The following is a 57,671-nucleotide window of genomic DNA, read 5'->3' on the forward strand; positions in this document are numbered from 1 at the left end:
TGGTAGACACGCTGGACTTAAAATCCAGTGAACAGCAATGTTCGTGCGGGTTCAAGTCCCGCTCTGAGTACAAAAAAAGCTTCATTTGGCTATGCTAAATGAAGCTTTTTTGTTTAGACCGGATCGGTGCAAAACCTGAGATCAAGAACAAAAGGGGGATCAAGAACAAAAGTTGGGGATTAGGCAAAAAGATTTGATAATCTGAAGAGAAAAAAATCTATTTTCCTCACTCCCCTGAACTGGCTTCTAAAAGCCTTTATTTTTGCATTGAAAGATTCCGCAGAAGCATTGGTGGATCAAGTGCAAGACCTGAGGATTAAGCAAAAAGATTGCATAATATCTGAAGAGTATGAAATCTACTTTCCTCACTCCGCTGAATTGGTTTCTATAAGCTTTTGTTTTTAAGTTGAAATCCTTTATAAGAAAGCTTAGCTTTTATAGTTTGGATGTTTCTAGTTTTTGGTGGAGGTAATCGGAATAATAGCCAGATAATATTAAGGCAATCACAGTTGCGAAACCAAAAAACGGATTTATATTAATTAATGAATCGTCAGAATTAACAACAACAAATGATCCATAACCGAGATATCCATATATCGATGATAAAAGTGCAAACATGGAAGCTAAAATTGATACACCTCGGATCCTAAAACGAAATGTAGCCCACAATAGTATTAAGATGAACAGGTATTGATCGTCTGGATGGTCAAAAGCAATTAAAATACAAACCAAAATGGTTGCCAATCCAAGCAAAATGGCTTCAATAAGAGAAGTTGCAATAATTTTTATATGATGACGGTAGAACCAAGATATTAAAAAGGGAGCAATTAGTATAGTACCTATTAATTCTCCTTTCCAAAGAGTTATCCAATTTGATATGAAATGATTGGGTGTACTTAATCCCCAAAATGAAATGGCAGCAACACATAATAGGGAACAAATGGCACAATATAATGTGCTGATTGCTAAAAATGATATTACCGAAGAACCTTTTTTTAAAGGGTATTCGCCTTTGTTTATTAAATTAATTAAATAAGCGCTGATTGTGACTCCGATTGCCACTCCTGTAGCTACAGATGCTGATGATAATATGGTTTCCAGCAAGGATTTGTCCAGCATTTTGCATACGTCCCAAAAGGAAAACATATTTGCTACAAATGATCCTGCCCAAACGCCTGCTATAGCTTTTCGGCCTATTATTAATACTGCAGCTAATGCAAATCCAACGTCAGGAAAAATAGGAGAAAGGTTATCAGGTGAAACCGTTATTCTGAAACTTAAAAAAGCCAGTACATTGAAAGCAAATGCAACCAGAATAATTTTAAACAGTGAAGATTTTAAAAAAAATGGTGTATAATAATCATTTATGTCTAACTTGTACATAGTGAGTTTTTTTAATGTTATTCTTTTGAAAGGTGAGAATCATTTTAACAAATTTAATATTTAAATTTTAAATGTTATTTTATTTTGAATTTAATTCTTATTGAGAAAAAGCAGCTTTTATTTAATTTGGGAAATAATTCATATTTGTTTTTGTATTGGCCATAAAAAAAGAGACTGTTTTTTAGCAGTCTCTTCACTCTTTTATAAATATTTTTTACATGTTAAAAGGAAATACTATTCCGTTTTGCGTATATGTGGCGTTATTATCACAGTCACCATTACCATAATCAATCGTACCGGTCAAAAGGGTACTTTCTACTTTTAGTTTGCCTTTTGAAACATAATTACATGAATATTTTTTAACTAGTGTTTCTAAAACAGTTAATGTAATTTGGGCTCCATTCTTTTTTGTGACAGTATGGGTTCCTTCTATCATTTCATATGTATTGTCTCCTAAGGTTAAACTAGAAACTCCTTCTGTTTGTTTTATAGTATGAGTGCCAGAGTTTAAATATATTTCACCTTTAGTATCTGTAAATATTCCATTTGTTACTGTTCTTGTCCATTGAGGTGTATTTGCGCTTACAGTAGTGTTTTTATATTCGATTTTTCCTTCTACTTTGTTGCCATTAACATAATAGTTGTCTCTTTCTATTACCATAGTGCTTCCAGTTTCAGTGATAAAGTTAGAAAAAGTAATTTTTAATTTCCCTTTTTGAGTAATACCATTTTCAGAACAGCCAGCTCCAAAGTCTACATAAAATATTTTAGGGAAACTAGTTGTATTTGGATCCATTGTTATAGAGGCACATGATGTTGCAGCTGTTTTGCCCGTTTTTTTTGCAGTTAATTTTTCGAATGATATTTGAGTTCCAGTCTTAATATCTAATTCGTTAACTAAGTCAATAGATGCTGAGGCAATAATGGGGCTATTATCTGTTGCTGCCAAAGAATCTTCTTTAGTGCAGGAAAAAGTTGAAAAAAGTGTAATTGCGACTGCAGATAAAAATAACGAGCGGTTTTTCATAAATTTAAATTTTTGATTAAGTTTTTAATATTAGGGTAGCCAAATTTATTATTTTATATAAATTATTTATACTTAAGACTGTTAAAATTTTAAAGAATAGCTTTTTAAAAGCATATATTAAATTTAATCTGACAAATTAAAGTAATACTATTTGTGATATAAATATAAAGTATACAACTTGAATATTTGATTAATGCGTTTTAAAGTAGGTTGAAACATCGGGCAATTCGGCTAAATCAAGTTCTAGTTCGGTTGCGCCATTTTCTGCAAATGCTCCCACGGTAAAAGAGCCGTAGCTATAAAAGTTAAGTTCTGCGGATTGCTTATTTACCTGCACGAGTTTAAAAGGCGGATTACCAAATGTATTATGTAAAGCAAATAACACGTATTCTCCATCCTGTAAAGGATTGTTTTTTGAATTTGTTGAAACCACTTTTAAGTTAATTTTATACAATCCTTTGATTTCCTCAGTTACAGTTGCTTTTAATTCGCGTTCATTGTTTATTGCATTTGATTTCCATTGGCCTTTTTGAGGGTCTTCGGGATTTAGAATCAGGCCTTTGTGCAGTTTTAATTTGGCTTCGTCTATCATTTTGTTGATATCCGATTTTATATTTTCTTTCCCTTTAGCTTCGTCAGAGGTAATTATTTTTTGGACAGCAGTTTCAAAATCAGTGCTGGACATTGATGGTTCATTTACCTTTGTCATCAAAGATTTTGTCAGTTGTTCTTTTTCTTGAACCAGGCTTTGGGTCTGGATAATCTTTTTATCTTTCTGCTGGATTTCTTCTTTTATTTCATGAATTTTTTCATTTGCCATTTCCAGCTCTTTGCGAATCAAATTATCATCGGCATATTTATATTTATTTGATAAAACGAGCCGCATATAATTGTATCCAATATATAATCCTAAAAAGCCAAAATAGATTACTATTCCGATGCTGTATATGTTTAATAATTGTCCGTCGTATCTGGAAGATGCTCTTACATATTCGCCCAATGAAATTAAAAACCCAGGAATTTCTTTCAGGTTGACCAGTCCGAGGCCTACGATTATTTTCGTTAGCCAATCTGAGATTTCGACCAGACTATTGTTTAATGAATAATCACTCTCTTTTTCATTATTTCGCTTAGGCATGCCAAAGAGTGTTCCCAGGAAAAAAAAACTTATAAAAGCGGCGATTGCAAGAATAATTCCAATAAATAGAATTTTTCCACCCATTTCTGGAATTGTGATTGGAAAACCAACTACAGGAACCATTCCTGAAAAAAGTCCCATGTATAATGTAATCAGGATTGAAGTTTCGGCTTCTTTTACGGTTTTTTTTTCTTTTTTTAATTCTGTTTCATTTTGATTTTTGTTAGTTGACATATCTGTTAGGTTTAAATTAGAACTGTCTCAAATCGGCAATAAAAATAAATTCACATATCTTTTTTATAGACAGAATAGCGAAAATCAGAACTTCAGGGTAATAATAAGAGGCAAAATGTTAAAGATGGATTTTACTAAAAACTCAAATCGCTCACTTTAATATTTCTTAAATTTAATCAAAAAAGCAATATGAAATTAATGTACTTATTTATTTTTCAACCATATGGCTTTAATTTCAAATAAAAAACCCTGCAAAATATTATTTCTGCAGGGTCATTTTGTTAATTCTAAGTTTATATGTGCATCATTATTTTATCAGTTCAAAACTTCTTTTTACAAAAGCTGTCAATGCTTCTCCTTTTAATAAGTTCTGAGATAATTTTGCTAAATCCAACGCTTGTTTTACCAAGTTTTCCTGAGCTGATTTATCTGAATTGTTTAAGATGCTGGCAGCTAAATCTGAGTTGGTATTTACAACTAAGTTGTACATTTCGGGCATGTTGGCCATTCCAAACATACCGCCTCCGCCGGTTTGGCTCATTTCTTTCATTCTGCGCATAAATTCTGGCTGCGTAATGATAAATGGAGCTGCTTCGCTGTCTAAAGCTTCAAGCTGTACGGTATAAGTCTGTTTTGGGACGATAGTTTCAAGAACCGTTTTTAAGTTAGCTTTTTCTTCATCAGATAATTTAGAAATTGCCGCTTCTTCTTTTTTGATTAAATTATCAATATGGTCAGAGTCGACACGGACAAACTGCATACCGCTGTTATCACCTTCAATTTTTTGGATTAAATGCGAAATGATAGGAGAGTCCAATAATAAAACTTCATATCCTTTGTCTTTTGCAATTTCGATATACGAATGCTGTGCATCCTTATTTCCAGCGTATAAAACAACTAGTTTTCCGTCTTTATCTGTTTGTTTTTCTTTAATTTTTTCTTTTAATTCTTCAAGAGTAAAATAAGTATCATCAACAGTTGGGTACAATACAAAAGCTCCTGCTTTTTCGTAGAATTTATCTTCTGAAAGCATTCCGTATTCCAGAACAATTTTAATATCATTCCATTTTGATTCGAAATCAGCTCTGTTTTCGTTGAATAAAGATTTTAATTTATCAGCCACTTTACGGGTGATGTAGTTAGAAATTTTCTTAACTGCACCATCAGCCTGAAGTCCTGAACGCGAAACATTCAAAGGAATATCCGGCGAATCAACAACACCGCGAAGCATCATCAGGAATTCTGGAACAATTCCTTCAACATTATCTGTTACAAATACCTGATTTTGGTATAGCTGAATTTTATCTTTCTGAATCTGAAGATCACCGCTTAATTTAGGGAAGTATAAAATTCCAGTTAAATTGAATGGGTAATCTACATTCAAATGGATATGGAACAATGGTTCTTCGAACTGCATTGGATACATTTCGCGGTAGAAATTTTTATAGTCTTCATCCGATAAATCTGTTGGCTGTTTTGTCCAGGCTGGATTTGGGTTGTTTACTATATTATCTACTTCGATAGTTTCAGGAGTGTAATCTTCTGGAGCATCCTCAGGTTTTGGAAGCGTTTCTTTTTTAGTTCCAAATTTAATTGGAATAGGCATGAACTTATTGTATTTGTTCAATAAGCCAGAGATTTTAAATTCTTCCAGGAATTCTAATGAATCTTCGGCAATATGCAAAATGATTTCAGTTCCTCTGGTCGTTTTGTCAGCTGGTTCTAGTGTGAACTCTGGGCTTCCATCGCAAGTCCAGTGAGCAGCAGGTTCGTCTTTGTATGATTTGGTAATGATTTCTACTTTTTCTGCAACCATAAAAGCAGAATAGAAACCAAGTCCGAAGTGACCAATAATACCTGAATCTTTGGCAGAATCCTTGTACTTGTCCAAGAATTCCTCGGCACCAGAGAAAGCAACCTGATTGATGTATTTTTCTACTTCATCGGCAGTCATCCCTAATCCTTGATCGATGATGTGGATTTTTTTGCCTTCTTTGTCAATTTTAACTTCAATAATTGGATTACCATATTCAACATTCGCTTCTCCAATACTGGTTAGATGTTTTAATTTTAAAGTTGCATCCGTTCCGTTAGAAATTAATTCGCGCAGGAAAATTTCGTGATCACTGTATAAGAATTTCTTGATTAAGGGAAAGATGTTTTCAACCGAAACATTAATTTTACCTGTTGTCATATTTTTAAGTTATTTAATGGTTTTACAATCGGTAAAACTAACTTTCAAATAAGATACCAATTAACAGGAGTGTGACAAATTGTCGTAAGTGAGTTGTATAGTCTGTAGTTAAAATTGTTTTGGTTCTGGTGGGGATGCTGTTTTCGGATTTGCTAAAACATCTCTAATACAAGACCATTTTTAAATTAAGCCAAATGCCCAAATCCGTTAAGCTGTTAATGGCAGGACATTTGACATAAAGTTCTTATATACATTTCTAAAATATGCCAAATCAAAAAAAAACATTATTCCAGAATAAAATAGATAGCCTTGCCAATTAAAATATCTTTTCATCCGTTTACTATTTATGTGCATTGCTTCTTTAAAACCTTCAACTCCAGCTTTAATTAATTCAGGATGATTTCCAAGATCTGGATCTTTCCTTTGATAATGTCAAAATAACTGCTGTTTGCATATAACATACTAAGTACATATTTTAAAAATTTGAGGCCCAGAAAAATACTTATACTCCAGCAAATCACGGCAAAAGCTAATGGAATTAGTGTGACGTTTAATTCGTGTTTTTCAGTTTTATATATTGAAAATCCTATAGCTGATACAGAAATTGCAATAAGATAATAAACGTATTTCTCTTGCTTTTCTCTAAACTCTTGCTGAATATTAAATTGTATTTCACTCATTTGCCATTTTTTAGTTTTGTCTTACCATTAACGTGTTGCTGCTAGGCGATGTAGCAGGTTAAAAAGTCACTGTTTTTTGGAGTTTGAGCCAATCTCTCCAAGTACAAAATCATAGTTCAATTTAGCCATTTCCCGCTATATTGCTTAGTAGCTGTTGTGTGAGATTATTTATTGACTCAAAGCGGTAATTTCAATTCTGGATACAAGTCTATCTACAGAAGATTTTTTCATTGAGTTTCTATTGCTATTGGTGATGATGTGTTCTCCTTTAACATTGACTACTAGATGACAGCGAGCTTGTGAAAATTTTCCATCACCTTTTTTAACTAACATATCATCAGTAATTTCAAAACTAAATTTATCTATTCTTGGAGAATGTGTTAGCATAACACAGATATACATTCCATCCTCTTGAAAAACATCCTCATTTGAAATAATTGCAAAAGGATGTGGTTTAGAAGATTCTTGATAAGGTAAATCAAGATACATCTCAATAATGTCTCCTCTATTAAATGCCATTAAGATGTAAATTTAGAGAGGTTTTGTATATTAATTTTTGAAATACCATTTAGTATTTCATTGGGTGTTTTTAAGACGGGAGTGTCTTTATATGTTATTTTGTGAAGAGTACTTTCAAATTTATATAAAGTTCGCAATAGATATTGAAATTTAGCACTTAATTTTTCATCTCCTAAATAATTATCCTCTTTAAGATTCTCATCAATTAAATAAAAATCATTAATAATTTTTTTAGTATTATTTAATAAAATACTTGCCTTTTCAATATCTAGTTCTTCGATGTGTTGAAATGAACCTTCAAGAGTCAAAATAAAAGTATCTAATTTGCGATTTAGTTTTCTTAAAACATTTTTTTTGACAAAAAAAAGCATCCCAAGAAAGAAACTATTGTGTTTAGTCTCTTTTACTATAGGCTCAGCCATTTGATTTATGTCTAATGTAAGTAACATAATTAAAATTAAATAGTTTTACAAAGTTACAACAAATTTTATTCCAAATAGATTTTTCTTTTGTATTCATTTCTATCGTGTTTTTAGCACATTGGTATCTGATAATCTCCCATGACGTTTGGTCGCTTGGTGTAGAAGCGGGGAATGTAATTTACAAGACCCTAATGAGCTACACCACAACGGGACTTAGCATCTGGGAAACCAGCGATGTGGCCAAGTATAATGATTATGTTATTTATAATACCGTGACTGGGGAAACTCCCGAGGCCGTTGCACAGCCTATAGTTTAAAATATCATTTTTAGTACCAACAGCACTGCATAGCCGGTGCTTTTTTTATTTCTAATGGCATTTTGTAAAAACAGTAAACACTTGTTGCTGGCTTTGAATTATGACCTTTGTAAATAGCTGTTTTTAGAGAACCTTGTATTGCATAAAGTTCGGCATTCCTTTGAAATTAACATGCTGATTGTTTTATAGAAATACCACATTATTTTCATCTGCCGTAAGCAAATTATATAAATAAAAAAATAATGGTAAATGAAATTGATACGTATCTTTGTATTAAAATTAATTTTAAAATAGAAAAAAATGAGAAAAATTCTTTTAGTATGCATTATGGCCACTATGGTCTTTGCCTGTAAGTCGGGATCTAAAGCACCTGCTACACCAGAACCAGTATCTAATGCTCCTGCAACAAAATTAGATAAAACTTCGCAAGTTGGTATCAAAGGAGATTGGCAGATTGTAAGCGTGAATTATCCAGGATCAGACTATATCAAAGTAAACTCTTTTAACCTTGCTGATTCGAAATGTTTTATTGGAAGCACTTGGCATTTTATTTCAAATAATAACAAAGGAAACTTGACGTTGAATAGTCCTAACTGTACTGCCTTTACATCTGCAATTACTTGGTATATTAATAAAGAAGGACAGTTTGTCTTGAAAATATTAGATGAGGGATTAAAATCTAAAAACGTTAAAACAGGTTTTGTTTTGGCAGTAAGAAATCAATCAGAAACTTCATTTGAATTGGTCGATAAAATAAATGTTGGCAGCAATCCAACAGATGTAGTTTACCAATTTCAAAAAATTAACCAATAGATAAATTAATAAAGATGAAAAAAATAACAACGATAGGATTAAGCGGTTTATTGATGCTGAGTATGCTTTTTACAGGATGTGAGGCTACAAAAAATGCTAATAACACTCAAAAAGGCGCTGGAATTGGCGTTATTGCCGGTGGGGTTCTTGGAGCCGTTATTGGAAACAATACTAAACTGGGAACTGCTGCAGGTGCTGCCATTGGAGCTGCTGTGGGTGGCGGGACTGGAGCCTTGATAGGAAACAGCATGGATAAACAAGCCCGTGAAATTGATCAGGCTCTGCCAGGGGCTGATGTAGAAAGAGTAGGTGAAGGAATTCATTTAACATTAAACGAAAATGCAGTTCGTTTTGATGTAAATAAATCTACTTTGACCGCTCAGGCAAAAGCTAATCTGGATAAATTAGTGCCAGTATTTAATTCGTATGCCGATACCAATATTGATATATTTGGTTATACAGATAATACAGGCAAGCCGGAATATAATCTTACACTTTCGCAAAAAAGAGCCGAATCGGTAAAAACTTATCTGGTATCAAAAGGTTTAGCAGCCAGCCGTTTTAAAACATCAGGTTACGGAATTGCAGACCCAATTGCATCAAATGACACTAAAGAGGGACAAAGCCAAAACCGCCGTGTAGAGTTTGCAATTACTGCAAATGCAAAAATGATCGAAGATGCTAAAAAGAAACAATAGGGATTAATTTTCCCATTACTATAAAAACTGCTTTATCATAAAGCAGTTTTTTTTTGGATATAAATTAATTATGTGTCTATTTTTTTTGCTAAAGAAACTATCTTTGTTATCCTAAATTTTTAATAATATAGAATGCTTCAAGTTCAAAATATTTCATTCGGCTATACCGAAAAAATCATTATTCAGAATGTAGATTTCACCGTTGCCAAAGGACAGAATATTTCAATTCTTGGTGAAAGCGGCTGTGGAAAGAGTACGCTTTTAAAACTGATTTATGGAATGTACGACTTAAATGAGGGGCGTATTTTATATAATGATACCGAGATCCGGGGGCCAAAATATAATTTGATCCCAGGGATGCCTTTTATGAAGTACTTGGCACAGGATTTTGATTTGATGCCTTATGAAACCGTTGCAGAAAACGTAGGCAAGTTTTTGTCTAATGGTTTTTTGCCATTAAAAAAACTGCGTATTCAGGAACTGCTGGAAATGGTCGAAATGACAGAGTTTGCCAATGTAAAGGCTAAATTATTGAGTGGCGGACAGCAGCAGCGTGTGGCGCTGGCAAGAGTTTTGGCATTGGAACCAGAGGTATTGCTACTGGATGAACCTTTCAGCCATATTGATAATTTTAGAAAAAATGCACTTCGAAGAAATCTTTTTGCTTATTTAAAGAAAAAAGAAATCACCTGCTTTATTGCAACCCACGATAGTGTTGATGCGCTGTCTTTCTCTGACGAAACCATTGTTTTGTATCAGGGGAGAATTATGGAAAAAGGTCCATCTGCCGATGTTTATAAATATCCTTTGAATAAATATGTAGCTTCACTTTTTGGTGAAGTGAATGAGCTGAAGTTATCCCAGCTAATGCCGATTGATGGAGAAGATGAAATAATTTTGTTATACCCGCATCAGTTAAAAGTGGATCCGAACGGTTCTATAAAAGTGGTGGTAAAAGAATCTTTTTTTAAAGGAAGCCGTTTTTTAATAAAAGCTGTTTTCGACAGAAGGGTTATTTTCTTTGAGCATGAAACTGCTTTGGTATTCAATCAGGAGGTGATCTTAAAAATCATTTAAAAAAAGACAATAAGACAGCGTAAACAAAAAATAAACGCTGAATAAAACTGATAATATCTAAAAAAATACGATATTGTATTCTGATTTTTTAGAAGATGTTCGAATCAGATGTCTTGATTTTAATAAAAACGATAAACTATGTACCATTCAAAAATAACGGGATTGGGGTATTATGTCCCGGATAATGTAGTTACCAATGACGATTTGTCTAAAATCATTGATACCAATGATGAATGGATTCAGGAAAGAACAGGAATCCAGGAAAGAAGACATATCATTAGAGGCGAAGATACCACTACTTCAATGGGAGTTAAGGCTGCCAAAATTGCAATCGAGCGATCAGGTGTTGCCAATGAGGATATAGATTTTGTCATATTTGCTACACTTAGTCCCGATTACTATTTTCCTGGTCCGGGTGTTTTGGTACAGCGTGATTTAGGTTTGAGAACCGTTGGTGCGTTAGATGTAAGAAATCAATGTTCCGGTTTTGTATACGCCATTTCAATCGCTGATCAGTATATTAAAACTGGAATGTACAAAAATATCCTGGTTATTGGCTCAGAGGTACATTCTACAGGATTGGATATGACGACAAGAGGAAGAGGGGTTTCGGTTATATTTGGAGATGGGGCAGGAGCTGCGGTTTTGAGCAGAGAAGAGGATCTATCTAAAGGAATTCTATCTACTCACTTGCATGCCGAAGGACAGCATGCCGAAGAATTAGCTCTTCAGGCTCCAGGAATGGGAGCGCGCTGGGTTACTGATATTATTGCAGATAACGACCCAAATGACGAAAGTTATTTCCCTTATATGAATGGTCAATTCGTGTTTAAAAACGCTGTAGTTCGTTTTGCCGAAGTGATCAATGAAGGTTTAGAAGCAAATAATCTGCAGGTTGCGGATATTGATATGCTTATTCCGCATCAGGCCAATTTGAGGATTTCTCAATTTATTCAGAATAAATTCAAGCTTTCAGACGATCAGGTATATAATAATATTCAGAAATACGGAAACACAACCGCTGCATCTATTCCAATTGCTTTGACTGAAGCTTGGGAGAAAGGAAAAATAAAATCAGGAGATACTGTGGTTCTGGCCGCTTTCGGAAGCGGGTTTACCTGGGCTAGTGCGATTATAAAATGGTAGTTTTTTTGTTATAGGTTATTTAATTCTAAAACAACAGCATCTAAAAACATTATTAAACATATAAGCCATATAAGTTTAATTTGAGAGTAAGATCAAGTAAAATCATTAGTTCACATAATGTAATTTTATCTTACAGCGAGGGTTTTTCCGCTTATATTCTCTTTATGTTAAGTAGATGAACTAGCTTTTTTTTTAGCTTTGATGACTTATATGTTTAAAAAATTTGACTATTTGAACGACTAATGACTAAACATAAGAAACCCCAGAGTTGGCATTCTCTGGGGTTTCTTCTTTTGTAACCAATTCTAATATTAAAACTAATTTTTTAGAAACCGCCACTTCCCTGGGTTTCGTTTTTATCTCTTTCTTTTCTTTGAATCGCTTTGTTTTTTCCTGCTCCAAAACGGTAATTGAACCCTAAATAAGCCGTTTGGCTTTCCCAGTGAAATTCGCCTGTTTGTACTTTTGGTTTTGTGGCATCAAATGCAAAATGCATGCTGTCGAATAAATCGCTTACTCTCGCAGTTATCGTTCCGCTGCCTTTCAGTACGGTAAGGCTAGAACCTGCATCAACTCTCCACATTGGTTTTCTCAGGAATTGCAAGCTTAAATCTTCTCCTCGGTACATACCCGTTAATTGAAAACGTAAATTTTTATTAGCTTTAAAAGTGTTGCTGATACGGGAATTGAAGGTCGTAACATCTACTTCTATATAATCAGTTTCTACGTATCCTTTGGTTTTTTTGTTATACATGTCAAAGCTGATATTGGCAGTGTACCATTTTGTGAAATCCAGATTTCCAGAAAGTTCCACTCCGTAAGCGTTGTTGTCGCCTATATTGGCATACGACAAAATCTGTCTTTCGGCATTGTTTGGATTTTCAAAAACCGTTCTTGAAATTTCGTCATTAATCTGACGGTAAAAAACGCCTGAAGTAATAGAACCTATTTTGGTTTTTCGGGTATAATTCAGCTCTACTGAATTCGTAAATTGTGGGGACAGATTAGGGTTTCCTTCGGAATCTATCAAAGGCGTGCTCCATTGGCGGATTGGATTTACCTGATCTATACTAGGTCTGTCTACACGCTTGGAAACACTGAAATTGAAAGAGTCATTGTCGTTTGGTGTATAGGTTACAAAACCAGATGGATATACAGTGAATAAATCATCATCAAAAGTTCCATCAGCTTCGTTTACTTTTTTGAATAATGCATCGGCGGTGTATTTTTCAAAACGGGCACCCACCTGAGCATTCCATTTTTTCCATTGTTTGGCAATGGTGGTATAGGCTGAATAAATTTTTCTGTCGTAATTAAAATTGGAATTATAGGCGCCGTCTTTCAGAAAATTATTTTTAGTGTTTTCAATACGGGTTTCCAGCCCGGCTTCCAGTTTGACAGTTTCGGTCAAAGGATTTACATAATCCAGATTCAGTAAGATATTTTCGCCTTTATTAGTTATATCGTTTAATGCTGAAGGATTTGTAAATGAACTGTTTTCTTCATTATCATTATTGCTGTAATTCCCTTCAAATTCAAGCGTATGCCCTTCTTTTTTGAAATTTTTCTTGTAATCAAGATTATAGGTTTGCGTATAGTTGCTGTTTTTGCTGTCAAATAATTGATTGATGCGTTTTGAAAGGTCAATCTCGTTAGGAGCCGAAAGATTTGGAAAATCTACAATGACTTCTGAATGCCCTTTTTCATTATTGATATTTTGTGTAGTATAGACAGAAATAGTATTGGAATCATTTAAATAAAAATCAAGTCCCACTTTGGCTAAATGCGAAGTGTTGTCATCAGTGAAATCAAACTTTTGAATATTCTCTTGAATTCCTTTGTCATCAAATGTTTCTATTTGTCCGTGATTGTGATGCTTTCCGTTAGTTAAGCCATAATTACCATACATATTCACTTTTCCATTGCGGTAATTCATGTCAACAGAAGAATTTGATTTTGGGGTTTCTCCAATAGTAACTCCTGTGTTTGCGCTTCCGTTAAAACCAATTTTAGCATTTTTGTTCAAAACAATATTGATAATACCGCTCATTCCTTCTGGATTGTACTTGGCTGATGGATTGGTAATTAATTCAATCTGTTTGATGGAAGTTGATGGAATCTGCTGTAAAAGCTGGGAAGCACTAACTGTAGTTGGTTTTCCGTCCACAAATACCCTTACATTTGAATTTCCTCTAAGGCTCACCGCATTGGTCTGTGGATCAACGCTTACAGAGGGAATGTTGTTCAGGATTTCCGAAGCTGTTGCTCCTGCGCTCAATAAATCTTTGCCTACGTTGATTACTTTTCGGTCTGTCTTCTGTTCGATTAGCGAATGTTCTTTAACAATGTCAACTGACTGAAGTTCTGTGGCTTCCTCTTCCAGAAGAATTTCGATTGAAGAATTTTTTCTTGCCGAACTTAATTCGAATGTAGTGGAATATTTTTTATATCCGATGAATTCTACTTCCAGAGTAAATTTTTTCAGTTCTAAGTTTTTTATTAAAAATGAGCCGTTTTCGTCAGCTACAATTCCGGTAATTACTTTTTCGGCATCTTTTATTACTATCGAAGCGTATTGAACCGGCTGTCTGGTCGCTTTATTTGTCACTTTGCCCGAAAGGACTCCCGGGTTTTCTGCCTTTGTAATTCCCACAAAACTCAATAGGAAAAACATTAATAGTTTAATTTTCATGATTTGTTTTTTGATTAATGATTTTGATTGATGATTGCAAATAAGACTGTTTTGTCTTTGTTTTGTAACACTATTTTTGAAAAAAAATAAATCTTTGTTTCGAATCGTATTGATAAACTTTGATTATTAAAGGTTTGGCATCTGATTTTTTTTTCTTGAAATAGCATGTTTTTGAATTGTTTTAGACTTTTTTCACCTGTTATTGGATACTATTTTACGGTAACGTTTTTAAAAAGGCAGTCTCAAACAGAATGTAGTTATTCACTTTCGCTATTTGGCGAATAAGCCTTATATTTGCACACTTAAAAAAATAATCAAAAGATGTCATTATCCAATATTCTTACCCCATCGATAGAAAAAGCAATTCAGACTTTGTTTGACGTAACCATTGATAAAATTGAGTTTCAAGCTACCCGCAAAGAGTTTGAAGGCGATATTACTATGGTGATTTTTCCATTATTGAAAGTGGTAAAAAGTAATCCTGTAGAATTAGGAAACAAAATTGGAAACTATTTAGTAGAAAATGTTTCAGAAGTAGCCCGTTTTAATGTAGTTTCAGGATTTTTGAATATTGTGATTGCTGACAGCTATTATCTGAATTTCTTCAATGGAATCAGAAGTACTGATAAATTCGGATTTGTAACGCCTTCGGCAGATGATAAAGCGGTGATGGTTGAATATTCTTCGCCAAACACCAATAAACCGTTACACTTAGGACACGTTCGTAATAACCTTTTAGGATATTCGGTTGCTGAAATTATTAAAGCTTCGGGCAAAAAAGTATATAAAACACAGATCATCAACGACAGAGGAATTCATATCTGCAAGTCAATGCTGGCCTGGCAAAAATTTGGTAACGGAGAAACTCCTGAATCTACAGGTTTGAAAGGCGATAAATTGGTTGGTAATTATTATGTAGCTTTTGATAAAGCATACAAAGAAGAAATTAATCAATTAATTTCAGAAGGAAAAACTGAAGACGAAGCCAAAAAACAGGCACCAATCATTCTGGAAGCACAGCAGATGCTTTTGGATTGGGAAGCTGGAAAACCAGAAGTTATCGAGCTTTGGAAAAAGATGAACCAATGGGTTTATGACGGCTTTGGAACAACCTATAAAAACCTAGGGGTTGATTTTGACAGTTATTATTACGAAAGCAATACTTATTTGTTAGGCAAAGATGTCGTTCAGGTAGGGTTAGATAAAGGGATTTTTGAAAAAGACCCTGACGGTTCGGTTTGGATTGATTTGACTGACGAAGGATTGGATCGTAAAATTGTATTGCGTTCAGACGGAACTGCCGTTTATATGACTCAGGATATTGGAACTGCAATCCAGCGTGTAAAAGATATGCCAGACGTTGGCGGAATGGTTTACACAGTAGGGAATGAGCAGGATTATCACTTCAAAGTATTGTTCTTGATTCTTAAAAAATTAGGTTTTGACTGGGCTTCGAATCTTTTCCATTTATCATACGGAATGGTGGATCTGCCTTCAGGGAAAATGAAATCGAGAGAAGGAACCGTTGTGGATGCCGATGATTTGATGAATGAAATGACCAGCACAGCTCAAAAAATTTCTGAAGATTTAGGAAAACTGGACGGTTATTCTGCAGATGAAAAAGCAAAATTATTCAATACAATTGGTCTTGGAGCGCTTAAATATTATATTCTGAAAGTGGATCCAAAGAAAAGAATTCTGTTTAATCCAGAAGAATCGGTTGATTTTGCTGGAAATACAGGGCCTTTCATTCAATATACTTATGCCAGAATTCAGTCCATTTTAAGAAAAGCCGATTTTGATTTGAATGCTGCGTCAGGCGTTGCTGAGGTTCACGAAAAGGAAAAAGAGCTGATAAAACAGCTCGAATTATTCCCAGAAGTGATTCAGAATGCGGCCAACAACCACAGCCCAGCCTTGATTGCCAATTATACTTATGACTTGGTACGTGAGTACAATTCATTTTACCAGGCTGTTTCCATACTTGGGGAAACTGATTCAGCTAAAAAAACATTCAGAGTGCAGCTGTCTAAAAAAGTTGCCGATGTTATTGCTGATTCTTTTAGTTTATTAGGGATAAATGTTCCAGAGAGAATGTAATTTTTTTAAAAATAATAAAATAAAAGAGGCAGTCTATATTTGTAGACTGCCTCTTTTTTATTTGATAAGTATGGGATTTTAGTTTATATGAGAATTATTGGAATCATTTCAATTTTTAATTCATTGCCAATTCATTGTTTGTTTCAACAATTTTGCCTGTTGGGCTAATTTGGATATTTTTAGTTTGATTATCTTTTTTAAGTTTCAAATGGTATGTTTTTTTCAATATTGCTCCTTTTTGTTGAGAATATTCAAACTTGCTTTTTGTAATTGTCCAGTCTGGATACCACATAAAAACAAAACGCATTATTTCTCTTGGCAATTCTGCATTTGTATATTTTTCGTTAACCCTTACTAACACTCCGTTTTGATTGTAAGTTGCTGCTAAGAAACCTTTTTCGTTTTCTAAAGTCACTAAATATTCGTCGAAATTTTGGTACTCATTATTATCAATTTTATAGGAAATAAATTCGTTTTGAGTGTTTCTGATAACTGCATCAGGATTATTATCAGGAATGTATTTTGAAACATTTTTAGTGTGTGAAACTAATACTTCTGGTAATACTTTCATATTTATAGTTTCTTCGTTTTTATCTGCTGTTTTTTGGTCTTGTGAATACACTGCAGAAAAGAAGCTTAAGCAAAGGGAGAAGGTGATGATTGTTCTCATGATCTTGTATTTTTTATATTGTTTTTTATATTTTTTAAGGTTCTATTTTATATTATAAAGATACATTTATTTTTGAAATTACAAACTATTTTTTTTATTATATCAATAAAAAAATATTTGTTTTTTTATTGATATAATAATTGAATGTATTTATTTTAATTATAAATTGAATAATTATTTGTTTTTTAACATTAACGCGTTGTTTTAAAAAGCATCTTGCGGTAAACTGTAAAACATACGAAAACGTTTGATGGGAATTAATGTTAAAAGCGTAAAGTCGGACTTATTATCAGTCAGAAAACATGAAAAAAACAGTCACAAATTGTACAGAATGTATCGTATCAAAATATGTTTTTTTATGCCGGTTCTGCAGTAATTTGGAATTCCTTAAATGCAGCTTTTCAAGACAAATTAAATTTCACCAGATGCAGCTAAAAACAAAAAATCCGTCCTGTTTAATAAAAACGGGACGGATTGATTTTATGTGCTGCAATCTATGTCAATTTGAAATTATCTTATAACTGATTTCCATAGGTTTTAGAATTCTGTCTTCGCTGATACAATCTACCAAAAAACGTAATTCCTCGAGTTCTTTTCTATTTAACAAAATGATGAAATTGGATTGCAATGTTGGGATCGGAATCTTCTTTTCATAAATGGAATGTTTATATTCGGTTTCCCAATAGTCAATATCTATCTGTTCCAAGTAATTAGAAAAGCTAGTCATTTCTATACTATTCAAATCAAAAGTCAGATTGTTAAACAGTAATTGATACATATCTCTATGCTGGCAATGTAATAAAATGCCATTCGAGGTTCTGTTTAATACTTTTAGATTGCACATAATCGTAAATTTTTATTATTTGATTACAAAAGAATCAATGATAGCGTCAACTTCGGCCTGGGCAGCTGTTGGTTTTAAGTCGAATAAAAGAGAGAATAGCGATTTTTTGTTTACTTTGTTCTGCAAGGCTAGTTTTTTATTACTGCCATAAACTTTCTCCCATTTGCTTCTCACTTTTGCCCAAAGCTCTTTGTTGTTCTTCCACCAGTTTTGGGCCAATAAACATTTGCTGTCCTCCACTTTTGTATAAACATCAAATCCTTTTTCTTCGGCCAATAAATAATCATTTCCGTTTTCGTCTCTTATCAGTTTTTGATTATCCTGCTCATGATTCCAGCCAGTAGCGGTGATTTCGTGAATGTTTCTTCTTTTTAGAACGTTATAATCGTTGCGTTTAGTGTGTTCTCTTCTTGGGAGCGGAGCATCGGCAGTGTTCAGCCAATAGTTTTTCCCGTCTATATGTACCCAGCTCGAAGAACCTTCGTATCTTGGACTGTCATCTACCTGATATACTTTTTGAGACCATTGCCCTTTTACGTTTTTGGCTGTCAGTCTGTTGAATTTCCAGGTATTGTCCTTGTAAAAAGAGTACAAATCGGTGTTTTCGTAGAGCCAATCCTGTCTCCAGTGTTTTACAATATCGTTCTCTCCTTTCCCGACAATTAATAAATGCTGCATCGAGATTTTGTTAGGTTTGTCTTCCAGTAATTCTACCCATTCGAGAGCTGATTCATGTTTGGTTTCCGATGGTTTGTAGCTCGCCGAATCTTTTGGATATTTAAAAGTTTCGGTAAAGTTGAATTTCACTTCATAACAGCCACACATCGATTTGATAGCCTGAATGTCTTCTTTTTTTGAATCTTGCCCAAAGCTGATGAAGGCTGCAATCAGCATAATTACTGATAGATAGGTTCTTTTTGTCTTCATAATTAGATTTTAGTATTTAAAAATTTTGACAAATATATTTAAATTTATTTAGAATAAATAAAAATAACTATATATTTGCATTGCTTATTAAGACTGAATAAAAATAATGAAATATAAAATTACCTTTTTTTCTGCTGTTCTTTTTTGTCAGATTTCTTTTGCTCAACAAATGAAAAAAGATAGTATTCAAACTAACGAATTGTTGGAGGTCATGGTGGTTACAGGAACAAGAACAGAGAGAATTCTTTCGTCATTGCCATTACCGATGACAATAATCACGTCGGAAGAAATTGCAAAAACGGGTGTAACACGATTAAACGAAATTTTATATGAGCAGACTGGAATTATCCTGATTCCTGACGAAAGTGGTTTTGAAGGAATTCAGATGCAGGGTTTAGATTCGGCTTACACTATGGTTTTAATTGATGGAGTGCCTTTGGTAGGAAGAAGTGCAGGAGTTTTGGATTTATCGAGGGTTTCTGTTGGGAATATTGAAAGAATCGAGATAGTAAAAGGTGCTTCATCTGCTTTGTATGGCTCCGAAGCCATGGGCGGTGTGATTAATGTCATTACAAAAAAACCGAAAAAAGATATGTTTTCGGGCAGTCTTTCTTATCGATATGCCTCTTTTAATACCAATGATGCTAATGCTAATCTTCTTTGGAAAAAGAAGAAGTTTTCGGCTAATTTATTTACCAATTATTATTCCTCTGATGGATATGATTTGGATAAAAGCACTCCTTTGAAAAATCTGGAAAAATTTTACAATTACACCATTCAGCCCAAATTATATTATGATTTTTCAGAAAATCTAAAACTGATTGTCAGCAATCGTTTGTATAATCAGAAGATGGATAATGTTGCCATAATTGATGATGAAAATTATAAAGGTGATGCCACTGAAAATGAATGGAATTCTCAAGTAAAATTGGAACATAAATGGAGTTCAAAAATCTATTCGGAATATGAATTATATGCGACTAATTATAAAAATGATTCGTTTTTGAAAGATGAAAAGGATGTTTTTTATGATAAAACCTACTATAATCAATGGCTCTTTCGTCCAGAAGCCAGGACGACTTTGGCAATAAATAATGACAAGCTTACTGCAGGAATAGGACTTAATTATGAAACTCTGGACAGAACCTATTTTAGTGAAAATGCAGCATTTACTTCCGAGTATATTTTTGTGCAGTACGATTGGAATCCAAGTGAGAAATGGAATATACTCGCGGGATTTCGATATGATAATCACAGTGAATATGCCTCGCAGTTAAGCCCAAAATTGGCCATAAATTATAAAATCAATACTGATTTTTCTCTAAAAGGATCTGTTGGTTACGGTTATAAAGCGCCTGATTTCCGCCAGCTGTATTTTGATTTCTCTAATCCGTCGGTTGGTTATACTGTTTTGGGTTATAATGTTGCCGAAGATCGTTTGGATCAATTAGAAGCGGAAGGCCAGATCTTGAAAAGAGCAGAAGGAATCAGTTTTAATACTCCGTTAGAAGCAGAAAGCGCTGTGAATATCAACTTTGGAACTTTTTACAAAAGAAATAAATTGAAAGTTGATGCAAACGCATTTTACAATTCGATAAATAATTTGATTGATACGAGAGCAGTGGCTCAAAAAAACAATAGCCAGAACGTTTTTAGCTACTTTAATGTCAGCGAAGTCTTTACTTATGGATTAGAATTTAATTCGGCTTATAATTTTACTAATGAATTTTCTGCATCAATCGGTTATCAATATTTGACTACGAAAGACAAATCGGTTGTCGATAATTTTGAAAGTTATCAATACATCAGAAACTCCGAATTACAGACTGTTAAAATTAATAAACCGGATTATTTCGGTTTGTACAATCGTTCGAAACATACGGCCAATGTTAAAATGGCATACACGATTCCGAAAATAAAAACAGATGTCAATCTGCGTGTTTTTTACCGAAGCAAATACGGTTTGTATGACACTAATGGAAATCAGATTCTGGACAAATACGACACTTTTGTAGATGGTTATTTTACAGCCAATCTATCGGTTTCAAAATACATAACAGACAAAATACTATTTCAGGCTGGAGCCAATAATTTACTTAATTATACCGATCCAAGTCAAATTCCAAACCTTTCCGGAAGACAGCTTTTTGCACGAATTCAATACAATTTTTAATTAACCTTTATTTTAAACACTTTACAATGAAAACAAATTTTTTAAAACTTTCGATTTTAGCATTAGTTCTTTTTATTACATCTTGCAATAATGATGATGATAAAAAGGAGGAAATAATTCCCGCAGTAGTCACGCAAACAGTTTCAAATCTTTCAGCACCGCAAACTGGCGGACAGGGACAGCCTGTTGGAGGAGAGTTTACAAAATTCAGTTTCTCAGAAAATAAAGTCGTAACAAATGATAATTGGGATATTGCTTTTCGCGGAACAGCCATTATTGTAAATGGAGGAGCTAAAATTGGTATAACAGGAGGTGAGCCGGATAGAAAAGGAAATGGTGCTGTGAGTATTGTTTCAGGAACATTTGCCAGTGTAACAGCATTTCCTGCGGCAAATACATTTGTACAAGACGGAGCAGAGAGATATGCATTTCCAACTTCAGGGGATAATGCCTGGTATGATTACAATGGTTTAACTCATATAATTACAGCAAAAGCTGGAAAAGTTTTTGTAGTGAAAACACATGATGGGAAATATGCAAAATTCGAAATTTTGAGCTATTATAAAGATGCTCCTGCTATTCCAGATGCAAATTCGATATCAAGATATTTTACGTTTAAGTTTGCCTATCAGGCGAATAGCACAACTACATTTTAATTTATACTGCTTTATTTTAAATAGCAGCAGGAGTTAGTTAGTTTTTTTTGAAGAAGAGGGGCTGTTTTAAAAAGACAGCCTTTTTTTGTTATGCTCAAAACATAAGTCAGTTTTTATGGAAAAGATTTTAGATTTATTCAGAATCTTGTCTGTAAAAAAATAAGGAGAGACCATCTAAATTGACAGTCTCTCCTTTGGTTTAGGCAAAGTTTAGTTAGTTTTTGGTTTAATAACAGCAATATTAATTCACTGCTAATTCTTCTGATTTGTCTATTTTAATAAGTTCACCTATAGAGCTTGCTAATATGTTTTGAGTTTTGTTATTTTTTCTAAGTTTCAAAAGATATGCTTTTTTCAATATTTGTCCTTTTTCTTGTGTATATACAAACTTGCTTTGAGTAACTGTCCACTCAGGGTAGGCAAGATAAACCGTTTTCATAAGTTCTCTAGGTAATTCTACATTTACATATTTTTCTTCAACTGACATCAGCATTCCTTTTTCATTGTAAGTTGCTACTAAGGAACCTTTTGAATTTTGTAATGTCACCAAATAAGTGTCAAAATCCTTGTACTCTTCATCAACTTTGTAAGAAAGGAATTCGTTTTGAGTATTTCTGACAACTATGTCAGGATTATTGTCTGGGATGTATTGTGTAAAATCATTTTTTGATGATACTACTACTTCAGGCAGCTCTTCAATTTTTGTTTCTTTATTTACTTTTTTGTCTTGTGAATAAGATGTTGTAAATAAACTTACACATAAAGCGAAGGTGATAATTGTTCTCATGATTTTTTTTATTTTATGTTATATTTTTGTGTTTTTTAACCTTTTTTGTTAGGATAAAAGTACTGACTATTTTTCAATCGGCAAAATATTTTGTTATCAAATTTGTAAAAAAAGAATAATTTTTTTTATAAATATTCAAGACTACAACGTTTTTTGTCTTTTTAAATTGAATTATATTTAATATTTTAACAAAAGTGATTATTTTAAAACTGCTCTTTTTATAAAGAGTTAATTAAACGAAAACGTTTGAATAAAATTCATGCGTATAATGTAAAAAATCCGACAAAATTGTCCATTTGCAGATTTCAGAAAGAAGCAGGATAAAAAAACTTAAAATGGATATTTATGGTTTGGATTTTAATGAATTTGAGTAAAATATAAGGTATAAAAATTTATCTTTTTAGCTGAAATACAATTTCTTTAGGGTTCATTTTGGCAGTTTTCTGCTGGTTTGTGAAATTCCTGTTGAAAATTGTGGAGATGTTTTTAAAAACGACAAACTTTATTTCAAAATAATAAGGAGATGGTCTTTTTTGCTTTAATTTTCAAAACAATTGATTTTTTATTTTCTAATACTATTTAAACTTCAATATCAAATCATTAAATTTGCGCCTTAATTTAAGAGAAACACAATTATGTTCGATAATTTAAGCGATAAACTAGACAAAGCCTTTCATATATTAAAAGGACACGGGAAAATCACCGAGGTAAACGTAGCAGAAACTTTGAAAGAAGTTCGCCGTGCTTTACTTGATGCCGATGTTAACTTTAAAATTGCCAAAGATTTTACAACCAAAGTAAAAGAAAAAGCAATTGGTCAGGATGTATTAACGACATTACAGCCTGGACAATTATTGGTAAAGCTGGTCAAAGATGAGCTTACTGAATTGATGGGCGGTGATGTTGCGGGTGTTAATCTTCAGGGAAATCCATCGATTATATTAATGTCGGGGTTACAGGGATCTGGAAAAACTACTTTCTCTGGGAAATTGGCTAATTTTCTTCAAACAAAAAAAAATAAAAAACCGCTTTTGGTTGCCTGCGATATCTATCGTCCAGCGGCAATTCAGCAGCTGTATGTTGTTGGAGATTCGATAGGGGTTGAGGTTTACTCTGAGCCAGAGAATAAAAATCCTGTTGAAATTGCACAAAATGCTATCAAGCATGCTAAAGCAAACGGATTCAATGTTGTAATTGTCGATACTGCTGGCCGTTTGGCTGTCGATAAGGAAATGATGGATGAAATTGAGAAAGTTCACAAAGCAATCCAGCCACAGGAAACCTTGTTTGTTGTGGATTCTATGACAGGTCAGGACGCCGTAAATACTGCAAAAGCATTCAACGATATCTTGAATTTTGACGGGGTTATCTTAACCAAATTAGATGGTGACACCCGTGGGGGAGCTGCGATTTCTATTAAATCTGTAGTTAATAAACCGATTAAGTTTGTTGGAACAGGCGAAAAAATGGATGCGATTGACGTATTTTATCCAAATCGTATGGCCGAGCGTATCCTTGGTATGGGTGACGTTGTGTCTTTGGTAGAAAGAGCACAAGAACAATATAACGAAGAGGAAGCTAGAAAAATCCAAAAGAAAATCGCTAAAAATGAATTTGGTTTTGATGATTTCCTTTCACAGATTCAGCAGGTTAAGAAAATGGGTAATATGAAAGATCTGGTTGGAATGATTCCAGGTGCTTCGAAAGCCATGAAAGATATCGAAATCGAAGACGATGCTTTTAAACATATCGAAGCAATTATTCATTCAATGACTCCAATTGAAAGAAGCAAGCCAGCTATAATCGATGTAAAAAGAAAAGCAAGGATTGCCAAAGGTTCTGGAACGAAAGTGGAGCAGGTGAATCAATTGATGAAACAGTTTGAGCAGATGAGCAAGATGATGAAGATGATGCAGGGACCAGGAGGAAAAAACCTGATGAAAATGATGGGCGGAATGAAAGGCGGTATGCCTGGAGGCATGCCTGGAATGCGTTAGTCAGCTGACAGAATTCAGAAAGCAGATTTCAGTTAAGAATAACAAACAATAAACCAGAAACAACAAACAGTTTTTATGCAAATACTAGACGGAAAAAAAACATCAGAAGATATTAAAAGCGAGATTGCTGCTGTAGTACAGAAAATGAAAGCAGATGGGCAAAAAGTGCCTCATTTAGCTGCGGTTATTGTTGGTAACAACGGAGCTAGTTTGACATATGTAGGAAGCAAAGTTAAATCTTGCCAGCAAATTGGTTTTGATTCCACTTTAGTTGCGTTGCCGGAAACGATTACCGAATCAGAATTATTGGCTAAAATTAAAGAGTTAAACGAAGATGATAATTTAGATGGCTACATAGTTCAATTGCCTTTGCCCAAACATATTGACGAACAAAAAATATTGATGGCTATTGATCCAGATAAAGATGTTGATGGGTTTCATCCTGCCAATTTTGGAAAAATGGCTTTGGATATGGAAACATTTTTGCCGGCAACCCCGTTTGGAATAATGGAATTATTAGAAAGATATAAAGTAGAAACTGCTGGAAAGCATACAGTAGTTATCGGGCGCAGCCATATCGTGGGCAGGCCAATGAGTATCTTAATGAGCCGTAAGGGGGATCCTGGAGATTCAACCGTGACCTTAACGCATAGCCGTACTAAAAATCTTGAAGAATATACTAAAAATGCAGATATTATTATAACAGCACTAGGAGTTCCAGAATTTCTGAAAGCTGATATGGTAAAAGAGGGTGTGGTAGTAATCGATGTAGGAATTACACGCGTTGATGACGCTTCAAACCCAAAAGGATATAAAATTACTGGCGATGTAGACTTTGACGGTGTAAGCAAAAAATCGTCTTTTATTACACCAGTCCCTGGAGGTGTAGGACCTATGACAATTGCAATGCTTTTGAAAAACACGTTATTGGCAAGAGAAATTAGAAGCAGAAAATAATTTTTTTAAAAAATTAGAATGTATATGACCTCAGACTTATGTTTGAGGTTTTTTTATGCTGTAAAGTTTGGTGTAAATTCAATACGTAAAATCAGAAAACAGTTCTGTATTACTCTCTATTAAATAATGAATAAATAGGATGTGAAATTAACTTTTTCTATTAAAAATACTGCAAAATACGTGTAAAGAGTAATGAATGCTAATTTCGTTAAATTTTCTTATAATTTAATGTTTTTATTGTATTATCATCATGTTATTTTTGCTTTTTAACGTTTTTATGACATAAAATATCGGTTTTGCGACATTTTTATTATAAAAGCATTGTTAAAGTATTTATCTTTACGATAAGAAAGTTTATTGCAAATACCACAAAATCCTATTAATTTGAAAAATAAAGCGAAATCCCCCGTTATAAGAGCTATTCTCATCTCATTTTGTGCAGTGGCGCTTCTATCTTCTGCTGTTCTATATTACTCTATTGGTATGGAAAACGAATCTTTGCCAAAACCAGTTTTAAAATCCAAGCTGATTAATCCAGTTTTAGCGGAAAATGAGCGTGAAAAAAACATGATTTTACAAGATCTTAAAAATTTAAGAAAGACTTATGATGAGATTATACTGGAGAATAAGACAATGTCCTTTGAGTTAATTCAGGAAAGGGATAAAGTAATCCAATTAATGAGTGATTTAGTTGCGTCCCAAAACAACCAGATTCCGTTGATTAAATATAAAGAACAAGTGAAGTCATTGCAGGAAAAATTAGCTATGATGACAATTGAGAATGCGGAACTTAAAGAGCAGAATGTTTCTATAAAGAGACAAAATGCTAACATTAAAGAGCAAAGAGATATTACTGAAACAGTTTTGAATGAATCTCAAAAAAAGAATGAGGGCTTAAAACGGGAATTGGTAAATACTGTCGAAAAATTTTCTAAGCTGGAAGTTACCAGTACTTCTGTTGTTACCTACAGGCTGAAAAGTTCCGGAGATTTAATTGTAACAGACAAAGCAAGCAAGGTAGAAGGAATTAATATTAGTTTTGTAATTGCTAAAAATGAAATAGCCAAGCCTGTCGATAAAACGTATTACATTCAAGTAATGAATAGCGAAAATACCATTCTTGGTGATGATAATATGAGAACCCATCAGTATAAAAATTTAATCTATAGCATGGCTTCTAATGTAAAATATGAAAATAAAATGATCCGTGTTTCTGAAAATCTTATGGGTAAAAATTTTGCAAAAGGAACGTATTATGTAAATATTTATGATGGTGAAGAGCTGGTTGATGAAAGCAGTTTTATATTGAAATAGTTTTAAGATTAATAATCACCTCTTTTTTTAAATCTGGGATCATCTCTTTTGATGAATTCGGTTCTTCTTTTCTGAAACTGAGGTTCAGGTTTTGGCAAACTCGCTTCTTCTGTTTTGCTGGACGGTTCTATTAATTGATTTAATTCTTTAATCTCGGAGTCCGTCAAATCTCTGTAACGGCCCACAGGAACATCTAATGAAATATTTATAATCCGAATACGTTTCAAAGCGGTTACTTCGTAGCCTAAATATTCGCACATTCTGCGGATTTGCCGATTAAGTCCCTGTGTCAAGATAATTTTAAAAATATACTTGCTGATTTGTTCTACTTTGCATTTGCGGGTAACGGTGTCCAAAATGGGTACGCCATTTCCCATTCGTTCGATAAAACGGTCAGTTATGGGTTTGTTTACTCTTACGGTATATTCTTTTTCGTGATTGTTTCTGGCTCGCAGTATTTTGTTTACAATATCACCATCATTTGTCATGAAAATTAATCCCTCGCTGGCTTTATCCAAACGGCCAATTGGGAAAATACGCTTTGGGTAATTAATATAATCTACAATATTGTCGCGAACTTCCAGATTGGTGGTGCATTCAATTCCAACTGGTTTATGAAATGCTAGGTAAACTGGTTTTTCATTTTTGTCACGGATTAGTTTTCCGTCTATACGCACTTCGTCATCAGGTGAAACTTTGGTTCCCAGTTCTGGTACGGCTCCATTAATAGTCACTCGGCCTTCTTCGATAATTTTATCGGCTTCGCGACGAGAGCAATAGCCTGTTTCTCCTATGAATTTATTGAGGCGTTTAAGATTTTCTTCCATACTGCAAAAATAGTCTTTTTTTAGACTTCTTGGATTTTTGGATTCTTAGATTTTTAGATTGTTCTTTTAGATAGTTATGCAATCTGCTGATTTATTAAAAAGTAATAATATTAGAAATTTAATGAGTTAATCTGAATCCAAAAATCAGGCGATCTAGTAGTTTCAAAATCTATTTTTCAAATAAAAATTGATATATTTCTTTGTATAAAGCCTCGTCATGCATGGAATGGCCAAGATTGTTAGTGGTTATAAAACGGCCTTTTTGCCAATTTGCAGCGATCTTTTTGCCTTCTTCAAAGGCTACAACGGGGTCACAGGTGTCATGGGCAATAATTCCTTCTATTTTTATTTCCTTAGCTAATGCTGCGCCCGAGAAATAATCCAGTTCGATGTCGAAATTTTTTAAATAATGTTTTTCCAAAAGATCAAACATCTTTGGATTTAGGCTTAACATTTGAATATAATTATCCAGCAGTGTTCTCAAATCCGAAGGTGCTCCAAGTATAACCATCTTTTTAATACTTGTGTCTGGGTATAAATATTGATGGTAAAGACAAGCCGAGCCTCCTATGGAGTGTCCAATGATGATGTTGGGTTCAAATTTTTTTACAGCTTTGTTGATGAATTCTGCATAGCGCGGAACATTGAATTCTTTACCGCTGCTTTGTCCATGAGCGGGAGCATCTATGGCAATAATGGTACTACCGGATTGCTGTAAATAGGGCAAAGTTTTTTCCCATCGTGCCGAATTGCTTTCCCATCCGTGAACCAGAAGTATTTTGTTCTCATTTCCTTTCCATGTATAGGTCTGGAATTGGTGTTCATTGTGTTCAAATATTTCTTTATGAGTATTTTGCAGTACAACTGGCAGATTTTCCTTAGAAAGTTTCCCGATTCTTGGATTGCTGAAAAAAGTATAGGAAAGCTGCAATGCTTTTTTTGGGTGCAGCAAATGAAGAAGGTTGATGTATTGACCAACAGATTTAACAGCGATATATCGGATACTTTTTTGTAGATTCAAAATAAATGATATAAAAAAAGCCTCGAAATTCGAGGCTTAGTTATTTTTTAGAACTTAGCAAATAATTGTTGCATTTTTTCTCTTTCCTCTTCAGCCAGTACACTGTCGACTAAAATTCTTCCGGAGTGTTCATCGATTAAGATTTTCTTTCTGGCGGCAATTTCAACCTGTGTTTGTGGTGGAATTGTAAAGAATGATCCTGCAGAAGCTCCTCTTTCGATAGAAACAACTGCAAGCCCGTTACGAACACTGCTTCTGATTCTTTTGTAAGCCACTAATAAACGTTCTTCGATTAATGCTTCAAATTCTGCTGATTTCTCGCTTAAGAAAGTTTCTTCTTTTTGAGTTTCGGCCATGATAGCATCCAATTCTGATTTTTTATGTTTTAAATGAGATGATTTAGAATCTAATTTTTCTTTGGAAGAAGCTATTACTTCTTTTTTGTGCTCAATAGAAGCTTTCATCTCTTTAATTTGCTTTTCAGCCAATTGAATTTCTAATTCCTGAAATTCAATTTCTTTAGTCAACGAATTGAATTCGCGATTGTTACGAACACTTTCCTGTTGTTTGGTGTATTTTTTAACAGCTTCTTTGTGCTCGTCAATTGCATTGATTTTTTGTTTGATAAGGTTCTCGATTACCTCAAGTTCACCTTTCAATTTTTCTGAACGAGTGCTTAAACCTGCAACTTCATCTTCTAAATCTTCTACTTCCAAAGGCAGTTCACCTCTTACGTTTCTGATTTCGTCAATTCTAGAGTCAATTAACTGTAAATCGTAAATTGCTCTTAACTTGTCCTCAACACTTAATTCTTTCGTATTCGTCATATTCTATAAGTACTTAACTGGATTTGTATTTTCTTCCGATAAAATGATTGCAAAATTAAGGATTTTTTTTCTAAGATAATCAACAATATACTCTTTTGTATATCGTTCACTTTCAAAATGTCCAATATCAGCCAGCAAAATCTGGTTTTCGGCTTCATAATATTGATGATATTTTAAATCTGCAGTCAAAAAAACATCAGCACCAGCCTGAATTGCATTTGGTATTGCAAAGCTTCCAGATCCTCCCAAAACGGCTACTTTCTTTATTTTTTTTCCTGTAAAAGCCGAATGACGAATTCCATTGGCCTGCATTTTGTTTTTGGCAAAAGCTAAAAAATCTTTCTCATCCATTTCTTCTTCTAATTCGCCAATCATCCCTAGTCCAATATGATTAAAAGTGTTTTTCATATTATAGATTTCGGTAGCAACTTCTTCGTAAATGTGGTTCTCACGAAGCGCTTTTATGATTCCCGTTTCTAGATGTTTGGCATAAACGACCTCGATTTTGGTTTCAGTTCCTCTAGATAGTACACCTTTCTCACCAATGGTTGGCTCGCTTTTCTCGTTGCCTTGATACGTAAAAGTACCTTCGGAGTTAAAACTGCATTTGTCATAATTCCCAATGCTTCCGGCTCCTGCTGCAAACAATGCTTCTCTGACTTTTTCGGCATTGTCTCGAATGGTATATGTAACTAATTTTCGGATGTTATTTTGTTTTGGGATTAAAATTCGGGTATTTATAAGTCCCAGTGTGTCACAGAATATTTTGTTTACACCTTCTGGATGATTGTCCAGAGCAGTATGAACAGCATATATGGCAATGTCATTTTTTATAGCTTTCAGCAAGGCACGTTCTACATAATTTTTGCCTGTTATTTTTTTTACTGCAGAAAATAAAATAGGATGAAAACAGACAACCAGATTGCATTTTTTTGCGATGGCTTCGTCAATTACATTTTCTAACGCATCGTGACAAACCAGAATGCCTGTAGCCACAGTGTTTTCGTCTCCAACTATCAATCCTACATTGTCAAAATCTTCGGCATAAGCCAAAGGTGCCATTTCTTCAAGAACAGAAAGGATTTCTTTTATTGTACTCATTTTTTTACTCTTTTCAGGGATCTATTAATCTGTATTTTATAAATTTTGACCACAAACTTTTTTGAAATAATACTAAAAGTTATGATTAGTTTGCTTTTAATAATTTCCGTTCAAAGATAAAATATTATACTTTCGTAAAATGAATTTATTGCGAAAAATATTGTTTCCTTTTTCCATTTTGTATGGCTTTATTACGAGTATCCGAAATTTCCTTTTTGATAAGGGTTTTTTAAAATCATATTCTTTTGATTTGCCTGTTATTGCTGTAGGAAATCTAAGTGTGGGAGGTACAGGCAAAACACCGCAAATTGAATATTTAATCAGATTGCTTTCTAATCAATATAAATTGGCAACCTTGAGCAGAGGTTACAAAAGGCAATCTGAAGGATTTGTTTTGGCTGATGAAAATTCGGATGCCTTGCAATTGGGTGACGAGCCATTTCAGTTTTATCAAAAATTCGAAAATATACAGGTTGCTGTCGATGCCAATAGAAAAAATGGTATAGAGCAATTGCTTTCGGGTACAAATCCTCCCGAAATTATTTTATTGGATGACGCTTTTCAGCACCGAAAGGTAAAAGCTGGTTTTTATATTATGCTTACTGCTTATGACGATTTGTATTGCCGTGATTGTATGCTGCCTACAGGGAACTTGCGTGAATGGCGAAGTGGTGCACAAAGAGCCGATATTGTTATTGTTACAAAATGTCCTGCAAATCTATCTTTAGATACTCAAAACAGTATTAAAAAAGAGCTGCATCTTTCTCCAGGTCAAAGTTTGTTTTTTACCTTTATTGAGTATGATGAAGTGATTTATTCGGATAAAAAAATAATGCAGGTTTCTGAAGTAAAGACAATGAATAAGCTGCTTCTTGCTGGTATTGCAAAACCCGAATCATTTTTTACTCATTTAAGACAAGGAAATGACGAATGCTTGACTTACCCCGATCATCATCATTTTAGCGAAAGCGAATTGCTGGAAATCAAGAAAAAAGCAAATAACAAAATTATCATAACAACCGAAAAAGATTATGTTCGATTGAAGGGGAGTATAGTAAGCGATCAGCTTTATTATTTGCCTATAAAAAGTTCGTTCCTTTCTGATGCTGATGATTTTAACAAAAATATTTTAAGTTATGTGGGACAAAGTACAAGAAACAGTTAGTTACATTAAAGAGAAAATTAATTTCAGTCCGGAGTATGGCGTGATTTTGGGTTCGGGTCTGGGCGGATTTACAGATGAAATTGCCATTAAATACGTTTTACCTTACGATGAAATACCTAACTTTCCTGTTTCGACAGTTCAAGGGCATAAAGGAGCATTGGTTTTTGGAACCATTGGAACCAAAAACGTGGTAGCCATGCAAGGACGTTTTCATTATTATGAAGGATATTCGATGAAAGAAGTTACTTTTCCAGTCCGGGTAATGAAATACCTGGGTGTCGAAAAATTAATTGTTTCCAATGCTTCTGGAGGTGTAAATTCAAAATATAAAGTTGGCTCCATCGTGATTATTAAAGATCATATCAATTTCATGCCGGAACATCCGTTAAGAGGGAAAAATGACGAGCGTTTTGGACCAAGATTTGTTAATATGAGCCAGCCTTATTCGGCTGAAATGATTGCTAAAGCAAAAGCAATTGCACAAGAATTTAATATAGAAATACATGATGGTGTTTATCTCGGCTTGCAAGGACCAACTTTTGAAACCTTGGCCGAATATAAAATGGTCAAAATCTTAGGGGCAGATTGTGTAGGAATGTCTACGGTTCCAGAAGTGATTGTGGCCCGTCATATGGAATTGGAAACTTTTGGAGTTTCGATTATTACGGATATGGGTGATGAAGAAAGTATTCTGACCATTTCGCATGATGAGGTTTTGCAAGCGGCCAAAGGCGCTGAGCCTCATTTGCGAAAGCTTGTAAAAGAATTAATAACAAGAGGTTAAGAATTGCTGAAATTTTGAGCAATTGTAGTATAAAAATCCTCTGGAATAAAAGGTTTAGTTATTACATCGGTCATGCCAAAAGAGATTAGCATTTCTCTGTTTTCATTCAATGAAATTGCAGTAAGGGCTATAATAGGTGTTGTAGTGTCAAACTCTCTTATTTGCTGAGTGGCAACAGTGCCGTTCATGCCTAACAGATGTACATCCATCAGGACTAAATCATAAGTTTTGTTTTTTAAAATCTGAATGGCCTCTTCTCCATTATCCAAAATAGTGCATTCCATTTCTTTTCGTGAAAGCATTTTTTTGGTAATCATTTGATTGATTTTATTGTCTTCGACTAATAAGACTTTTTTGTTTTTGAATATTTCCGGGTTGTAATTTCTGATTTTGGATTTGATTTGGACTGGTTTGGTATCTGTTTTGAAATTCAGTTCAAATGAAAAAACTGAACCTTCGCCAACAGTACTTTTTAAACGGATACGGCCTCCTAGTATCCGTACTAATTTTTTAACAATCGTGAGCCCCAATCCAGTGCCTCCAAATTTTCTGTTGATTTCGACAGATCCTTGCGAAAAGCTGTCAAATACTGTTTTTAATTTATCTTCGGGTATTCCAATTCCTGTATCAATAATTTGAAAATATATAGCAGCATTGTCGTTTGTGTAATTTCTTAAACGGGCAATAACACTAACTGTTCCATTATTAGTGAATTTTAATGCATTATTGATTAAATTCATGAAAATCTGGGATAATTTTGTAGGATCACCAATTAAATTTTCAGGAATGGCAGAGTCTATCTTAAGGATAAATTTGTTGTTGTTTATGGTTGCAATCTCCTTAAGGGAATTCTGAATGTCTGTTAATAACCGTTTCAGGTTAAAACTGATGTATTCAATTTCCAGCTTATTAGATTCTATTTTATTTATTTCTAAAATGTCATTTATAAAATTAGTTAGATAATTACCCGAAAACTGCAATGACGTTAAATAGTGCATCTGATTTTTTTTAGGATTTTCTTCTAATAACAAATGAGTGATTCCGTTAATAGCATTTAAAGGAGTCCGAAGTTCATGGCTCACCGTTGATAAAAATTCAGATCTCGCTTTTGATGCTTCTTCAGCTTTGTTTTTGGCAGTAATCAATTCATGGTTTTTCTCTTTCAATAATGAATTGGTCTGATTGCGTATAATATTGTTTTTGTATAATGATAAACTCAATAGCGAAAGGATGGAAATTATCGCAATGGCTAATATGCTGATGAGTTTTGAGAATTTATCGTTTTTTTCTTTTTCCTTATTTTCTTTTTGCTTTTGCAGTTCTTCTTGTATCTGCTGGGATTTTTTAAATGCCTCGTAGTCATTAATACCAAGCTTTTCTTCATTAGCAAGGGTAATGCTTTCTTTTAAATTCAGGTATTTTTTCAAATAAGTATAGGCTGCTGTTTTGTCTAACAGCTTATCATATGTTGTACTTATTGCAAGCAGAATATTTGTCTGCTGGGTTTGGTCTTTGTTTTTTCTGTTTAATTCAAGGGCTTTATTGAAGTAATTTAAGGCAAGGTTGTATCGTTTGTTTTCTGCCTCAATGACTCCTATCTGGTATAGGGCTTCAGCTTTTGTGTTTTCTAGATTATTGTATTGAGGTTTGGCCGCAATAGCTCTAAAAAGTGATACAGCTAAAGAATCATTTCCTTTGTATTTGGAAAGTATTCCTTTTTGAAGATTAATTTGATCCAAAGATTCTTTTATATCGAGCTTTTTTTGAATTTCGCTGGCTTTAAGGATAGAAGATTCTGCAAGTTTAAAATTCTTTTTTTCAATATAAGAAAGGCTTAGATAATAGTATGCTTTAGCAGCTCTCTGATTTGGATTTTTTGATATAGTGTTGAATATAGAAATACTTTTGTTAAAGACTTCGATGGCGTCATTATAGAGTTTCAGGTCAAAATATATTTTGCCTAAATTGAAGGTCTGATTGGCTTCGGCTTCAATTTTATTGTTTTTTTTACAATAATCTATTGATTTCTGAATGTAAAATAAAACCTCTTTATACTTGTTTTCTTTCTCATTATCCGCTGCTGATTTTGAATAATAGGAAACGCTATCTGTCGCTCTTTTTTGAGGATAGAATACTGTTTGAAAAAGTAAAAACAATAATAAGCAGTACTTCATATGTTGCTATTTATGGATATGCATTATCGCAGATAGTAACTTGTAGGTAATTACTTGTTTTTATTTATTAAGACTTATTTTTTATTAGTATTCAATAATGAAATTAAATCAATGATTCGGGAAGAGTATCCAATTTCATTATCATACCAGCCTACAACTTTTACCATCTTGTCGATAACTGAAGTAAGCTGAGAATCAAATATACATGAATTTTTGTTACCAAGCACATCTACAGACACAATAGGATCTTCGGTATACTCTAATATTCCTTTTAAATTGGTTTTTGATGCAGTTTTAAAGGCATTATTAATTTGCTGTATTGTTACATTTTGTTTTACATTAAATGTAATATCTGTCAGTGATCCGTCGGGAACGGGAACACGAATGCCGCATCCTCCCATTTTGCCATCAAGAGATGTGAAGATTTTTGTCAGTGCTTTTGCAGCTCCTGTTGTAGTTGGAACAATAGATTGACTGGCTCCTCTGGCTCTGCGCAGATCTTTATGGGGCTGGTCGTGTAAGCTTTGATCAGTAGTAAAGGAGTGGATTGTTGTAATATAAGCCTGCTCGATACCGCAAAGTTCCTCGATTATTTTTATCATCGGGGCGGCATTATTGGTGGTGCAGCTTGCGTTAGATATAATTGTCTCGGTTCCGTCAAGAATAGATTCATTAACGCCCAATACCACAGTTTTTATAGCATCAGTTTCGGATGGTGCAGATAGGATTACCTTTTTTGCTCCAGCCAGAATGTGTGCGTTTATTTCGTCAAAAGTTTTATATTTCCCTGTAGATTCTATTGCAAAATCAATGTTGAGGCTTTTCCAATCCAGATTTGCAATATTTTTTTCGTGGAAAAATAAATAATGTTTTCCGTCAACTATGATGCCTTTTTCATCATCGCTTACCGCAAAAGGCAAAACTCCATGAATACTGTCATATTTCACCAAATGTGCCATGGTTTTTTTATCGGCAATATCATTTATGGCGACTACTTCAATAGTAGGATGGTTTAAGAGTAATCGAAATAAATTCCTTCCAATTCGGCCAAAACCATTAATAGCTATTTTTGTTTTCAAAGTTTTGATTTAAACGTTTAAACGTTTAAACGTTTAACAAATAAACGATTAAACGATTACACTTTTTTATAAAATATGTTTTTGTGCTTTGTATGAAGACCGGACTAATGCACCGCTTTCGACATGTCGGAAACCCAATTCCAATCCAAATTTTTCATAGACTTTGAATTGATCCGGCGTGATGAATTCTTTTACTGGAAGATGTTTTTTGCTAGGCTGCAGATATTGCCCGATAGTAACAATGTCAACATTGGCGGCTTTTAAATCTCTCATGGTTTGAAAAACTTCTTCTTCTTGTTCGCCAAGCCCCAGCATAATTCCAGACTTTGTTCTATTAATACCTTTTTCTTTAAGATATCTTAAAACTTCAAGGCTTCGGTCGTATTTTGCCTGTATGCGCACTTCGCGGGTTAATCTGCGAACGGTTTCAACATTATGAGATACTACTTCTGGATTTGCTTCAACAATTCGATCGATATTTCTTTCGATACCTTGAAAATCTGGTATCAATGTTTCCAAAGTTGTATTTGGATTCATCCTGCGAATAGCTTTTACCGTTTCAATCCAGATAATTGATCCGCCATCTTTCAAATCATCTCTGTCAACACTAGTAATAACTGCGTGTTTTATATTCATTATTTTGATAGAACGGGCTACTTTTTCCGGCTCATCCCAATCAACGGTTTCTGGTCTTCCAGTTTTTACACCGCAAAAACCGCATGAACGTGTACATACATTTCCAAGGATCATAAAAGTAGCAGTTCCTTCGCCCCAGCATTCGCCCATATTTGGGCAGCTTCCAGAAGTGCATATAGTATTTAAGCTGTATTTGTCAACTAAACCGCGAAGTTCAGTGTATTTTTGTCCAATAGGGAGTTTTACCTTTAGCCACTTTGGTTTTGCAACGTTCAATTCGGCTCCGCCTCGGCTTTCGGGTGTCAATGTATTATCTAAAACAGTTTCCATATTTCATTTTTCAGACTGCAAAGATAAGCAATGTAGTTTTAGAATTGGAGTTCCTTATTTATGAATTTTGATAAAACGTGTTCGGCTTTCAGGAGGATTTTTTGGTTTTAGCATTAAAAAAAAATATTTATTGTCAAACTTGATTATTGTTTTCAAACTGGAAATGCTGAATATTTTGCTGCAGCCAATTTCAGTGTTTTTAAACTTGTATTATATTTGTACTAAAATAAATAAATAAATAAATAAATAAATAATAAGATGAATACTAAATCAATACTATTCGGTGCTGCAGTGTTTTTGTTCGGAATTTCTGCGGTACAAGCGCAAATTAATTTTGGTGAGAAAGCACTGAGTGCTGTTCAAAAAGGAGTAACAGGGTTTACATTCAGCGATGCAGATGCTGCTGCTTTGTCTAAGCCGGCTGTTGATAAAATGGATGCTGAAAATAAAGTGGCACCTGCTACAGATCCATATGCAATTCGTTTGGCTAGAGTTTTTGGAAAACACACCAAAGGGGAGTTTTATACCTTAAATTACAAAGTTTATCTGACTAAAGAGGTAAATGCATTTGCTACCGCCGATGGAAGCGTGCGTGTTTACTCAGGATTAATGGATGTGATGGATGATAATGAGCTGATAGCGGTCATAGGTCACGAAATTGGTCATGTTCATAATCATGATTCTAGAGATGCAATGAAAGCTGTGTATCAAAAAGAAGCTTTAATTGATGCGGCATCTTCTCAATCAGTTAAAGTTGCTGCTGTAACCGATAGCCAATTGGCCAAAATTGGCAGTGCAATGATTGATAGCAAATACAGCCGTAAACAGGAATCGGAGGCCGATTTGTTTGCCTATGATTTTATGAAAAAAAATGGATATAATGTCAATGCCGAAGAATCTGCGTTTAGAATATTAGCAAAAATGAGCGAAGGAACTCAAAAGTCTTTTATTGATCAAATGATGAGTTCTCATCCAGATTCACAAAAAAGAGCAGATGATGCCAAAGCCAGAGCAGAGAAAGATGGTTTGTATAAGCCTTATGTACAGCAGAAAATTGTAAATACTCTTCCTGCAAAGAAAACAGCTGTCAAGAAAACAGCTAAAAAAACGGCTGTTAAAAAGAAATAATGAGTTTCTATCTGTATTTGATAAAAAAAGAAAGCTGCAATTCCATGCAGCTTTCTTTTTTGAGTTATATAATCTAGTTTGTCTGGATTGTTATCGGCAAATTATATGAAGTTCTGACTGCTTTGCCATCAAGTATTCCTGGGCTCCATTTTGTTTTTAATGATTTTAAAACACGAATGGCTTCTGCTCCTAATCCGTAACCAGGATCTTTAAGAACTCTGATATCTGTCATGCTTCCGTCTTTTTCAATAACAAATGATACGCTCACACGAATAGTCATTTCACTATCCAGTTCTGGTTTGTCAAAATTATTGCCTACATAAGTGTAGAATTTATTGATTCCTCCTGGGAATTCTGGTTTTTTGTCTAGTACAGCACTGTTCAAAATAGCATTAACAGGGATGCTTGGCGTATCTGCTGCTGCAGTTCCTGTTCCTGTTGAGGTACTTGTACCTACACCGGTTCCTCCTGTGCTTCCCGTGCTGTTGTCTGCAATGTTTTTGAGTTCATCATTAGTTGCAATTTTTTCCGTGGTAGCCTGTGATGCTTGAACTATTTCGGGATTTATAAGCTGCGTATTAGTGTTAATATTCTCGGTAACGGGTTGAGTAACTTTTGGCATTGGAGCTTCTTCTTCAGTTTTTGGCGGTACATAAGCGTCGAACTCACTGACCACTATTGTTTCTGGCTCGGGTATTAAACGGTCAATTATAGTTTCGTGTCCTGGATTTAAATAATTGTAAATCGTTGGAATGCTTATTGCAGCTGTCAGCAGCGAAATGCCCATTAAGAGTGCAAAAAAAGTTGTTCTGGTGTTTTCCTGGCGTAAATGATACGCTCCGTATTCTTTGTTTCTGTTTTCGAATACGATGTCAGTCCAGCTTGTTTCGAAGAGGTTTAGTTTTGACATAATTAATAGTTTTAAGGGTTAAAGTAAAAATTAAATCATAAGCCATAGAAGTTTTAACTTCTAACGCAAAGCATAAGAGTATTATTATGGAAGGTAGTAAATATTACTTAATTATTTTGTTAAATAATTAAATTTTTTAAAAAGAAGTTATTGTTTGTTTTGGAGACTATTTAATAAATTAAGAATATTATCTTCTATTCTGGATAATTTCTGAAAGCAGTTTTTTGGCACGAAGCAATTTAATTTTAACATTGCTCAAAGGTTCATCGATTTTATTGGCGATTTCCTGATAACTCATTTCCTGAAAATAACGCAATTGAATTACTTCCTGATAATGTGGTTTTAGCTCTTTGATGAATTGCAATAATTGAGAGAGATTTTGTTCAGTAATTAAAACATCTTCAGCTGATGGAGCAGTATCGGCAACATTGTAGGCAGTTTGATCCTCTTCATCAGTAATTTCAATAAAAAGACTCGATTTTTTTTTACGGATCAAATCGATATGTACATTCTTGGCAATAGAAATCAGCCATGTATTAAATTGAAATTCAGGATTGTAAGTCGCTATTTTGTCAAATGCTTTGGAGAATGTCTCGATGGTAATGTCTTCGGCAGTGGTTTCGTTTTCGGTTCGTTTCAGCATAAAACCATACACTTCATTCCAATAGTAATCCAATAGAAAAGTAAAGGCAACTTGGTTTCCTTTCTTAGCTTTTTCTATTTGTTTGCTTATTTCCAATGTGCAGGTTTTGAAAAAATGTTGGTTATAAAGACATTAATCTGAGTGAATATAAGTATAATTTCGATAATAGGATACCAATACATTACATCTTTTTCTTTTAATTTTCCTGCGGCAAAGCCAATGACAATCCAGGTCATTAAATATCTAAAACCAATAAGGCTTAAAACCAATATCCATTGAAATTGAAAAGTGAGCAGCACGATAGGCAATAATAAAAACAGTAACTGAGAACTGAAAAATAGCCCTAACTGTATTATATCAAATGTTTTGTAATACTTAGCAGTGGCAACATGTCTTCTTTTTTGAATAAACCAATCTTTGTAAGACGTTTTTGGTTTAGAATAAGTAAAACTTTCAGGAGAAAAGCTTATCGTAGTATTATCGGAATTGGCTGCCTGATTAATAAATAAATCATCATCCCCAGATCGTATCTGAATATGATCGATAAAACCATTTACATTGAAAAATTCTTCCTTTTTGTAAGCTAAGTTACGGCCGACACCCATATAAGGCTTTCCTGTTTTTGCCCAGGAAAAATATTGTAAAGCCGTTAATAAAGTCTCAAATCGTATTATTTTATTCAGGAAAGAATTAGCTGTTTTTTCATAAGCGCCATAACCCAAAACAATTGTTTTTTCTTTGGTAAACTGAGCACTCATCGCAGTTATCCAGTCTGCGGAGGTTGGGTAGCAATCGGCATCTGTAAATAAAAGATATTCTTTTTTGGCTGCTTTGATTCCTAATGTCAATGCATATTTTTTATTCCCCCAGAAAGCCTCGTTGTTTTTTACTTTGACCAAACGGATATTAGAGTATTTTTTTTCAAATTCTTCAAAAACTTCTAAGGTATTATCGCTGGAAGCATCGTCAATAAGGACAATTTCAAAGTCGGGGTAATTCTGCTCTGCTAATAACGGAATATATTTTATTACATTTTCTTCTTCGTTTTTGGCACAGACAATAACAGAAACAGGAAGATTCTGTGCTTGAATTTCCTGCGCTCTAGCAAAAGAAAATTTTGCAAAAACAATTAGATAATAAAAAAGTTGAATAACAACAATAGCAATAAAAAAGTATAAAGTAATGTTTAGCATCTTTTATTTTTTGGCTTTTAAAATCGATTGCAAAGGTAATTAGCAATTGTTAAATATCTATCTAAAATAAGTAATTACTTTCTATGTTTTATTCATTTGTTTTGTTACAGCACATATCGAAGGGGTCAATTTATTCTTGTACTGGCAGTTGTTTTAAATCACATTGACTTCCGCTTCAATATGGATTCCAAATTTTTCAAAAACAGTATCCTGAACCGTTTTTGAAACATCCAGAATTTCCTGTCCAGTCGCACCTCCATAATTGACAAGAACCAGTGCCTGGTTTTTGTGGATTCCGGCATCGCCAAAACGCTTTCCTTTCAATCCGGCTTGTTCAATGAGCCAGCCTGCAGGAACTTTAACTTCGGTTTCTGAAATATCAAAAAATCTCATTTCGGGAAATTTTTGATGGATTTTCTCGAAATCCGTTTTCAGGAGTATTGGATTTTTAAAAAAACTGCCGCTGTTTCCTAATTCAGCAGGATCTGGTAATTTGCTTTTGCGAATAGCAATTACGGCATTACTCACGTCTTTTAAGCCAGGTGCAGTAATGTTGTTTTTGGCTAATTCGGCCTGAATATCTCCGTATGAAGTATTGATTTTATGATTGCGTTTGGTGAGTTTGTAAACTACCGATGTGATAATATATTGATCTTTTACCTCGTTTTTGAAAACGCTTTCCCTGTAGCCAAAATTACATTCGGCATTGGTAAATGTTTTTATTTCCTGGGAAGCAATGCTGATTGCTTCGCAGGAAACAAAAGTATCTTTGATTTCGGTGCCATAAGCACCAATATTCTGAACAGGAGTAGTGCCGACATTTCCTGGAATAAGCGACATATTCTCGAGTCCGCCAAAGTTTTGATTGATGGTCCAAAGTACAAACTGATGCCAGTTTTCGCCTGCCTGGCTTTCGATCCAAACGGAATCATCATCTTCTTTTATTATTTTTTTTCCTTTTAAATCAATATGGATTACTAAAGCATCAATGTCTTTTGTTAAAAGCATATTGCTGCCGCCACCAAGAATGAATTTTTTTTCGTTTTGGTTTTGTTTCAAAATGGCTTTCAGTTCAGCTATTGACTGAACGGCAGCAAATTGTCTGGCTTTGGCTTCAATACCAAAAGTATTGTAGTTTTTTAAAGAAAAATTATTTAAGATTTCCATGTGGAATTGTAATTTAGGGAGTTTTGCTTTTAAAGTTATTCAGTATATAAAGCTCGGTCTATGAAATTATTGAAAGGTTTCAAGGCGATCATTTTCTCAACAATCATTGGCACAAAACCTTTTTGGGTAACCAGTTTTGCATCGAATTTTTGAGTCGCAGTAAAGCTTTTTAATTTAAGAAATTCAATAGCGGGATCTTCTTTATCGTATCCTTTTGGAGGATTTTTTAATGTCGAATTCTCGTCCCTGTTTAAAGTTTGATAAACTGATTTAAAAGTTTCATCGTTCAGGATTTCTTGTAAATCATCATAGAAAAAGTGAATTTCTTTTCTGATTTTTTGCAGCTGATCCGGCTGTGGGCAATACAATCCACCGCCTACAAAACAGGTTTCATTTTCTATATGAAGATAATAGCCCGAAGCTTCAGTATGTTTCGCTCCCGAAGATATCCAAATACCCAGATTGGTCTTGTAAGGTGATTTGTCTTTGGAAAAACGGACATCACGGTTAATTCTAAAAGTACAATCTTTTACTTCCAGCATTTCTAATGATGAGTCAAGTGGTTTCATCGCCTCGAGCAAAGAAGCGATTAGTTGATGATAATCTTTCTTTACGGTTTCGTAACGTTTTTTATTTTCCAGAAACCAGTCACGATTGTTATTCGCTTTTAAGTCTGCAAGGAATTGTAAGGTGTCTTTTGAGAGCATACGTTTTTTTTTTAGATGCTAAGATTTAAAGCTGCTAAGATTTGAGGTTTTTAGTCTGTTTTAAATAAAACATCTATATATTATCTTAGAAACTTAGTGACTTAAAACTTAGTAACTATTATTGTAATTGAGTTTTTAAATCTTCTTCAGTGACAAATCCAGATTTTTGCCATTTTACAGCTTTGTTTTCATATAGCACTAAAGTAGGCAATTCACTGATTTTTAAGTCCTGCATAATGGTTTTGTTTTCGTCAGCATTCAGGCGGATGACGGTAACCTTATCGGTCATTTCTTTCTGTATTTTGAGAATATAAGGTTCCATTTTTTTGCAGGGAGCACACCAAGGCGCATAAAAGCTGACCAGCACTTTCTTGTCGGATTTTAACAATTCGGCGTATTCCTGAGGACAAATGCCAATAATCCTGGTGTCTGGTTTGGCTAATCCGGCACTTTCCCATTTCAGCATGCCACCGTCAAGATTGTATACGGTTGTAAAACCTAGTTCCGCTAATTTTTCGGATGCTTTGGCACTCCTTCCACCGCTTTTGCAGTACACAAAAACAGGTTTTGTTTTGTCGTACTTGTCTGTTTTTAAAACAAAACTGTTGGCTAGAAAGTCAACATTGTCGGAGTTTTCGATGTGTCCAGTGGCATATTCATCGGGTGTGCGGACGTCAAGAATCTGAGCATCTGGAGTCGCTTTTATTTTTTCGGAATATGAAGTGACATCAATAGTTTGGACTGCTGTTTGTGATTGGCATGAAAATGCTATAAAGGAAATAATGGATAAATAAAGATGCTTTAATGTCATTGAGTGGTCTGTTTTAATTAATGTAAAATTAAACAATTTGAAATTATTCAAACTATAGCGATACGTTAAAAGTAATCAGTTGTGACGATTGCCAGAAAAGTCATTGCATGTTCATTTTCTGCAAGTTTTTTTAACCTTGCAGGATTATTGGCAGTTATTACTAATAAAAGCTACAAATTAAAAATAGTATAACTCTGAAGTGTTGCTTTTACAATTGTTTCGGTGCGTTCGGGATGTGTATCTGAAATAAAGAGCTGTCCAAAGGCATCATTGTTAACCATTTCTATGATCTTTGATACACGGGTTTCATCTAATTTGTCAAAAATATCATCAAAAAGCAGAATGGGTTTTACACCGCTTTGTTTTTTCAGGAATTCGAACTGTGCGAGTTTTAAGGCTATCAAAAATGATTTCTGCTGTCCTTGCGAACCAAATTTTTTGATAGGGTAATTGTCAATTTCGAAGGATAGATCGTCTTTATGGATTCCTGTGCTGGTATATTGCAGCATCCGGTCTTTGCTGATGTGCTGCTGCAATAGGGTGAGTAAATCATTTTCGAATAAATGGCTATCATAAATGATTTGAACCGATTCCTCTGAACCTGTTATATTATGATGGTGGAAGTTGAAAATAGGTACAAACTCAGCTATGAATGCTTTTCTTTTTTCAAAAATGAACTGGCCATATTCGGTTAGCTGTTCATTATATATAGACAAGGTATCGTTGTCATAGGTGTGATTCAGGGCAAAATATTTTAATAAAGCATTGCGCTGGTTCATTACTTTCTGATAATGAATCAGGTGCTGCAGATAGCTGGAATCAAGCTGCGAAATCACGCTGTCCATAAATTTTCTGCGGGTTTCGCTTCCCTCTACAATCAAATCCCTGTCGGCGGGGGAGATGATAACCAGCGGAATAAATCCAATATGATCCGAGAATTTATCGTAGGCTTTTCCGTTGCGTTTCAGGACTTTTTTCTGGCCTTTTTTAAGGCTGCAGACAATAAGTTCCGTTCTTTCGTTTTTTTCGAATTCAGCGTCAATCACGAAAAATTCTTCACCGTGTTTAATGTTTTGAATGGCGAGCGGATTAAAATAGCTTTTTCCATACGACAAATGATAGATGGCATCCAGTACATTGGTTTTCCCGATGCCATTTTTGCCTACAAAACAATTGATCCTGCTGTCAAATTCAAAATTGGCTTCGGAGAAATTTTTGTAATTGAATAACGATATTTTTTTTAAATACATCTGAAGTTTTTGCTGGAATTGTTGGCTTTATTGCTTTTTTGAAGCATGTTGTAAAGAGGGTGCAAATTATTGAAAAATATCGATATAAAGCCAGACATTTTTATAGTACTCCTAATTGAAAACTATTAATTTTTTTTATTGGAAATGGATAGTATGTTTTTTTGTCAGTTGAAGCAGTTTTTAAAATACTGCCTCAAAAATTTTCATTTTTATAACTAAGTATAGCATTGGCAATGGCAGTCGCTATAGTATTCTGGCCTTCATCCGATTCGAGTATGCTCGCATCATTTCGGTTGGAAATAAAACCTATTTCGATTAAAACTCCAGGCATTGTAGTAGCATCTAAAACCCATAGCGGTTCCTGCTTAATACCTCTGGACTTTATTGTCATAGAATTTGAAAAATTACTCTGTATTTTATTAGCCAGATCAATACTGCTTGTTAAATTGCTTTCCTGTACAATTTGCAGTCCTATCAAAGTTCCCGGGTTGTTCGGGTCAAAGCCCTTGTATGTTTTCTCGTAATTGTCCTCTAAAAAGATTACCGAGTTTTCTGCTTTTGAAACTTCTAAATTCATATCTGCGCGTGACATACCCATTACATAGGTTTCGCTTCCGTTTCCAGTTGTGTTTTTATTTGCATTACAATGTATCGAAACAAATAAATTGGCATTGGCACGGTTAGAAATTTTTGCTCTTTCTCTAAGCTCAATAAATTCATCGGTTTTTCGGGTGTATATCAGGGAAATATTCTGGTTTTGTTCCAGCAGTTTGCCTACTTTCAATGTCACTGCCAGAGTTATGTCTTTTTCTTTATTGCCAAAATAGGTCGCTCCATTATCCTTGCCACCGTGACCCGCATCCAGGGTTACTTTAAAATTGTTTGACTGTCCGTAAGAATTAAACATGAATAGCATTGTTATAAACGCGAATGCCATTTTTGTTTTTGTTAATAAACCCATCTAATAGTTAATTTACAAGATTATGAATCTCTATTGTTGTGTGCAAATTATTGAAAAATATTGAAATATGGGAATTTTATGTTTTTGATTTTTATTACAGCTTTTTAATGAACCTTCATTTTAACAGCTGTTTAATTCCTAGAATGTAATGATGCATAAATTATCTTCAAAACGAGAATTTTCCAAGATTATTTTAATGCTCTGCATGGGTGTGTCATGTAAAATGTACTTTTAGAAAGAACGTGTCCTTTTTGAATTGTATTGAGACAGTTTGCCTGGAATGGAATGATTTAGCTCGGTTTTAATAGGAAGTACAGCATCAGTACGCTGGAAATAAGTACACGGGCTTGTGGCAAGCCCGTTATATATTTATCTCCTTTTTTCAATGACGGCAAGCCTTGATTATTGGCATAGTAAGACCTGATTTTGCAGTAAAACTATAGGGTTGAAAATATTTTTTAAAAATTTCATATAAAATACATTTTTTTTACGTGCATTAGAATAAAAATTTTATTTTTGCCGTTCACTAAATTAAATTTTTAAATGGCTACTTACAATAAAAGAGGATATAAAGCACCAAAAGAAAAGGAAGTTAAAGACGATGCAGTTGAAAATGTAACGATTGATGAAAAAGACAGTGCTACGGCTGAGGTTTTTTCGAAATTAGATGAAACAGCTTCAAGAACAGAGGACTGGGTTGCTAAGAATCAAAAAATTATAATAGGTGTTGTTGGTGCTATCACATTGGTAACTGTTGGTTATTTTGCTTATCAAAAATTTATTGCTAATCCAAAAGAAGACGATGCAGCTAACGAAATGTTTGTAGCTCAATCTAATTTTGAAAAAGCAACTAACGGAGTGGCTAGCGATTCATTATACAAATTGTCATTGAATGGTTCTGAAGGAAAATTTGGATTTGTAAAAATTGCTGATCAATATTCTGGTACAGCTGCTGGTAATTTAGCTAACTATTATGCTGGTATCGCTTATTTAAATACTGGTAAATATGATGAGGCGATTACCTATTTAGGGAAATTCAGTTCCAAAGATATTATTTTGAGCGCTTTGGCAAAAGGAGCAATTGGTGATGCTTATTCTCAAAAGAAACAGCCAAAAGAAGCTTTGGAAAATTATATCAAAGCATTTGAGTCCAGTAAAAATGATTTTACAACACCACGTTTCCTGATGAAAGCAGGTAAAGTTGCTCTTGCTCTTGGAAACAAAGAAGATGCTTTGAAATATTTTACAGATATTAAAGATAACTATGAAAACTCTCCTGAAGCTGCTGTAGTGGATGGCTTGATTGGTTTGGCACAATAAAAAGATTTAAGATTGTTGATTTGAGATTGTTGATTTTTGATTTCAAAAATTATAACTTTATATCTGGAATCTAAGTTCTAAATTCTAAAATCTAAAATTAAATGGCTACCGAAAATAAAAATTTATCTGATTACGATAAAAATTCAATCCCAAACGCGAAAGATTTTCGCTTTGGGATTGTTGTTTCAGAATGGAATGATACCATTACCGAAGGGCTTTACAATGGGGCAATTACTGCTTTGCTGGAGAATGAAGTTCCGCCTCATCACATTATCCGCTGGAATGTTCCAGGGAGTTTTGAGCTGATATATGGTTCCAAAAAAATGCTGCAGACCCAGAATGTTGATGCTGTAATCGCTATCGGATGTGTGATTCAAGGGCAGACTAAACATTTTGATTTTGTGTGCGAAGGAGTAACACAGGGAATTAAAGATTTGAATGTCCAGACGGATATTCCTGTTATCTTTTGTGTTTTGACCGATAATACCATGCAGCAGTCTATTGACCGAAGCGGAGGCGTTCACGGAAATAAAGGCACCGAAGCTGCTATCGCAGCTATCAAGATGGCTTACATACGCCAGCAGGCTTCTTTGTCACATCCAATAGATAATCAGCATTTATTATCTGCTGGTGCTTTGCGGATTGGTAATGAACCTTTGCAGATAGAAGAATAAAAAATCAATTACGAATGATCAATGGATTACTATTGGTTGTTGTCAATAAAAAAAACCTATACTTTTTATCGGATAGTATAGGTTTTTTTATGTTTATAAGCCCCAGAGAAGATTGGATATAGTTGTCTATAAATGGTGCTGATACATGGTATGAAAAACAGATTTTTTTATCAGATTTGTATTTTATCTGGAATAATCTGCTGAATCCGTGTGATCTGTACAGTCATTTTTTATGGTTTTTTTATGGATTATAAACTGTCAAAACACAATAGAAATTCCTTAAATTTGTCCTTCTTTGGTTTGATTTTAAATCAGAAACCTAAAATCTTTAATCTACAATCTAAAACCTTTCAATGTCGAGTATAATTCAATTGCTTCCTGATCATGTTGCTAACCAGATTGCTGCTGGTGAAGTAGTGCAAAGACCTGCTTCGGTAGTAAAAGAGCTATTGGAAAACGCAGTTGATGCCAAAGCAACCGATATTAAATTAATCATAAAAGATGCTGGAAAATCATTGGTTCAGGTGATTGATAATGGATCTGGAATGAATGTGACTGATGCCCGCCTGTGTTTTGAACGTCATGCCACTTCCAAAATCCGACAGGCTGAAGATTTATTTTCATTGCACACCAAAGGATTTCGTGGCGAAGCATTGGCCTCTATTGCTGCAATTGCCCACATGGAAATGAAAACTAAATTAGAGCAGGAAGAACTGGGGACTCACATCATTATCGAAGGAAGTAAGTTTGTGTCCCAGGATGTGGCGGTTTTACCAAAAGGGACTTCATTTGCCGTAAAGAATTTATTTTTTAATATTCCAGCCCGCCGCAATTTCTTAAAATCGGATACGGTTGAATACCGTCATATCATTGATGAATTTCAGCGTGTAGCTCTGGCCCATCCAAAAATTCATTTTACATTTTATCATAATGGCAATGATATGTATAATCTCCCGCCATCGAGCCTGAGACAGCGTATTGTGAATTTTTTTGGTGGCAAAACCAATGAAAAATTAGTTCCGGTAGTCGAAGAAACGGAGATGATGAATATTGAGGGATTTGTTTGCAAGCCTGAATTTGCCAAAAAAAACAGGGGAGAACAATTTTTCTTTGTTAATGACCGGTTCATAAAAAGCCCGTACTTGCATCATGCAGTTATGGCTGCCTATGAAGGGATCTTGAAAGATGGTTCGCAGCCTAGTTATTATTTGTATTTAACCGTTCCGCCGAATACTATCGATATTAATATACATCCCACAAAGACTGAAATAAAGTTTGATAATGAAAGTGCGATGTATGCTATTTTAAGAGCTTCTATTAAGCACAGTTTGGGACAATTTAACGTGGCTCCGGTGCTGGATTTCGACAGAGATGCAAATCTGGATACGCCTTATCATTATAAAAATCTGGAAGCAGAAGTACCAACAATCCAGATTGATACAAATTTCAATCCTTTTGCTGAGGAGAAACCGAATAAGAGTTATTCCTCATCTTATAAAAGAGTTGAGCCAACTGCAACTTGGGAAAGTCTGTATGTCGATGTAAAACAGGATGTTAATGCAGTTTTTGGAGGTAATGAATTTGCTTCGGGCAACAACGATTATTCATTTGAAAATAATGAATTTGCTTTTGAAAATGAAGAAGTAACATCTTCATTGTTTAATGATGAGGATGTGGAGCAGACGGTTCAGAAAACATATCAGATTCATAAAAAGTATATTGTTTCGCCTATTAAGTCAGGAATGGTAATTGTTGATCAGAATAGAGCACATCAGCGTATTTTGTACGAGCAGTTTTTGGTAAATATGACGGTGCAACATGCTTCGAGCCAGCAGTTATTGTTTCCTATCAACTTGTTTTATTCGACAGCCGAAATGGAGCTTATTACCGAATTACAACAGTCATTAACCAATACTGGTTTTGTTTTTGAAGAGTCAAATGCAGACCATGTTGTAATTTCGGGTATACCTGTCAATATTACTGAAAGCGAAGTAGCAGCAGTTTTGGATCAGCTGCTAAGCGATCTGCATAATGGAATTCCTGAGAATAGTTTCAGTCAGAATGATACGATTGCCAAATCGATGGCAAAAAGCCTAGCCGTCAAAACTGGGGCTTATTTAACCGAAAAAGAACAGGAAAATTTAGTAAATGGTCTTTTTGCCTGCAAAGACCCTAATGTATCCCCATTTCAAAAACCTACTTTCATCACCATGCGTGTGGAAGATTTAGATAAAAAATTTGCATTATGATGAATATTACCCCGGTTGTAAAACAACTACTGATTATTAATATTATCTTTTTTATTGGTTCGCAATTAGTGCCGGTAACATATGATCTTTTTGCGCTTTATTATCCGGAGAGCGATAATTTTAAAGGCTGGCAGCTTATTACGCATATGTTTATGCATGCGCCATTTCCTAATGTAGCCCATATTTTGTTTAATATGTTTGCGCTTTATTCTTTTGGTAGTGCGTTAGAGCATTTTTGGGGAGGCAGGAAATTTTTATTTTTCTATATTTCATGTGGTTTGGGAGCGGCATTATTGCATACAGGGGTAAATTATTTTGAAATTCATTCTTTATTGTCAGAGGTTTCGAGCTTGAATTTGACCAGTTCAGAGATACATCAGCTATTAAATGCAGATTATAGTGCGTTATATGAAGGAGGTAAAATGCTACCAGGCGAGATAAATACAATATTAGAGAGAGTACATTGTACTCAGGAGCAATTTAATACAATTGTAAATGCCTCAATGTTATCAAAAGGGGTTGTTGTTGGTGCTTCTGGTGCAATTTATGGATTATTGGTGGCGTTTGCATTTATGTTTCCAAATGCCGAATTAGCATTGATGTTTATCCCAATTCCAATAAAAGCTAAATATTTTGTACCAGGAATATTGGCTATTGATTTATTCTTAGGTTTTAAAGGGCAATCCATTTTTGGTGCTGGAAGTACAGGCATAGCACATTTTGCACATGTTGGAGGAGCTCTGACTGGCTATTTAATGATGTGGTACTGGAAGAAAACCCAGTTTAATAAAAACCGCTGGAATTAAAATTTATAAATTCCTATGAAAAAATTAGAAAGATAACTAATAACTAATAATTTAAAGCATGAACATTTTAGACGATTTGAAAATGCAATATAGATTGGGTGGCATTGCCATGAAAATGATCTTTTGGAATATTGGCTGTTTTTTAGTTTCGCTGGTTTTTTTCTATCAATTCAGTACTGGGACTTTTGATTTTCCCAATTGGATTGCTTTGTCATCTGAGGCATCTGTTTTTGTGTTGAAACCTTGGACTTTTTTAACGTATGCTTTTTTTCATGACAGTTTTCTGCATTTGTTTTTTAATATGATAGTACTCAATTTTTCGAGCTATTTATTTTTGACTTTTTTTTCAGCTAAGCAATATCTGGGAGTTTATATTTTAAGTGCCATTTTTGCAGGACTGATTTTTGTATTAGGATTTAACTTAATGAATTATAAGGGCGCAATAGTTGGCGCATCAGCTGCAATAATGGCTGTTTTGGCAGCAGCAACAACATATAATCCTCTGATGAATGTAAGATTGTTATTGGTTGGAAATGTCAAATTATGGCACGTTACGGCAGTAATTATTATTTTGGATTTAATGCAGTTTCGTTTAGGGAATTCAGGAGGGCATATATCGCATTTGGCGGGTGCTTTTTTTGGATTTGTATATGTGAAATTATTGCAAAACGGCACTGATTTGAGTAAGATAGTAAGCAGTGTTCTGGATTTCTTTGCTAATCTTTTTAGAAAGCCTTCGACACCCTTCAAAAAAGTGCATAAAAACTATAAAAAACCAATCGAAAAGCCAGTTTCTAAAATAGTTGTGAAAGATAAAAAACAGCAGCAGATAGATGAGATTTTGGATAAAATCAGCCAGTCTGGTTATGATAGCCTGAACCAGGAAGAAAAAGAATTTTTGTTTCAAGCTGGAAAATAACTTATTTTTATATCGATAATAAAGTGTAAATCGAGAACTTTTGACTTTAAAAAGTTCAAAATACATTAAAAAATGAAGAACCTTTCATGGTTTAATAAAGGAATGTATCTTTTGAATTTAGTGCTTATTGTACTGACGTTCATCGCTTATCTGCTTCCTTTTTTGGCCCCCAAAATCTTTCCGTTCGCATCGGTGCTGACTTTGTTTATGCCTTTGTTTTTTTTGGCTAATGGATTGTTTTTTCTGTATTGGGGAATTCAGTTAAAAAAACGCATGATTTTGTCAGGTTTAGTTCTTTTGATTGGAATTACTTTTTTTAATAAGTTTTATAAGTTCTCTGCAAAAGAATTTCAGGAAAGTGATAAAGATTTTACGGTCATGAGTTATAATGTCAGGCTTTTTAATGTGTTTAAATGGCTGGATCGAGATGATATTCCTGATACTATTCTGGAATTTATAAACAGCCAGAATCCTGATATATTGTGTGTTCAGGAATTTTCTAATTCTGCGGATATTGATTTAAAAGTGTATCCTTACAAATATGTTTTAATGGAAGGCAAGCAGATTAAAACAGGTCAGGCAATTTTTTCTAAATTTCCTATTATTGATCAAGGTCATATAGTATTTCCTCATTCAAACAATAATGTGGTTTATGCTGATATAAAAAAAGGAAAAGATATTATCAGGGTGTATAATATGCATTTGCAGTCTATAAAGATTTCGCCGGAGGTGGGTGAGATTTCTGAAAATATTGACGTAATCAATCAGCAAAAATCCAAATACCTTTTTAATCGGATTAGTAAAGCTTTTAAACAGCAGCAAGAACAGGCTGCTATTTTTAAAGAACACGAGAAAGATTGTAAATATCCTATTATTATTTGTGGCGATATGAATAATAGTGCCTTTTCGTATGTGTACCGCAATATAAAAGGGAAATTGAAAGATAGTTTTGAAGAGGCCGGCAAAGGCTTTGGAGCTACTTATAAATTTAAATACTATCCAGCAAGAATCGATTATATTTTTGCCGACGAAACAATGGAAGTAAAGCAATTCGAGAGTTTTTCGGATTTCCAGAACTCAGACCATTTTCCTATTATGGCCAAACTCTCAATGGAATAGCTGTTGATCAAATTTTAAAGTTACCGCAAATTCCTCATTTATATTTAATTGGCGAATTTGCGGTTATTTTTTTAGTCTTATTGAATGTTGGGTTCCCCGTTTAAATGAGTATTTGATTTTTTAAATAATCCATTGCAAATTTCCCTTCATTAAATAGTAAATCCAGCACGCTTAAATTATTTAAAAATCCATGTTTATCATCAAAAACCTGCTTGTAGGGTTCGAAAACAGAGTGGTCTTTTTTGCCGTTTACTAAATAACGAAAATCAGCAGTTTGTAAATTGCCGATTTCATGAAAATACTCACTTGTAATACCAAATTGCAATTTCATGCGCAGGCATTTACATACAATGTCAAAAGCTTCCATATTAAGGTCCATCAGGAAAGTATGTTTTTTCTGAAAAACAGGAAGTAAATCATCTTCAAAATACTCAAAGAAAGGTGAACTTCTATAGGCTGCCTCTAGTGATTTGAAGTGCTGTTTTTGCCAGTCAAATTCTTGTTCAATTTTGATTTCTTTTGTTTTCTGATGGGCTTTATTAGAATGTTTAATTGGGATATTCAGTAATTGGATACCATTAGGACTATAAATATAAGTCCGATTGCGATTGGTCTGTTTTTGAAAATTATCCTCCATTTCAAATGTAAGGCTGTCAGATTGTGCTATGGCAACAAAATGGCTTATAGATGGAAAATAGGAGGGGTGCAGTAGGATATCCATTGTTTTGATATTTGAAGTTTAGAAAGTTTAGTGGCTATGCTAAACTTTCTAAACAATATATGCTTCTAAACTTTTTTTGCTTTATTTTTTTTCCAGAAATATTCGCCTACAAAAAAGGCAGCAAGTGCAATCAAGAAAAATTTAAAATAAGATTGTGGCTGTCCTTCACCGCTTACAGTTGTAAAGACTCTGTTCCAGCGGATCTTGTTCAAGCCCTTGCCATTAGTGTCCCAGCTCAGCCAGATAAAAATTGGCTTTCCTACTATGTGATTTTCTGGTACATACCCCCAATAACGGCTGTCTTCGGAGTTATGGCGATTATCACCCATCATCCAGTAATAATTTTGACCAAAAGTGTAAGTCGTGGCTGGTTTTCCATTAATGAGAATTTCATTGCCATTTACTTTCAGTTCATTTTTCTCGTAATCAGTGATAATAGTTTTGTAAAAAGGCAATGTTTGTAGATTTAAGGCAACAGTTTTTCCTTTTTGAGGAATGTAAATTGGACCGAAATTATCTTGGCTCCATGGCTTGGTATGAGGAAAGATACCGCTGTCTGGATTTTTATTAATAATTCTGGTAACAGATGTAATACCTGGAACATTCTTTAATCTTTCTGCTCCTGCTGCGGTCAATGCACTTAAGACTAAAGTGTCTCTAGTCTGCTGGTTTAAGAAATAGCCACCATCAATAATGTCCATATCCTTGAAAAGATATTCAAGATCAACAGGTGTTTTGCCATCCATAGCAATGGTGTATGAAAACTGTGGTTTTGCTCTCTCTGGTAAAATCAATTCTTTTCCATTAATATAGACTAATCCGTCTTTTATGGACAAGCTGTCTCCGGGGATACCAACACAGCGTTTTACGTAATTCGATTTTTTATCTATAGGTTTGTCAACTCTCAGTCCAGATCGATCTCTAAATTTGAATACCGTATCGGCTGGCCAGTTGAAAACAACAATATCAGTGCGTTCAATGGTTTGAAAGCCTGGAAGCCTTAGATAAGGCAACTGTGGCCAATTTAAATATGATTTTTGCTTGGTCAATGGTATGGTGTCATGTACCATTGGCATTGCTACGGTAGTCATTGGTACTCTGGCTCCGTAATTCATTTTGCTTACAAACAAAAAGTCTCCCACTAGTAATGATTTCTCTAATGATGAAGTGGGGATTGTGTATGGCTGAATGAAATAAGTATGAACAATTGTAGCAACAATGATAGCAAAAAGCAATGAACTGATAGTGTCCGCGGCTTTATGCTGTGGATCTGCATTTCGATCAGCTATGTAATTTAACTGTTGTGTGTAATTTAGGTAAAAGATATAAAAACCCAGAGTTGCAATAACAAGCAAAGTGTCTGAGGTGTTTTTTTTGCCAAAACTGCGAATGGTTTCTACCCAGATAACAGGAAACATTATCAAATTAATAATTGGTATGAAAAGTAAAATTGTCCACCAGGTTGGGCGGCCTATTATTTTCATCAAAACAATAGCATTGTAAACAGGAATTGCTGCTTCCCAGCGTTTTCTTCCTGCAGTTTCATATAATTTCCATGTTCCTAAGAAATGAATAATCTGCACTGCCAAGAAAAATACAAACCAAAGATATAGTGTCATAATTTGAAAATTTGAGATTACAAATAGAATTTAGATTTTGTGATCGAACTCTATTTAAATTTGTATTTGGGATTGTTATTTAGAATTTAAATTCAATACATCTTTCATCGTATAAACACCTTGTTTGCCAGCGAGCCATTCCGCAGCGATTACCGCTCCTAATGCAAATCCTTCTCGGTTATGAGCCGTGTGCTTTATTTCGATAGAATCCACTTCGGAGTTGTAGGCCACGGTATGGGTTCCTGGAACAGTTCCAGTTCTTACTGCTTCTATATGGATTTGCTTCGCCTGCTCGCTGTCGCTCGGGTCATTTTCTTCTGGTTTGTTCAATGTCCATCCCGTATAATTGCTGTTTTCAATAATGCCCTTTGCAAGTGAAATAGCTGTTCCGCTTGGTGCATCCAGTTTTTGATCATGATGAATTTCTTCCATTTCTACTTTATAATGAGGGAAAGGAGCCATTATTTTGGCTAGATATTCATTGAATTCAAAGAATAAATTCACGCCAAGGCTAAAGTTAGAGCTGGAAATGAACCCTCCATTTTTTTCTTTACAAAGTGCAATCATTTCATCATAATGCTCGAGCCATCCAGTTGTTCCGGAAACTACAGGAACATTAGCATGAAAACAGCTGGAAATATTATCAACTGCAGCTGTTGGTACGCTGAAATCTATAGCAACATCGGCAGATGAAAGCCCGTCATAAGTATTGAATTCGTCTTTTTTCAAAACAATTTCGTGTCCTCTTTCTACGGCAATTCGTTCAATTACCTGTCCCATTTTTCCGTATCCTAAAAGTGCAATTTTCATTATATGATTTTTTTGATTTTTTTAATAGACAAGGACGATTTCCAAATCTAAAAACGATAATTAAGTGTTAGTCCAAGATTTGCTTTTAATGTTACAGCATCTGGAGTTATTTCCGGTCTTACCGATAAACTTTGATTTACGTTGAATTGTCTTAATGCGGCATGGACATTAGCATCAATTATGTTAAGTACATAAAAGCCAAGTACAAAAAAGCCTGAAAGCGAAGCATTTCTTTGGTAAAACTCTTGTGCAGAAATTAATTGAGTATCTGAAAGATAATTGTAATTAGGATCGGGATTACCAGATAAACGGCTTTTGTAGGCATCTCTGTATTCGTTGTATCTTTTTTTGCTGTCGGCATAAAAATATAAACTGGTTCCAATTGCTCCATAAACTATTGGAATTTTCCAGTATGCTTTATTATATGCTTGACCAAGCCCGGGTAATATTGCTGAATAAAAGGCAGCTTTTGCTGGTGTCAAAGGGTCTATTTCTACTAGTTTTAAAGTATCTTTTGGCTGTATAACAGGTTCTTTTTTTGCTTGTGCAAAAACAGCTGCATTTCCAGCAAGAAAAAGCAATAGACCTATGAATATGATTTTATTCACTACCCTTCTATTAATTTTATAATTCTATTGAAATCTTCTTCAGAATGGAAAGGGATGGTGATTTTTCCTTTGCCATTTCCAGCCACTTTTACATCTATTTTCGTGCCAAAATATTTGTTGAAAGTACTAACATCTTCATCATTAATCTCAAAAGAAGCAGTTTTTGCAGGTATAGCAGGCTTTGGTTTTAAGCTTTCATGATAGTTTTTTACCAAAGTCTCCGTTTCTCTGACCGAAAGATTCTGGCTGACTATTTTTTGATAAATATCCGTCTGTACGTCATGATCATCTATGTTGATGATAGCACGGCCATGCCCCATACTGATAAAACCGTCACGTATTCCAGTCTGAATGATTGGGTCTAGTTTTAATAGTCTTAAATAATTGGCAATTGTAGAGCGTTTTTTACCAACTCTTTCGCTCATTTGTTCCTGCGTTAATTGAATTTCGTCAATTAATCGCTGGTATGAAAGTGCAATCTCTATTGGATCTAAGTCATGACGCTGGATGTTTTCAACCAGGGCCATTACTAGCGATTCGTTATCGTTTGCTATCCGGATATAGGCAGGAACAGTTGTAAGTCCAATAAGTTTTGAAGCGCGCAGACGGCGCTCTCCCGAAATTAGCTGGTATTTATTAAAATCTAATTTGCGAACAGTAATAGGCTGAATTACACCTAATTCCTTGATAGAAGTGGCTAATTCGCGTAATGATTCTTCGTTAAAATTGCTTCGGGGCTGAAATGGATTTATTTCTATAGCATCAATTTCAAGCTCTATAATATTCCCTACAACTTTATCTGCATTTTTATCTTCTACCGATTGAATATCGTTTTCAGGATCTTTTAATAATGCAGATAAACCTCTACCTAAGGCTTGTTTTTTTATTGCTTTTGACATACTGCTATTTGCTGTTTTTCTTTATAATTTCTTGGGCTAAATGAATGTAATTAACAGCTCCCTTGCTGGTTGCGTCATAATTAATGATGCTTTCTCCAAAACTTGGGGCTTCGCTCAGTTTTACATTTCGTTGAATTACGGTCTCGAAAACCATGTCGTTGAAATGTTTCTGAACTTCTTCTACAACTTGATTAGATAAACGCAATCTGGAATCAAACATGGTCAATAATAAACCTTCAATATCCAAATCAGGATTGTGTATTTTCTGGATACTCTTTATGGTATTCAATAATTTGCCTAAACCTTCTAATGCAAAATACTCACATTGAATTGGTATAACCACTGAATCCGCAGCTGTTAAAGCATTTAAGGTTAATAATCCAAGAGATGGCGCACAGTCAATCAGGATATAATCGTATTGATCTTTTACACTTTCCAAGGCAGTCTT

At 34.2% G+C, this 57,671-nt stretch carries 53 protein-coding genes and 1 pseudogene (1 of these 54 running past the window's edge); 20 read left to right on the forward strand and 34 right to left on the reverse strand.

Translation table 11 applies throughout. The features are described from left to right. Window positions 1-179: 179 nt before the first annotated feature. The 8 genes and pseudogenes from ABEG11_RS15595 to ABEG11_RS15630 all read right to left on the reverse strand — a co-directional run. Window positions 180-296 (reverse strand): annotated as a pseudogene (locus ABEG11_RS15595) (transposase); the annotation flags it as partial. A 139-nt stretch (window positions 297-435) separates the two neighbouring features. Beyond that, complete coding sequence (locus ABEG11_RS15600) at window positions 436-1,383, reverse strand: MASE1 domain-containing protein (protein WP_348825106.1); 948 nt, start codon at window positions 1,381-1,383, stop codon at window positions 436-438. Window positions 1,384-1,597: 214 nt separating this feature from the next. After that, window positions 1,598-2,410 (reverse strand): hypothetical protein, encoded by an 813-nt coding sequence (locus ABEG11_RS15605; protein ID WP_348825107.1) that lies wholly within the window; start codon window positions 2,408-2,410, stop codon window positions 1,598-1,600. Window positions 2,411-2,600: 190 nt separating this feature from the next. Beyond that, entirely contained in the window at window positions 2,601-3,782 is a 1,182-nt protein-coding gene (locus ABEG11_RS15610) for a pYEATS domain-containing protein (protein WP_348825108.1), read from the reverse strand. Window positions 3,783-4,089: 307 nt separating this feature from the next. Beyond that, complete coding sequence (gene htpG, locus ABEG11_RS15615) at window positions 4,090-5,976, reverse strand: molecular chaperone HtpG (RefSeq protein ID WP_348825109.1); 1,887 nt, start codon at window positions 5,974-5,976, stop codon at window positions 4,090-4,092. A 386-nt stretch (window positions 5,977-6,362) separates the two neighbouring features. Continuing rightward, window positions 6,363-6,656, reverse strand: coding sequence for a hypothetical protein (locus ABEG11_RS15620; RefSeq protein ID WP_348825110.1), 294 nt, complete (start codon window positions 6,654-6,656; stop codon window positions 6,363-6,365). Between the two features lie 168 nt (window positions 6,657-6,824). Next, window positions 6,825-7,175 (reverse strand): type II toxin-antitoxin system PemK/MazF family toxin, encoded by a 351-nt coding sequence (locus ABEG11_RS15625; RefSeq protein WP_348825111.1) that lies wholly within the window; start codon window positions 7,173-7,175, stop codon window positions 6,825-6,827. Continuing rightward, a complete protein-coding gene (locus ABEG11_RS15630) occupies window positions 7,175-7,597 on the reverse strand; it encodes a hypothetical protein (protein WP_348825112.1) in 423 nt (140 codons plus the stop codon). Before ABEG11_RS15630 ends, ABEG11_RS15625 begins: the two co-directional genes overlap by 1 nt. A 191-nt stretch (window positions 7,598-7,788) precedes the next feature. On the opposite strand from ABEG11_RS15630, the gene ABEG11_RS15635 reads away from it, so the two are divergent. From ABEG11_RS15635 to ABEG11_RS15655, 5 genes are all read left to right on the forward strand, one after another. After that, window positions 7,789-7,914: a hypothetical protein gene (locus ABEG11_RS15635; protein ID WP_348825113.1), complete on the forward strand. Its 126-nt coding sequence runs from the start codon at window positions 7,789-7,791 to the stop codon at window positions 7,912-7,914. A gap of 300 nt (window positions 7,915-8,214) precedes the next feature. Continuing rightward, the gene (locus tag ABEG11_RS15640; RefSeq protein WP_348825114.1) at window positions 8,215-8,727 is read left to right on the forward strand and encodes a lipocalin family protein; all 513 of its coding nucleotides are present in this window, start codon (window positions 8,215-8,217) and stop codon (window positions 8,725-8,727) included. A 14-nt stretch (window positions 8,728-8,741) separates the two neighbouring features. After that, a complete protein-coding gene (locus tag ABEG11_RS15645; protein ID WP_348825115.1) occupies window positions 8,742-9,425 on the forward strand; it encodes a YiaD family glycine zipper/OmpA-like lipoprotein in 684 nt (227 codons plus the stop codon). Window positions 9,426-9,557: 132 nt separating this feature from the next. Further along, a complete protein-coding gene (locus ABEG11_RS15650) occupies window positions 9,558-10,502 on the forward strand; it encodes an ABC transporter ATP-binding protein (RefSeq protein WP_348825116.1) in 945 nt (314 codons plus the stop codon). A 138-nt stretch (window positions 10,503-10,640) separates the two neighbouring features. After that, on the forward strand, window positions 10,641-11,648 hold the full coding sequence (locus ABEG11_RS15655; RefSeq protein ID WP_348825117.1) for a 3-oxoacyl-ACP synthase III family protein: 1,008 nt from the start codon (window positions 10,641-10,643) through the stop codon (window positions 11,646-11,648). Window positions 11,649-11,973: 325 nt separating this feature from the next. Here the strand turns inward: ABEG11_RS15655 and ABEG11_RS15660 are convergent, their stop codons facing one another. Then, a complete protein-coding gene (locus tag ABEG11_RS15660) occupies window positions 11,974-14,340 on the reverse strand; it encodes a TonB-dependent receptor (RefSeq protein ID WP_348825118.1) in 2,367 nt (788 codons plus the stop codon). Window positions 14,341-14,661: 321 nt separating this feature from the next. Between ABEG11_RS15660 and argS the strand changes: the two genes are divergently transcribed. Continuing rightward, the gene (argS, locus tag ABEG11_RS15665; protein WP_348825119.1) at window positions 14,662-16,440 is read left to right on the forward strand and encodes an arginine--tRNA ligase; all 1,779 of its coding nucleotides are present in this window, start codon (window positions 14,662-14,664) and stop codon (window positions 16,438-16,440) included. A gap of 115 nt (window positions 16,441-16,555) precedes the next feature. On the opposite strand, the gene ABEG11_RS15670 is transcribed toward argS, so the two are convergent. The 3 genes from ABEG11_RS15670 to ABEG11_RS15680 all read right to left on the reverse strand — a co-directional run bounded on the left by ABEG11_RS15670 (window position 16,556) and on the right by ABEG11_RS15680 (window position 18,881). Beyond that, a complete protein-coding gene (locus ABEG11_RS15670) occupies window positions 16,556-17,110 on the reverse strand; it encodes a hypothetical protein (protein ID WP_348825120.1) in 555 nt (184 codons plus the stop codon). Between the two features lie 499 nt (window positions 17,111-17,609). Continuing rightward, window positions 17,610-17,954 (reverse strand): DUF6686 family protein, encoded by a 345-nt coding sequence (locus ABEG11_RS15675; protein ID WP_348825121.1) that lies wholly within the window; start codon window positions 17,952-17,954, stop codon window positions 17,610-17,612. Between the two features lie 15 nt (window positions 17,955-17,969). Beyond that, window positions 17,970-18,881, reverse strand: coding sequence for a DUF6607 family protein (locus tag ABEG11_RS15680; RefSeq protein WP_348825122.1), 912 nt, complete (start codon window positions 18,879-18,881; stop codon window positions 17,970-17,972). A gap of 169 nt (window positions 18,882-19,050) precedes the next feature. Between ABEG11_RS15680 and ABEG11_RS15685 the strand changes: the two genes are divergently transcribed. Together ABEG11_RS15685 and ABEG11_RS15690 are read left to right on the forward strand one after the other, a co-directional pair. Continuing rightward, window positions 19,051-21,054, forward strand: a complete 2,004-nt coding sequence (locus ABEG11_RS15685; RefSeq protein WP_348825123.1) for a TonB-dependent receptor plug domain-containing protein — start codon at window positions 19,051-19,053, stop codon at window positions 21,052-21,054. 26 nt (window positions 21,055-21,080) lie between these two features. After that, entirely contained in the window at window positions 21,081-21,710 is a 630-nt protein-coding gene (locus ABEG11_RS15690; RefSeq protein ID WP_348825124.1) for an HmuY family protein, read from the forward strand. A 241-nt stretch (window positions 21,711-21,951) separates the two neighbouring features. On the opposite strand, the gene ABEG11_RS15695 is transcribed toward ABEG11_RS15690, so the two are convergent. Then, window positions 21,952-22,497: a hypothetical protein gene (locus ABEG11_RS15695; RefSeq protein ID WP_348825125.1), complete on the reverse strand. Its 546-nt coding sequence runs from the start codon at window positions 22,495-22,497 to the stop codon at window positions 21,952-21,954. Window positions 22,498-23,132: 635 nt separating this feature from the next. Between ABEG11_RS15695 and ffh the strand changes: the two genes are divergently transcribed. The 3 genes from ffh (at window position 23,133) to ABEG11_RS15710 (ending at window position 26,765) form a co-directional block, all read left to right on the forward strand. Next, window positions 23,133-24,494 (forward strand): signal recognition particle protein, encoded by a 1,362-nt coding sequence (gene ffh / locus ABEG11_RS15700; RefSeq protein WP_348825126.1) that lies wholly within the window; start codon window positions 23,133-23,135, stop codon window positions 24,492-24,494. A 75-nt stretch (window positions 24,495-24,569) separates the two neighbouring features. Beyond that, window positions 24,570-25,451, forward strand: a complete 882-nt coding sequence (locus tag ABEG11_RS15705; protein WP_348825127.1) for a bifunctional 5,10-methylenetetrahydrofolate dehydrogenase/5,10-methenyltetrahydrofolate cyclohydrolase — start codon at window positions 24,570-24,572, stop codon at window positions 25,449-25,451. A 483-nt stretch (window positions 25,452-25,934) separates the two neighbouring features. Beyond that, window positions 25,935-26,765 (forward strand): DUF8428 domain-containing protein, encoded by an 831-nt coding sequence (locus ABEG11_RS15710; RefSeq protein ID WP_348825128.1) that lies wholly within the window; start codon window positions 25,935-25,937, stop codon window positions 26,763-26,765. Window positions 26,766-26,773: 8 nt separating this feature from the next. Here the strand turns inward: ABEG11_RS15710 and rluF are convergent, their stop codons facing one another. From rluF to ABEG11_RS15730, 4 genes are all read right to left on the reverse strand, one after another. Next, on the reverse strand, window positions 26,774-27,592 hold the full coding sequence (rluF, locus tag ABEG11_RS15715; protein ID WP_348825129.1) for a 23S rRNA pseudouridine(2604) synthase RluF: 819 nt from the start codon (window positions 27,590-27,592) through the stop codon (window positions 26,774-26,776). A 169-nt stretch (window positions 27,593-27,761) separates the two neighbouring features. Further along, the gene (locus ABEG11_RS15720) at window positions 27,762-28,613 is read right to left on the reverse strand and encodes an alpha/beta fold hydrolase (protein ID WP_348825130.1); all 852 of its coding nucleotides are present in this window, start codon (window positions 28,611-28,613) and stop codon (window positions 27,762-27,764) included. 47 nt (window positions 28,614-28,660) lie between these two features. After that, entirely contained in the window at window positions 28,661-29,440 is a 780-nt protein-coding gene (locus tag ABEG11_RS15725; protein WP_348825131.1) for a zinc ribbon domain-containing protein, read from the reverse strand. Between the two features lie 3 nt (window positions 29,441-29,443). Next, window positions 29,444-30,541, reverse strand: a complete 1,098-nt coding sequence (locus ABEG11_RS15730) for a Nif3-like dinuclear metal center hexameric protein (protein ID WP_348825132.1) — start codon at window positions 30,539-30,541, stop codon at window positions 29,444-29,446. 139 nt (window positions 30,542-30,680) lie between these two features. Here ABEG11_RS15730 and lpxK point away from each other — a divergent pair, with 139 nt between their 5' ends. Then, a complete protein-coding gene (gene lpxK / locus ABEG11_RS15735; protein ID WP_348825133.1) occupies window positions 30,681-31,706 on the forward strand; it encodes a tetraacyldisaccharide 4'-kinase in 1,026 nt (341 codons plus the stop codon). Next, on the forward strand, window positions 31,678-32,490 hold the full coding sequence (locus ABEG11_RS15740; RefSeq protein ID WP_348825134.1) for a purine-nucleoside phosphorylase: 813 nt from the start codon (window positions 31,678-31,680) through the stop codon (window positions 32,488-32,490). The genes lpxK and ABEG11_RS15740 overlap by 29 nt, the downstream gene beginning before the upstream one ends. Here ABEG11_RS15740 and ABEG11_RS15745 read toward each other — a convergent pair. The 3 genes from ABEG11_RS15745 to lipA form a co-directional block, all read right to left on the reverse strand. Then, window positions 32,487-34,664, reverse strand: a complete 2,178-nt coding sequence (locus tag ABEG11_RS15745; protein WP_348825135.1) for a tetratricopeptide repeat-containing hybrid sensor histidine kinase/response regulator — start codon at window positions 34,662-34,664, stop codon at window positions 32,487-32,489. The genes ABEG11_RS15740 and ABEG11_RS15745 overlap by 4 nt on opposite strands. Before the next feature lie 74 nt (window positions 34,665-34,738). Continuing rightward, a complete protein-coding gene (gene gap, locus ABEG11_RS15750; RefSeq protein ID WP_348825136.1) occupies window positions 34,739-35,743 on the reverse strand; it encodes a type I glyceraldehyde-3-phosphate dehydrogenase in 1,005 nt (334 codons plus the stop codon). 66 nt (window positions 35,744-35,809) lie between these two features. Then, window positions 35,810-36,709 carry a lipoyl synthase gene (gene lipA / locus ABEG11_RS15755; protein ID WP_348825137.1) on the reverse strand — a complete coding sequence of 300 codons (900 nt, stop codon included), beginning with the start codon at window positions 36,707-36,709 and terminating at the stop codon, window positions 35,810-35,812. 258 nt (window positions 36,710-36,967) lie between these two features. Here lipA and ABEG11_RS15760 point away from each other — a divergent pair, with 258 nt between their 5' ends. Beyond that, window positions 36,968-37,837: a M48 family metalloprotease gene (locus ABEG11_RS15760; RefSeq protein ID WP_348825138.1), complete on the forward strand. Its 870-nt coding sequence runs from the start codon at window positions 36,968-36,970 to the stop codon at window positions 37,835-37,837. 73 nt (window positions 37,838-37,910) lie between these two features. Here ABEG11_RS15760 and ABEG11_RS15765 read toward each other — a convergent pair whose 3' ends face one another. The 8 genes from ABEG11_RS15765 to ABEG11_RS15800 form a co-directional block, all read right to left on the reverse strand. Further along, complete coding sequence (locus ABEG11_RS15765) at window positions 37,911-38,747, reverse strand: energy transducer TonB (RefSeq protein WP_348825139.1); 837 nt, start codon at window positions 38,745-38,747, stop codon at window positions 37,911-37,913. A 187-nt stretch (window positions 38,748-38,934) separates the two neighbouring features. After that, the gene (locus tag ABEG11_RS15770) at window positions 38,935-39,486 is read right to left on the reverse strand and encodes an RNA polymerase sigma factor (RefSeq protein ID WP_348825140.1); all 552 of its coding nucleotides are present in this window, start codon (window positions 39,484-39,486) and stop codon (window positions 38,935-38,937) included. Then, window positions 39,477-40,583 (reverse strand): glycosyltransferase, encoded by a 1,107-nt coding sequence (locus tag ABEG11_RS15775; RefSeq protein ID WP_348825141.1) that lies wholly within the window; start codon window positions 40,581-40,583, stop codon window positions 39,477-39,479. The genes ABEG11_RS15770 and ABEG11_RS15775 overlap by 10 nt, the downstream gene beginning before the upstream one ends. Window positions 40,584-40,736: 153 nt before the next feature. After that, a complete protein-coding gene (gene murB, locus ABEG11_RS15780; RefSeq protein ID WP_348825142.1) occupies window positions 40,737-41,750 on the reverse strand; it encodes a UDP-N-acetylmuramate dehydrogenase in 1,014 nt (337 codons plus the stop codon). Window positions 41,751-41,785: 35 nt separating this feature from the next. Then, window positions 41,786-42,457 carry a DUF2461 domain-containing protein gene (locus ABEG11_RS15785; RefSeq protein ID WP_348825143.1) on the reverse strand — a complete coding sequence of 224 codons (672 nt, stop codon included), beginning with the start codon at window positions 42,455-42,457 and terminating at the stop codon, window positions 41,786-41,788. A 118-nt stretch (window positions 42,458-42,575) separates the two neighbouring features. Next, complete coding sequence (locus ABEG11_RS15790) at window positions 42,576-43,268, reverse strand: thioredoxin domain-containing protein (protein WP_348825144.1); 693 nt, start codon at window positions 43,266-43,268, stop codon at window positions 42,576-42,578. A 170-nt stretch (window positions 43,269-43,438) separates the two neighbouring features. Next, complete coding sequence (gene recF / locus ABEG11_RS15795) at window positions 43,439-44,518, reverse strand: DNA replication/repair protein RecF (protein WP_348825145.1); 1,080 nt, start codon at window positions 44,516-44,518, stop codon at window positions 43,439-43,441. Window positions 44,519-44,711: 193 nt separating this feature from the next. Beyond that, entirely contained in the window at window positions 44,712-45,425 is a 714-nt protein-coding gene (locus ABEG11_RS15800) for an N-acetylmuramoyl-L-alanine amidase family protein (protein ID WP_348825146.1), read from the reverse strand. Window positions 45,426-46,022: 597 nt separating this feature from the next. Here ABEG11_RS15800 and ABEG11_RS15805 point away from each other — a divergent pair. From ABEG11_RS15805 to ABEG11_RS15830, 6 genes are all read left to right on the forward strand, one after another. After that, entirely contained in the window at window positions 46,023-46,799 is a 777-nt protein-coding gene (locus tag ABEG11_RS15805) for a tetratricopeptide repeat protein (protein WP_348825147.1), read from the forward strand. A 101-nt stretch (window positions 46,800-46,900) separates the two neighbouring features. Further along, the gene (gene ribH / locus ABEG11_RS15810; RefSeq protein ID WP_348825148.1) at window positions 46,901-47,473 is read left to right on the forward strand and encodes a 6,7-dimethyl-8-ribityllumazine synthase; all 573 of its coding nucleotides are present in this window, start codon (window positions 46,901-46,903) and stop codon (window positions 47,471-47,473) included. Between the two features lie 353 nt (window positions 47,474-47,826). Then, entirely contained in the window at window positions 47,827-49,722 is a 1,896-nt protein-coding gene (mutL, locus tag ABEG11_RS15815) for a DNA mismatch repair endonuclease MutL (RefSeq protein WP_348825149.1), read from the forward strand. Beyond that, window positions 49,719-50,528 carry a rhomboid family intramembrane serine protease gene (locus ABEG11_RS15820; RefSeq protein ID WP_348825150.1) on the forward strand — a complete coding sequence of 270 codons (810 nt, stop codon included), beginning with the start codon at window positions 49,719-49,721 and terminating at the stop codon, window positions 50,526-50,528. Before mutL ends, ABEG11_RS15820 begins: the two co-directional genes overlap by 4 nt. Before the next feature lie 58 nt (window positions 50,529-50,586). Then, on the forward strand, window positions 50,587-51,447 hold the full coding sequence (locus ABEG11_RS15825) for a rhomboid family intramembrane serine protease (RefSeq protein WP_348825151.1): 861 nt from the start codon (window positions 50,587-50,589) through the stop codon (window positions 51,445-51,447). A 72-nt stretch (window positions 51,448-51,519) separates the two neighbouring features. Then, window positions 51,520-52,566 carry an endonuclease/exonuclease/phosphatase family protein gene (locus ABEG11_RS15830; RefSeq protein WP_348825152.1) on the forward strand — a complete coding sequence of 349 codons (1,047 nt, stop codon included), beginning with the start codon at window positions 51,520-51,522 and terminating at the stop codon, window positions 52,564-52,566. A 100-nt stretch (window positions 52,567-52,666) separates the two neighbouring features. Here ABEG11_RS15830 and ABEG11_RS15835 read toward each other — a convergent pair whose 3' ends face one another. The 6 genes from ABEG11_RS15835 to ABEG11_RS15860 all read right to left on the reverse strand — a co-directional run. Then, entirely contained in the window at window positions 52,667-53,287 is a 621-nt protein-coding gene (locus ABEG11_RS15835; RefSeq protein ID WP_348825153.1) for a WbqC family protein, read from the reverse strand. A 65-nt stretch (window positions 53,288-53,352) separates the two neighbouring features. Continuing rightward, window positions 53,353-54,906, reverse strand: coding sequence for a signal peptidase I (lepB, locus tag ABEG11_RS15840; protein WP_348825154.1), 1,554 nt, complete (start codon window positions 54,904-54,906; stop codon window positions 53,353-53,355). Between the two features lie 75 nt (window positions 54,907-54,981). Further along, window positions 54,982-55,716: a 4-hydroxy-tetrahydrodipicolinate reductase gene (gene dapB / locus ABEG11_RS15845; RefSeq protein WP_348825155.1), complete on the reverse strand. Its 735-nt coding sequence runs from the start codon at window positions 55,714-55,716 to the stop codon at window positions 54,982-54,984. 47 nt (window positions 55,717-55,763) lie between these two features. Further along, on the reverse strand, window positions 55,764-56,324 hold the full coding sequence (locus tag ABEG11_RS15850; RefSeq protein ID WP_348825156.1) for a DUF5683 domain-containing protein: 561 nt from the start codon (window positions 56,322-56,324) through the stop codon (window positions 55,764-55,766). Continuing rightward, window positions 56,324-57,223 carry a ParB/RepB/Spo0J family partition protein gene (locus ABEG11_RS15855; RefSeq protein WP_115814433.1) on the reverse strand — a complete coding sequence of 300 codons (900 nt, stop codon included), beginning with the start codon at window positions 57,221-57,223 and terminating at the stop codon, window positions 56,324-56,326. The genes ABEG11_RS15850 and ABEG11_RS15855 overlap by 1 nt, the downstream gene beginning before the upstream one ends. A 4-nt stretch (window positions 57,224-57,227) precedes the next feature. Further along, window positions 57,228-57,671, reverse strand: partial view of a ParA family protein gene (locus ABEG11_RS15860; RefSeq protein ID WP_348825157.1) — the 3' portion only. The gene runs 324 nt beyond the window's last position; the window shows 444 of its 768 coding nt (coding positions 325-768); its start codon lies beyond the right edge, outside the window; it ends in the stop codon at window positions 57,228-57,230.

This window comes from Flavobacterium aestuarii (assembly GCF_040049115.1).
Taxonomy (GTDB): domain Bacteria; phylum Bacteroidota; class Bacteroidia; order Flavobacteriales; family Flavobacteriaceae; genus Flavobacterium; species Flavobacterium aestuarii.

Coding starts and splice junctions, on each gene's coding strand:
- ABEG11_RS15610 (WP_348825108.1), bottom strand. CDS start 3,782: ATGTCAACTAACAAAAATCAAAATGAAACAGAATTAAAAAAAGAAAAA.
- ABEG11_RS15680 (WP_348825122.1), bottom strand. CDS start 18,881: ATGAAGACAAAAAGAACCTATCTATCAGTAATTATGCTGATTGCAGCC.
- mutL (WP_348825149.1), top strand. CDS start 47,827: ATGTCGAGTATAATTCAATTGCTTCCTGATCATGTTGCTAACCAGATT.
- ABEG11_RS15705 (WP_348825127.1), top strand. CDS start 24,570: ATGCAAATACTAGACGGAAAAAAAACATCAGAAGATATTAAAAGCGAG.
- recF (WP_348825145.1), bottom strand. CDS start 44,518: ATGTATTTAAAAAAAATATCGTTATTCAATTACAAAAATTTCTCCGAA.
- ABEG11_RS15760 (WP_348825138.1), top strand. CDS start 36,968: ATGAATACTAAATCAATACTATTCGGTGCTGCAGTGTTTTTGTTCGGA.
- ABEG11_RS15625 (WP_348825111.1), bottom strand. CDS start 7,175: ATGGCATTTAATAGAGGAGACATTATTGAGATGTATCTTGATTTACCT.
- ribH (WP_348825148.1), top strand. CDS start 46,901: ATGGCTACCGAAAATAAAAATTTATCTGATTACGATAAAAATTCAATC.
- ABEG11_RS15825 (WP_348825151.1), top strand. CDS start 50,587: ATGAACATTTTAGACGATTTGAAAATGCAATATAGATTGGGTGGCATT.
- ABEG11_RS15640 (WP_348825114.1), top strand. CDS start 8,215: ATGAGAAAAATTCTTTTAGTATGCATTATGGCCACTATGGTCTTTGCC.
- ABEG11_RS15605 (WP_348825107.1), bottom strand. CDS start 2,410: ATGAAAAACCGCTCGTTATTTTTATCTGCAGTCGCAATTACACTTTTT.
- ABEG11_RS15695 (WP_348825125.1), bottom strand. CDS start 22,497: ATGAGAACAATTATCACCTTCGCTTTATGTGTAAGTTTATTTACAACA.
- lipA (WP_348825137.1), bottom strand. CDS start 36,709: ATGGAAACTGTTTTAGATAATACATTGACACCCGAAAGCCGAGGCGGA.
- ABEG11_RS15650 (WP_348825116.1), top strand. CDS start 9,558: ATGCTTCAAGTTCAAAATATTTCATTCGGCTATACCGAAAAAATCATT.
- dapB (WP_348825155.1), bottom strand. CDS start 55,716: ATGAAAATTGCACTTTTAGGATACGGAAAAATGGGACAGGTAATTGAA.
- ABEG11_RS15670 (WP_348825120.1), bottom strand. CDS start 17,110: ATGAGAACAATCATCACCTTCTCCCTTTGCTTAAGCTTCTTTTCTGCA.
- ffh (WP_348825126.1), top strand. CDS start 23,133: ATGTTCGATAATTTAAGCGATAAACTAGACAAAGCCTTTCATATATTA.
- ABEG11_RS15765 (WP_348825139.1), bottom strand. CDS start 38,747: ATGTCAAAACTAAACCTCTTCGAAACAAGCTGGACTGACATCGTATTC.
- ABEG11_RS15675 (WP_348825121.1), bottom strand. CDS start 17,954: ATGTGCAATCTAAAAGTATTAAACAGAACCTCGAATGGCATTTTATTA.
- ABEG11_RS15820 (WP_348825150.1), top strand. CDS start 49,719: ATGATGAATATTACCCCGGTTGTAAAACAACTACTGATTATTAATATT.
- ABEG11_RS15805 (WP_348825147.1), top strand. CDS start 46,023: ATGGCTACTTACAATAAAAGAGGATATAAAGCACCAAAAGAAAAGGAA.
- ABEG11_RS15620 (WP_348825110.1), bottom strand. CDS start 6,656: ATGAGTGAAATACAATTTAATATTCAGCAAGAGTTTAGAGAAAAGCAA.
- ABEG11_RS15645 (WP_348825115.1), top strand. CDS start 8,742: ATGAAAAAAATAACAACGATAGGATTAAGCGGTTTATTGATGCTGAGT.
- lpxK (WP_348825133.1), top strand. CDS start 30,681: ATGAATTTATTGCGAAAAATATTGTTTCCTTTTTCCATTTTGTATGGC.
- murB (WP_348825142.1), bottom strand. CDS start 41,750: ATGGAAATCTTAAATAATTTTTCTTTAAAAAACTACAATACTTTTGGT.
- ABEG11_RS15685 (WP_348825123.1), top strand. CDS start 19,051: ATGAAAAAAGATAGTATTCAAACTAACGAATTGTTGGAGGTCATGGTG.
- ABEG11_RS15830 (WP_348825152.1), top strand. CDS start 51,520: ATGAAGAACCTTTCATGGTTTAATAAAGGAATGTATCTTTTGAATTTA.
- ABEG11_RS15740 (WP_348825134.1), top strand. CDS start 31,678: ATGTGGGACAAAGTACAAGAAACAGTTAGTTACATTAAAGAGAAAATT.
- rluF (WP_348825129.1), bottom strand. CDS start 27,592: ATGGAAGAAAATCTTAAACGCCTCAATAAATTCATAGGAGAAACAGGC.
- ABEG11_RS15835 (WP_348825153.1), bottom strand. CDS start 53,287: ATGGATATCCTACTGCACCCCTCCTATTTTCCATCTATAAGCCATTTT.
- ABEG11_RS15635 (WP_348825113.1), top strand. CDS start 7,789: ATGAGCTACACCACAACGGGACTTAGCATCTGGGAAACCAGCGATGTG.
- ABEG11_RS15745 (WP_348825135.1), bottom strand. CDS start 34,664: ATGAAGTACTGCTTATTATTGTTTTTACTTTTTCAAACAGTATTCTAT.
- ABEG11_RS15785 (WP_348825143.1), bottom strand. CDS start 42,457: ATGCTCTCAAAAGACACCTTACAATTCCTTGCAGACTTAAAAGCGAAT.
- htpG (WP_348825109.1), bottom strand. CDS start 5,976: ATGACAACAGGTAAAATTAATGTTTCGGTTGAAAACATCTTTCCCTTA.
- ABEG11_RS15600 (WP_348825106.1), bottom strand. CDS start 1,383: ATGTACAAGTTAGACATAAATGATTATTATACACCATTTTTTTTAAAA.
- ABEG11_RS15630 (WP_348825112.1), bottom strand. CDS start 7,597: ATGGCTGAGCCTATAGTAAAAGAGACTAAACACAATAGTTTCTTTCTT.
- ABEG11_RS15775 (WP_348825141.1), bottom strand. CDS start 40,583: ATGCTAAACATTACTTTATACTTTTTTATTGCTATTGTTGTTATTCAA.
- ABEG11_RS15855 (WP_115814433.1), bottom strand. CDS start 57,223: ATGTCAAAAGCAATAAAAAAACAAGCCTTAGGTAGAGGTTTATCTGCA.
- ABEG11_RS15790 (WP_348825144.1), bottom strand. CDS start 43,268: ATGACATTAAAGCATCTTTATTTATCCATTATTTCCTTTATAGCATTT.
- ABEG11_RS15730 (WP_348825132.1), bottom strand. CDS start 30,541: ATGAGTACAATAAAAGAAATCCTTTCTGTTCTTGAAGAAATGGCACCT.
- ABEG11_RS15660 (WP_348825118.1), bottom strand. CDS start 14,340: ATGAAAATTAAACTATTAATGTTTTTCCTATTGAGTTTTGTGGGAATT.
- argS (WP_348825119.1), top strand. CDS start 14,662: ATGTCATTATCCAATATTCTTACCCCATCGATAGAAAAAGCAATTCAG.
- ABEG11_RS15710 (WP_348825128.1), top strand. CDS start 25,935: ATGGAAAACGAATCTTTGCCAAAACCAGTTTTAAAATCCAAGCTGATT.
- ABEG11_RS15800 (WP_348825146.1), bottom strand. CDS start 45,425: ATGTTTAATTCTTACGGACAGTCAAACAATTTTAAAGTAACCCTGGAT.
- ABEG11_RS15655 (WP_348825117.1), top strand. CDS start 10,641: ATGTACCATTCAAAAATAACGGGATTGGGGTATTATGTCCCGGATAAT.
- lepB (WP_348825154.1), bottom strand. CDS start 54,906: ATGACACTATATCTTTGGTTTGTATTTTTCTTGGCAGTGCAGATTATT.
- ABEG11_RS15690 (WP_348825124.1), top strand. CDS start 21,081: ATGAAAACAAATTTTTTAAAACTTTCGATTTTAGCATTAGTTCTTTTT.
- ABEG11_RS15725 (WP_348825131.1), bottom strand. CDS start 29,440: ATGACGAATACGAAAGAATTAAGTGTTGAGGACAAGTTAAGAGCAATT.